General features: G+C 52.2%; 35 protein-coding genes and 1 pseudogene. 9 read left to right on the forward strand and 27 right to left on the reverse strand.

Annotated elements, in window-relative coordinates; translation table 11 throughout:
• Positions 1-1,070: pseudogene (locus VAE48_RS14795) on the forward strand (WD40 repeat domain-containing protein); the annotation flags it as partial.
• Positions 1,071-1,142: 72 nt separating this feature from the next.
• On the opposite strand, the gene VAE48_RS14800 reads toward VAE48_RS14795, so the two are convergent.
• From VAE48_RS14800 to VAE48_RS14835, 8 genes are all read right to left on the reverse strand, one after another.
• Positions 1,143-1,775 carry a hypothetical protein gene (locus VAE48_RS14800; RefSeq protein WP_322794103.1) on the reverse strand — a complete coding sequence of 211 codons (633 nt, stop codon included), beginning with the start codon at positions 1,773-1,775 and terminating at the stop codon, positions 1,143-1,145.
• Between the two features lie 641 nt (positions 1,776-2,416).
• The gene (locus VAE48_RS14805) at positions 2,417-2,749 is read right to left on the reverse strand and encodes a M48 family metallopeptidase (protein WP_322794104.1); all 333 of its coding nucleotides are present in this window, start codon (positions 2,747-2,749) and stop codon (positions 2,417-2,419) included.
• Complete coding sequence (locus VAE48_RS14810) at positions 2,746-5,664, reverse strand: HsdR family type I site-specific deoxyribonuclease (protein WP_322794105.1); 2,919 nt, start codon at positions 5,662-5,664, stop codon at positions 2,746-2,748. Before VAE48_RS14810 ends, VAE48_RS14805 begins: the two co-directional genes overlap by 4 nt.
• On the reverse strand, positions 5,661-7,340 hold the full coding sequence (locus VAE48_RS14815) for a GmrSD restriction endonuclease domain-containing protein (RefSeq protein ID WP_322794106.1): 1,680 nt from the start codon (positions 7,338-7,340) through the stop codon (positions 5,661-5,663). The genes VAE48_RS14810 and VAE48_RS14815 overlap by 4 nt, the downstream gene beginning before the upstream one ends.
• 2 nt (positions 7,341-7,342) lie before the next feature.
• Positions 7,343-8,728 (reverse strand): restriction endonuclease subunit S, encoded by a 1,386-nt coding sequence (locus tag VAE48_RS14820; RefSeq protein ID WP_322794107.1) that lies wholly within the window; start codon positions 8,726-8,728, stop codon positions 7,343-7,345.
• Entirely contained in the window at positions 8,725-10,278 is a 1,554-nt protein-coding gene (locus tag VAE48_RS14825) for an N-6 DNA methylase (protein WP_416181059.1), read from the reverse strand. Before VAE48_RS14825 ends, VAE48_RS14820 begins: the two co-directional genes overlap by 4 nt.
• Before the next feature lie 495 nt (positions 10,279-10,773).
• The gene (locus VAE48_RS14830) at positions 10,774-11,952 is read right to left on the reverse strand and encodes a hypothetical protein (RefSeq protein WP_322794109.1); all 1,179 of its coding nucleotides are present in this window, start codon (positions 11,950-11,952) and stop codon (positions 10,774-10,776) included.
• Positions 11,909-13,222, reverse strand: a complete 1,314-nt coding sequence (locus VAE48_RS14835; RefSeq protein WP_322794110.1) for a hypothetical protein — start codon at positions 13,220-13,222, stop codon at positions 11,909-11,911. The genes VAE48_RS14830 and VAE48_RS14835 overlap by 44 nt, the downstream gene beginning before the upstream one ends.
• Positions 13,223-13,378: 156 nt before the next feature.
• Here VAE48_RS14835 and VAE48_RS14840 point away from each other — a divergent pair, with 156 nt between their 5' ends.
• Both VAE48_RS14840 and VAE48_RS14845 read left to right on the forward strand, forming a co-directional pair.
• Positions 13,379-13,744, forward strand: a complete 366-nt coding sequence (locus VAE48_RS14840) for a hypothetical protein (protein ID WP_322794111.1) — start codon at positions 13,379-13,381, stop codon at positions 13,742-13,744.
• On the forward strand, positions 13,741-14,364 hold the full coding sequence (locus VAE48_RS14845) for a hypothetical protein (RefSeq protein ID WP_322794112.1): 624 nt from the start codon (positions 13,741-13,743) through the stop codon (positions 14,362-14,364). The genes VAE48_RS14840 and VAE48_RS14845 overlap by 4 nt, the downstream gene beginning before the upstream one ends.
• Here VAE48_RS14845 and VAE48_RS14850 read toward each other — a convergent pair.
• The 6 genes from VAE48_RS14850 to VAE48_RS14875 form a co-directional block, all read right to left on the reverse strand.
• Positions 14,354-15,664: a protein kinase domain-containing protein gene (locus VAE48_RS14850; RefSeq protein WP_322794113.1), complete on the reverse strand. Its 1,311-nt coding sequence runs from the start codon at positions 15,662-15,664 to the stop codon at positions 14,354-14,356. The genes VAE48_RS14845 and VAE48_RS14850 overlap by 11 nt on opposite strands.
• A 1-nt stretch (position 15,665) precedes the next feature.
• Complete coding sequence (locus VAE48_RS14855) at positions 15,666-17,822, reverse strand: WD40 repeat domain-containing protein (RefSeq protein WP_322794114.1); 2,157 nt, start codon at positions 17,820-17,822, stop codon at positions 15,666-15,668.
• Positions 17,761-18,675 carry a PP2C family serine/threonine-protein phosphatase gene (locus VAE48_RS14860; protein ID WP_322794115.1) on the reverse strand — a complete coding sequence of 305 codons (915 nt, stop codon included), beginning with the start codon at positions 18,673-18,675 and terminating at the stop codon, positions 17,761-17,763. Before VAE48_RS14860 ends, VAE48_RS14855 begins: the two co-directional genes overlap by 62 nt.
• 19 nt (positions 18,676-18,694) lie before the next feature.
• Entirely contained in the window at positions 18,695-19,384 is a 690-nt protein-coding gene (locus tag VAE48_RS14865; protein WP_416181060.1) for a vWA domain-containing protein, read from the reverse strand.
• 865 nt (positions 19,385-20,249) lie between these two features.
• Positions 20,250-20,495 (reverse strand): hypothetical protein, encoded by a 246-nt coding sequence (locus VAE48_RS14870; RefSeq protein WP_322794117.1) that lies wholly within the window; start codon positions 20,493-20,495, stop codon positions 20,250-20,252.
• Positions 20,496-20,529: 34 nt separating this feature from the next.
• Positions 20,530-21,555 carry a transposase gene (locus VAE48_RS14875; protein WP_322794118.1) on the reverse strand — a complete coding sequence of 342 codons (1,026 nt, stop codon included), beginning with the start codon at positions 21,553-21,555 and terminating at the stop codon, positions 20,530-20,532.
• A 300-nt stretch (positions 21,556-21,855) separates the two neighbouring features.
• Here VAE48_RS14875 and VAE48_RS14880 point away from each other — a divergent pair, with 300 nt between their 5' ends.
• Genes VAE48_RS14880 through VAE48_RS14905 form a run of 6 tightly spaced genes read left to right on the forward strand, consistent with a single transcriptional unit; the run spans position 21,856 to position 28,489 of the window.
• Entirely contained in the window at positions 21,856-22,659 is an 804-nt protein-coding gene (locus VAE48_RS14880; protein WP_322794119.1) for a GntR family transcriptional regulator, read from the forward strand.
• A gap of 10 nt (positions 22,660-22,669) precedes the next feature.
• Entirely contained in the window at positions 22,670-24,166 is a 1,497-nt protein-coding gene (locus VAE48_RS14885) for a sugar ABC transporter ATP-binding protein (protein ID WP_322794120.1), read from the forward strand.
• Positions 24,163-25,170 (forward strand): ABC transporter permease, encoded by a 1,008-nt coding sequence (locus tag VAE48_RS14890; RefSeq protein ID WP_322794121.1) that lies wholly within the window; start codon positions 24,163-24,165, stop codon positions 25,168-25,170. The genes VAE48_RS14885 and VAE48_RS14890 overlap by 4 nt, the downstream gene beginning before the upstream one ends.
• Positions 25,167-25,958 (forward strand): tryptophan synthase subunit alpha, encoded by a 792-nt coding sequence (gene trpA, locus VAE48_RS14895; RefSeq protein ID WP_322794122.1) that lies wholly within the window; start codon positions 25,167-25,169, stop codon positions 25,956-25,958. Before VAE48_RS14890 ends, trpA begins: the two co-directional genes overlap by 4 nt.
• 12 nt (positions 25,959-25,970) lie before the next feature.
• On the forward strand, positions 25,971-27,485 hold the full coding sequence (locus VAE48_RS14900) for an FGGY-family carbohydrate kinase (RefSeq protein ID WP_322794123.1): 1,515 nt from the start codon (positions 25,971-25,973) through the stop codon (positions 27,483-27,485).
• Between the two features lie 53 nt (positions 27,486-27,538).
• Positions 27,539-28,489, forward strand: coding sequence for a sugar ABC transporter substrate-binding protein (locus tag VAE48_RS14905; RefSeq protein WP_322794124.1), 951 nt, complete (start codon positions 27,539-27,541; stop codon positions 28,487-28,489).
• 359 nt (positions 28,490-28,848) lie between these two features.
• Here the strand turns inward: VAE48_RS14905 and VAE48_RS14910 are convergent, their stop codons facing one another.
• The 13 genes from VAE48_RS14910 to VAE48_RS14965 form a co-directional block, all read right to left on the reverse strand.
• Positions 28,849-29,274 carry a type II toxin-antitoxin system VapC family toxin gene (locus VAE48_RS14910; RefSeq protein ID WP_322794125.1) on the reverse strand — a complete coding sequence of 142 codons (426 nt, stop codon included), beginning with the start codon at positions 29,272-29,274 and terminating at the stop codon, positions 28,849-28,851.
• Positions 29,271-29,522 carry a type II toxin-antitoxin system Phd/YefM family antitoxin gene (locus VAE48_RS14915; RefSeq protein WP_322794126.1) on the reverse strand — a complete coding sequence of 84 codons (252 nt, stop codon included), beginning with the start codon at positions 29,520-29,522 and terminating at the stop codon, positions 29,271-29,273. The genes VAE48_RS14910 and VAE48_RS14915 overlap by 4 nt, the downstream gene beginning before the upstream one ends.
• A gap of 556 nt (positions 29,523-30,078) precedes the next feature.
• On the reverse strand, positions 30,079-30,360 hold the full coding sequence (locus VAE48_RS14920; RefSeq protein WP_322794127.1) for a hypothetical protein: 282 nt from the start codon (positions 30,358-30,360) through the stop codon (positions 30,079-30,081).
• 215 nt (positions 30,361-30,575) lie between these two features.
• Positions 30,576-30,821, reverse strand: coding sequence for a hypothetical protein (locus VAE48_RS14925; protein ID WP_322794128.1), 246 nt, complete (start codon positions 30,819-30,821; stop codon positions 30,576-30,578).
• Positions 30,822-31,088: 267 nt separating this feature from the next.
• On the reverse strand, positions 31,089-31,814 hold the full coding sequence (locus VAE48_RS14930; protein ID WP_322794129.1) for a hypothetical protein: 726 nt from the start codon (positions 31,812-31,814) through the stop codon (positions 31,089-31,091).
• A gap of 17 nt (positions 31,815-31,831) precedes the next feature.
• Positions 31,832-36,787: a DEAD/DEAH box helicase gene (locus VAE48_RS14935; protein WP_322794130.1), complete on the reverse strand. Its 4,956-nt coding sequence runs from the start codon at positions 36,785-36,787 to the stop codon at positions 31,832-31,834.
• 3 nt (positions 36,788-36,790) lie between these two features.
• Complete coding sequence (locus VAE48_RS14940) at positions 36,791-40,387, reverse strand: hypothetical protein (protein WP_322794131.1); 3,597 nt, start codon at positions 40,385-40,387, stop codon at positions 36,791-36,793.
• 16 nt (positions 40,388-40,403) lie between these two features.
• Entirely contained in the window at positions 40,404-43,103 is a 2,700-nt protein-coding gene (locus VAE48_RS14945; protein WP_322794132.1) for a DNA methyltransferase, read from the reverse strand.
• A 651-nt stretch (positions 43,104-43,754) separates the two neighbouring features.
• A complete protein-coding gene (locus VAE48_RS14950) occupies positions 43,755-47,459 on the reverse strand; it encodes a DUF6079 family protein (RefSeq protein WP_322794133.1) in 3,705 nt (1,234 codons plus the stop codon).
• A gap of 3 nt (positions 47,460-47,462) precedes the next feature.
• Entirely contained in the window at positions 47,463-49,160 is a 1,698-nt protein-coding gene (locus tag VAE48_RS14955) for an NERD domain-containing protein/DEAD/DEAH box helicase (RefSeq protein WP_322794134.1), read from the reverse strand.
• Between the two features lie 185 nt (positions 49,161-49,345).
• Positions 49,346-49,624: a transposase gene (locus VAE48_RS17565; protein WP_416181061.1), complete on the reverse strand. Its 279-nt coding sequence runs from the start codon at positions 49,622-49,624 to the stop codon at positions 49,346-49,348.
• Between the two features lie 247 nt (positions 49,625-49,871).
• Complete coding sequence (locus VAE48_RS14960; RefSeq protein ID WP_322794135.1) at positions 49,872-50,696, reverse strand: HAD-IIA family hydrolase; 825 nt, start codon at positions 50,694-50,696, stop codon at positions 49,872-49,874.
• A partial coding sequence (locus tag VAE48_RS14965) for a C-GCAxxG-C-C family protein (RefSeq protein WP_322794136.1) occupies positions 50,693-51,240 on the reverse strand: 548 nt, incomplete at its 5' end. The genes VAE48_RS14965 and VAE48_RS14960, both read right to left, overlap by 4 nt.

Consider the following 51,240-nt stretch of genomic DNA (forward strand, 5'->3'; position numbering starts at 1 on the left):
GCCGGCTGACCGCCGAAGAGATGCAGGCCTTTCAGCGCCGGCTGGCGGAAGCGCGGGAGGCCTACCGGCGCAAAACAACAACCGAACTCCCGATAACACTTGAAACTGCACGACAGGTAGTAAAACTCAAGCACCAAAGGATTGATGAAGTCAGACAACTGGTCCTATCGCCAAATGGAGAAATGCTGGCAGCAGCATCTTCATCTGGGATTATATGTTACGACACGAAAGATTTTGCAAAAATTGATCTCCTCAAAACCAGATCAGAGGTACGCAGAGTGACCTTCTCACCAGACGGTAGTTTTCTTGTCTGTTCGTTAGAGGATAAAACAGTACTGTTATGGTCTGTTTCTGAGAAAAAGCAACTGAGAACCATTGGAAAACATGCTAAATGGGTGAACAGCGTAGCCTTCTCCCCAACTAGCAACCTGATTGCTACAGCATCCGACGATCATACGATTAGGTTATGGAAGGTGACAGACGGACTTTTATATCGTACCCTTAAGGGTCACTCAAAATGCGTAAATAGCGTAGCATTCTCACCGGACGGTTCATTACTTGCATCCGGTTCGGATGATAAAACCGTTATACTATGGCGAATTGAGGATGGGGCAAAATTGCGCACATTTGAGGGGCATTCCAAGAGTGTAAAACATGTGGCTTTCTCGCCAGACAGCACGCTTATCGCCTCCTGTTCAGGTGATAGAAACGTGCGACTATGGAATCTTGTAGATGATAATAAATTTTTTCGGTTAAAAGGGCATGAAGATTGGGTATTTAGTGCGACCTTCTCGCCGGACGGTTCATTATTAGCCTCGGCCTCCAGCGATAGAACAATACGTCTTTGGCAAACAACAGATGGCACCTTGATTCGTACTTTACATGGGCACTATAATACTGTTCACAGCGTAATTTTTACACCAAGCGGTAAGTTACTTATCTCTGGGTCATATGATGGGACAATCCTGCTGTGGGGCGTGCGCTGGAGCCAGAACCGCCACGCCCCTGATGATGTCAATGGATGTAAGAATTGTGGTCAGGTTCGCCATTACGACTATGCGAAGTTTTAGCGGCCGCTTTTTGCCCAACTGCTCGTTTTGCTGCCTGAAGAAACCGGCTTTCGATGTTGAAGTGGGATTTTCCTAACTTTTGCTCGGTTTTGCCGGTAAGACCGGCTCAACAACAAAATCAATGTGGTCAACCTCGTGGGGAGCAATTGCCCGGTTTACGGCTGCGCGAAAACGCGTGAAAGTTCGCCGCTTCGATTCTTCTCTTGAAAGATAAGACCAACCTCCCCAGGGTGGGACAGCATCAGCGTCAGCCTGAACAAGCAGACGGCGCGCCTTTTTACCGGTGAATGCCAGCGGGCGTGTTACCCTTGCCAGTTCATCACCCGCAATCTCGCTCCATTGAGAGATCAACTTTTCCATGAGTTGGGCAAGTTGATCGAAGGAAGGACGGATTTTCGATTCGTAGTCCCACGGGAGATACATTGGTCCGCCCAACGGGCCGACCACATAATTTGTGGGTTCCTTTGCATAGTAAAAGTCTGATTCGGGAATTCCGGCTATCAGGTCGGCGCACCCGTTTTTTTCTGCCCAGGCAACCGTTTGTTCCCATCTTTCCTTTTTGTCAATATCGTTGCTGAAAGCCCAGCCGGCAAGGATCAGGGGAATAGGCGGTGACGGCGGATCGCAAGGATGCGATTGAGCATATTCGGTTAACCTATTAAATGCTTCACTCCAGCGGATTGGCTTCGGACAAATTCGTTTCATGTTGGATTACCTTGAAAAGAATTTTCTAAAACCCGCACAATACCGTACCGTTCTTCGCTGAAATTGTCGAAAAGGAAAATTGACCAGAGGAAACTGCCCAAGTCAATCCTAACCTCAGTTCGGGATAAATCCTCTTCTTATTTCTCTGAGGATGTTTGACCCCCACCTGCACCTCCCCCTAAATCGCTGGGGCGATTTAGGGGGAGGCGGGAGGGGGTAATTGCTTTACTTTCCGGATCTTGAACATATCCCGAACTCACGTTATCCTAAATATTACATAACGCAACTTAAAAGTCAATCACCCAATACCAAAAATCAGGATGGTATATTCCTTCTTTACCTTACGAAATTATCTATCACACAAACAGCTGCCACAACGAGAACAATTGAAATGTTTGCATTCAGGACAGTAACTATTCGACCGATCCCGGCTATCAATTGGAGCGCCACATTTCCAACAATGATCGACATACCAGAATTCCCTGCACCGTTTGCAATAATGCCAATCTCCCTTCTCGGGTTCGATTTCCCTGCCACAGTTTATACAACGATTTTTCTGATACGAGTGATATCGAATACCTTGATACCCCTTTTGAAACGAAGGCCGGGACGAGGGATATCGAGTAGAACGATACGATTGCCTATTGTTTTGTTTTTTCCAACGCATCTCCCTGCTCCAGATAAGCCTTAAGTAACGCCTTGAACAATTTTCCATGGTTCGGCACTTTAAGATGAAGCAGCTCGTGAACGATCACCTCTCGGCGAAAGTCGGGCGGCTGGTTAAGTAAATTGGTGTCGAAGGTCAGGCGTCCGCGCGAGGAGCAGCTCGCCCATTTGCGTTTCATCGGGCGCAGGCGGATTTCACGCGGGGTGACTTCCAGCCGCCGCGCCCAGGCCTGCACTTCGGTTATGAACAGGTCGACCGGCAGCGCTTCTTCCAGCGCAATCCATTCGGAAGATTCGGCCTTTTTCATTCTGCTGCCCTCCGTAAAAGGTCCAGGATGCGGTCGGCCCAGGCAACCACCTCTTTGACGCCCAGGGCAATCAGATCTTTATACAACCGGGTGCGCAATTCCCGCTCATCGGCAGCGCTGATTGTCCAATGCGGGAAAAGGGCAAAGGCTTCTTCTAACGAAGCCGCGCTCTGCGCAGCCTGCGCCGGCTCAATGCCCTGGGTGCGCAGCCACCATTCAACAGCAAACGCCTGCGCCGAAAGCGGGCTGGAGCGGCGTTCTTCCTGTGCTGCCTGCAGTTGATTCACCACCTCGTCCAGCTCTTTCAACGCCTCCTGCGCCGAGATCAGCCGTTCCTCAAAACGGCGGCGGATCTGCTCTGCCCGCTCGCCAATCGGGATCAGATGGGGAGCCGTCTTCCCCTGTTCGGCAACGATGCGGTTCAACTCTTTGAGCAGGTTAAAGACCTTGACTGTGTCGGGCTTGTCCTCGCGGAGCAGGGCAAGCAGCGCTTCCGGCCCGATTTCATAAGTCGCCTGAGGCTCATTAATCTGTGAGGTTAGCGTATGCTGCTGGACAATCTCCGCCGTCTTGCGCAGGAAGGATTTGTCCACCGGAATATGCGGCTCGTAAGCGCTGCGCACCAGATGGTAGGCCGCCACCAACCGCTCATAATCCTTGAGAAACGGGCGCAGGAAGGGATCAGGGGAGAGAATTTCGTAAATTTCCTGCAGCTCGCGGAAAAAGGCATAAAAATCTTCACGGCGTTCTTTGTCGCGGAAATGCTCCAGCACCGCTTCAGCAGCCTTATCTTCGGTTTTTTCAGCCGTGAGGATCAGGTACTCCGCTCGACCCTGTTCTACGAGGACGGCAAAGCGCGCCTGTAAAACCTCAATCCCCTCAACCACCCCGCTGACTTCCTGAGAGTCGAACGCCAGCGCCCGCTCCAGGTTCTCAAACACGCCCACAAAGTCCACAATCAGGCCGGTGGTCTTGCGCTGACCTTCTTCACTCTCGTAGGGACGGTTGACGCGGGCAATCGCCTGCAGCAGGACATGATCGCGCATGGGTTTGTCCAGGTACATGCAGTAGAGGATGGGCGCGTCGTAACCGGTCAGCAATTTCTCGGTTACTATCAGAATCTGCGGCTTTTCATCCGGTTTGCGGAAGGTTTTGCGGATGCCGCTTTCGTGATCATCGCTCAGGTGATAACGGCGAATGTGGGGCGGATCGTTGTGTCCGGCGCTGATGACGACTGCGCTTGCCTCGTGCGGCAGGTAATGGTCGAGGGCTTCTTTGTAGAAACAGCACGCCTCGCGGTCCACCGCCACCAGAAAGGCTTTGTAGCCCATCGGTTCAACAAACCGGCGAAAGTGATCGGCAACGAAGCGGGCAACTTTGTCAACCCGCTCGCGGTTCTTGAGCATGTTGGTCAGGGTGACGGCGCGGTCGAGGACGCGGTTGAGTTCTTCCACATCGGCCACGCCCTCCAGTTCGGCAGCTGCCCAAAAATCCCTTTCCATCGCCTCGCGGTCGGCAATCAGGTCGTTGGGCGCCAGCTGATAGTGCAGGGGGACGGTGGTGCCGTCTTCGATGGATTCGCGGATGGAGTATTTATCCAGATAGCCGTTGGGGTCATCGCTGCCAAAGGTCTTGAAGGTGCCGCGGCCGTGCGCGGTGCGGTCAATCGGCGTGCCGGTAAAGCCGATGTAGGTGGCATTCGGTAGGGCGCCCATCAGGTAGTTGCCCAAATCCCCGCCGGTGGTGCGGTGCGCTTCATCCACCAGCACAAAGATGTTGGGACGCAGGTTGAGATCGGCGGGCATGTCGTCAAATTTGTGAATCATCGAAACAATGACACCGCGCGTATCCGCACTGAGCAGGTCGCGCAGGTGGCGTTTGGACAGCGCCAGGTGCACCCGCCCAAAACCGATTGCTTCGAGGTTCTGAAACAGCTGGCTTTGCAGTTCATTGCGGTCGACAATCAGCAGGACGGTGGGGTTCTCGAAGGCGGGCGTTTGGATGATCTGGCGCGCCAGGGTGAGCATGGTGTAGGTTTTGCCCGAGCCTTGCGTGTGCCAGATCAAGCCGCGCCTTTTTTGCGGGTCACGGGCGCGGCTCAGACCGCGCTCGATGGCGCGCATCTGATGCGGACGAAGAACGATTTTGGTCAGTTCGCCGTCTTTGCGGGCAAACAGAATATAATCGCTCAACACCCGCAAAACGCGCCGCGGGGCAATAAAGTTTTTGACCAGCGTTTCAAAGTCGGGCCGGGCAGGGGCACTGCCCGCTGCGGCTGCATCCTCCCGCCAGTTAAAGAGCGCCTTGCGGGAAAGCGACCAGGTAGCCCCGTAGAAGAACTGCACCAGGTGCGTGAGGGCAAAGAGCTGCATGTGCGCCAGCAGTTCCGGCGCTTCAGCGTGGTAGCGGCGTACCTGATCAAAGGCTTCTGCGATGCCCTCCAGACGCGTTGCGGCTTTGGTTTCGACCAGGATGACCGGGATGCCGTTGACCAGAAAAACCACATCGGCGCGGATGCGGCTGCTCCTGCTGTCAAAACGGAACTCATTGGTGACGTGGAAGGTATTTGCCTCGACATGCTGCGGATCTATCAGGCGCAGGTTGCGCTCGCGGCGCTCGGCCTCGACGAAAACGGTTTTCAGCCCTTTGAGGTACTCCCACGCTTCGCGGTTGCCCTCGATGTCGGGGCGCAGGCGCAGCAGTCGGGCGATGACCTCGCCGGCCTGCTCGGCAGAAGGGATGACGCCGGGGTTGAGAATCTGTAACCGGGCAATCAGCACATCCCGAAGCAGCGGCTGATCGAAACCGTGGCGCAGGTGCAGGGCATCCTCTGGGGAAATATAGTTCCAGCCGGCTTCCTCGGCGTAGCGGATGAGCGGGTTTTGCACCACGCGGCGTTCGGATGCAAGTGTCATGGGTCACCTCTTACTCTGCGGGCAATTTCTTGTTGAAAGGTTTGTTTTCGCGCCTGAAGAAAGGCAGAAAAATCATCTCGCTCCATCGCTTGTTGGGCTTCTTCGGAAATGAGATGAGAGTTCAGCGTGTCACGCAGCCGATCCGTATTTCCTCCGTGCTGCTCCAAAAACACTGGCAGATATTCAGAAGGGCGCTTATCGCTTTTGATTTGATTGGACGTGGAGGAGATCAGCGTGCGGTTGAGAATGCTGTTGACAAGTGGCTCGTGCCGGTACCTTGCTCTGGGAAAAATGTGATCGTCCTGGCATTCTGCAAGGACAGCCGCCTGGCCGTTGATGAAATCCTTTGCTCCGGTTTTGACGATCAGGCACATCAGTCCTCGGTAGATGACCGAGCGTTGATCGCTAATGGTTTCAAGATCGAGCTGGTCTGTTCGCCAGTTTTGCAACCAGTTGGGGCAGGTGCCGCCATCCAGCCATTCCTTCACTTCGCGTACATCACGGTAAGAAGTCGTGTCCACCGCCTGATCATACCTTTGTCCAAAGACATTTGCCCAATACCAGCGATCTATCTTGCGGTACATCGCTTCTCCGCCGTGCCGCTCCTCAACATAATGGAGTAGAACCGCCAAAGGCACTAGAAGGGTAGTATAGTGAATCCAACGCGGTGCAATTGCCCCATAACCCTGCGGTGATATAAGCCTTCGATAGGCAGCAGCCAGAAAAGTGCAGGCTGTGCGCCATTGGGTTTCGAAATGTGCCACGTCCAATTCGTCAATGACATCCAGCAGAACACTTTTACGAACTTCCCTGCCTGCCAGAAGAGCAACCGTTTTGAGGACAAACTCCGGCTTGATCTGTTTGGAAAGTTCTTTATTCTGGCCGGCAAATTCCTTCCACAGTCCGCGCAAGTTTATTCCCTTGCGGTAGAGGCGCGCGGCAGTAAGATCAAATAGGGACAGGCTGACACCCGTGCGGTTGATTCGTTCAAAGATGTTGATAATGTTTTCTCTGCCTGTTTCGGGGGAAACGGAAACGACCGGCACCATGAATTGACTAAAACGGTTAAAAAATTCACTGATAGCCTGTCTTTCTTCTTGGGTACGAAAGGCTGTTTGTTGCTCATAAAGCCACCGATAGAAACTGTTCGGATTTAGAAGTGAGGAAAAACGAAGAGCGTAACCTTCGTTCACTAAGGAAAGCATTTTGGGATAACGTGAACGGTCAGCAAACGAAACACCCACGACAGCATCTTCGGGTTCATTTTTGACGAGCGCGTCCAGGCGAAGAAAGAAATGGTAGGAATTGCGGCTGCCAGACAAGGGAATGTCTGGCTCGTATAAAACATAAAAAAGCGAAGTAATGCGCTGCTGGCCGTCCAGCACCAACCGAACGATGGGATGATGGGGAGTGCCGCGGTCCACGAATATCGTGTCTCTGCCTTCGACCGGTCGGAAAGGGAAAATGGCCTGTTCGGGCGGTGTATCCAGAATCAGAAAAGTGCCGATGAAATAACCCTGAAGAATGGAAACCAGCAGTTCTTCGATGTTTTCACGCGTCCAGACGAAAGAGCGCTGGAACTCCGGCAGTACCACTTTGCCGTGATAAGCCTCCTTGATGATGGTAAGCAGATTTTCTGGATTGGCTCGTGGGGGTTGGGGATTTACAACGACCATGATCACTCCTCAAACTGGATTACAAATTCAGCGGGCAGACGGATTCTGGCGCTCATCAATACATGCAGCAGGGTTTTGAACAGTTCCTCCAGCGCGGCGCGGCGTGCCTGCCCGGCGGCGATGCGGGCATCCACCGCCTGCAAGATGCGGGCGATCTCGCGCTGCTCGTCGAGCGGAGGAAGGGGGATTAATTCCCGCAGTAGATCCTGGTCAGTTACTGCAGGATAACTTGACCCTCTTTGATACTCAACAATCCTTTGCACAAAAGACTCTTGTGAAACAGCAAAAAAAAGATAACAAGCATCAATTTCGCTCTTTGCTCTAAGTACACAGAATGCAGTAGAGCAAATTTGCCCATCCAACTCAGATGGAACCATAGCAATACGCTTTAGATACGGTCTAACAGTTGCAAATAGTACATCTCCAAATTTTATTTGTTTGCGCGCTCGGCTTGGTGCTTCTTTCCCTATGAAACTTTGACACCTTGTGATGCGAAGAGATTCGTTATCAATACTTGAGACATCTACATATTTGAATGACCAATCAGGAGTTTTACAAGGATCGAGTTGTCTGGTCTTTTCCGCCACCTCCCCCAACCGCACCACCCGCCAGTGGGCGGGGAGGGGGCCGAGTTCGCTCTCCTGCATCGCCACGCGCTCGCGCTCCGTCACGGGGACGGGGCCGTAGGTAAAGAGGTGCTGCATCAGGCTTTTCTTCAGGTCTTTCAGCGCGGCGATGACGCCGTCGGCCGCCTCCTTCGCCCGCTGCACCGTGCGCAGCACGTGGGCAATGGCGCGCTGCTCGGCGAGCGGGGGGAGGGGGATGAATTGCCGCAGTACATCCTGGTCAGTTACGGCAGGATAACTTGATCCTCTTTGATGCTCAGCAACCCTTTGTACAAAAGAATCTTGTGAAACAGCGAAAAACAGGTAGTAAGCATCAATTTCGCTCTTTGCCCTAAGTACACAGAAAGCAGTAGAGCAAATATGCCCATCCAGCTCAGAGGGCACCATAGCTACCCGCTTAAGATAAGGTCTAACAGTTGCAAAAAGTACATCTCCAGCTTTTATACTTTTGCGCGCTCGGCTTGGTGCTTTTTCCCCTATAAAATTCTGATAGGTTATAATGCGGAGCAATTCGTTATCGACACTTGAAACATCTATGTATTTGAACGACCAATCAGGATTTTTGCCGGGATCGAGTTGTCTGGTCTTTTCCACCACCTCCCCCAACCCCACCACCCGCCACTCTTTGGGCAAGGGGCCGAGTTCGGTCATCTGGAAGCCGTCGGGAAGGTCATCGGTGTTCGCCACAGAGCGCACAGAGGCCACAGAGTCAACCTCCGCGTTCTCTGTGTTCTCTGCGGTAAAAATCTCCTTTTTCCTCATAGCACCCCCAGGCTGCGCAGCACCTCATGCAGGGCGCGGTCGGCGGCGGCGCGCTCCTCTTCCGCTTCGAGCAGGCGCACCACCGCTTCCTCCAGCGGCAGCACCTCGTCCTTGCCGTTGACGCTCACATAGCGGCTGGGGGAAAGATTGTAGTCGTTGCGGGCGGCTTCGTCGCCGGTGATGACGGCTGAAAGGCCCTCCTCGGTGCGCCATTCGCGGTACAGGTCGGCGATGCGGGCGACATGCTCCTCGCTCAGGTAGTTCTTGGGCCGCCCCTTGGCAAATTGCTGGCTGGCGTTGATCAGCAAAATTTCCTTGCGGCGCGGCTTGCGGCGGTTGACTACCAGGATGATGCCGGGTGCAGTCGTGTTGTAGAACAGGTTTTCGGGCAGCAGGATGACCGCCTCGATCAGGTCGCTTTCAACGAATTTCTTGCGGATGTCACGCTCGCGGTTGGAACCGCTGTTGCCGCTGCCGCGGCTGACCGCGCCGGTATCCAGCACAACGGCCATCCGGCCGCCGTCGTTCAACGAAGCCAGCATGTGCTGCAGCCAGCCCCAATCCGCGCTGGAGGAGGGCGGCTTGCCCAGCGCAAAGCGCTCGAACGGGTCGTTTTCGTAACTCTCGACGGAAAATTTTTGATTCCACATCGGGTTGGCGGTCACCCGGTCGAAGGTCTGCAAACGCCCGGCAGCGTCCACAAAGGCCGGATGGCGCATGGTGTCGCCGATGCGGATGTCGGCCTGCAGGTCGTGGATGACGGCGTTCATGCGCGCCATGGCAAAGGTAGCCGGGTTGATCTCCTGCCCGTACAAACGCAGCGGAGCGGTGCCGGGCGGCAGCTTGGGGCGGCCGTTCTCCACGATGCCGTGCGTTTCCAGCAAGCGCAAATGGCACTTGATCAGCAGCCCGCCGGAGCCGCAGGTTGGGTCATAGACGGTCATCCCCGGCTGCGGCTCGAGCAGACGCGCCATGAGGAGGCCGACTTCCCGCGGGGTATAGAACTCGCCGGCGCTTTGACCCTGTCCCTCGGCAAATTTGCGCAGCAGGTACTCGTAAGCGCGCCCTAGAATATCCGGCTCAACATCTTTCAAACCCAGCCGCTGGCGGGAGAGCACCTCCACCAAAGCCGCCAGATGCTGGTCGGAAATAATGCGCTGTCCGGCGGCGGTAGCGTTAAAATCCACCATGTTGATCACACCCTGCAAGGAGGGGTTTTCGTGTGCCACATCCCGCACTGCATCGGTCAGGAACTGCCCTAAGGCAGCCACCCCGCGCTGGCGGATGGCTGGCCAACGGGCGTTTTCGGGGATATAAAAGCGCACCAGGTGCACCTTCCCACGTTCCCGCTCCTGCTCCAGCAGGCGCAGCGCCAGGTCGCGGCTGCCGTACTCGGCGGTCAGGCGTTCCAGTTCATCATCAAACACATCCGAAAGCCGCTTGAGAAACACGAGCGGCAGGATGTAATCCTTGAATTTGGGTGCATCCACCGGGCCGCGAATCGCGCAGGCGGCATCCCACAGCCAGGTTTCGAGCGTGTTGAGATCCATCATGGTGTGTTCTTCTCCCGTAGAGGTGTGCGTTGTGCAAAGCAAAACTGAATTTTTGCGCTGCATTCTGAAGCGTGCAGCGGCTGTTTCAGCCTTGCTGCAGTCGGCAGCAGGGCCGCACCGCTCTTGAATTAGTATATCCATTCTTTGAAAAAAATCAAAATGGGTGAACGCGACCGAAGGGTGAAACCTTCGGACCGCGCGCCTGTACAACCTGACAGACGGTGAATAAACCAGCGGCTGATCCAGTGGCTGGGTCATAACCGAAGCCTGTCAGCCGAGTGTTGAGCAGGGCAAGAGGTTCACCGGCTACGAAGCCGGGACTGTTGTCCTTATGCGCGCTATTTTTGGAGGAGAGCCGGCGTGGAGGACGGAACAGGCGGGAAATTATTAGGGTGTTCAACTGGCAAACCGGTGGTAACCTGAGCCGATCCAACATAAGCTGTCAGGGCGTTCCGGTTGCGTCATCACAGGTTGTAATAAGGTTTTCACTAGCTATATTGTAAAATCTTCAAACTCTCTCATTTGCCTCAATTTCCGTTCCAACGCATCCAATACCGATTTCCATCCTTCCCCCATCCATCGCGCAGACCGGAGAACATTTTCATCCGTTTTTGTTTTTGCCTGTTCAATCAAAGTAAAACCTTTTGCTGTCTGTTCAGCAACATCTTCTTCCATTCTTCCAATTTTGATCAGGGCTTTCGTAAGCAGGTTTTGATCCCAGCCATTCTTTGTCAAACTTAGTCGTTCAATGGCCTGTTTGGTTAACTCATCTACCTCCCCTTGTTGTAAGGCAAGCAGAAGCACTTCTTGCCATAACGGAGCAGAGATGTGATGGCGCAGTTCTCCAACAAAATTTTCATAAATCCTGTACTCAGCGAGTTGCTGCTGCAATTCTTGAATCTGTTTTTGATAATCCTGCAGGTTTACCTCCAGTTTCAATAACCAATCTTTTTTAGAGCGGATGTTTTCGTCTAACGCCTCAATTTCCAGCTTGTGTTCTGTAATCTCGTTTAGTAGATTTTTTTCCTCTTGCCTTAAGAAGCGAAACAAGAAGTCATCCTTCGTCCCAGTTTCCAAAGGCTGATTTTTCTCTTGCACCAAAGCGGCAATTCCCCGGGAGAGATAATCCAGTCGGGTCGCCTGTTTTATATTGCCAGCTTGCCTGAATGCCTCGGCTGCCCGCTTGAAATCCTCAACTGAACGGAATAATTCGACTTTCTCATAAAAAAAACTTCCTCTTAACAGGTAAAACCGGGCGCGATAACCATGATAAGTCTGCCGTAAATCCGGTCTCTGGTTTTCCACTAGAGCAGAAAGCTGCGAAAGTGCCTGTTCGATATGGATCAGCGCGATCTGTTTTTGAGGTTCATTCCACCCAAGGTATTGAAATCCGGCAAATAAAATATCAACTTGATCCCAACGATATTCGACCGGGACGTCTTCGACCATAAGACCCAATAATCGCAACAGAGACTTACAGGCGTGGCTGAAACCACACGCCTTTTCGATCAGCGTTTGGCGATCCTCAGGGGTTAGCTGCACCCAGGGAAAGTTTATTTTGATTTTTTCGGGGTGAACACCATTTTTTAGGTCAACGAGGATAGCATCCACCGGAGAGAAAGAAACGCTAGTTTGATTGTCCATCATTGCCCTTGAAACCATTTCCGCCATCGGTAAACTTAATATCCCGCAGCTCGGTTAAGGCTCTATCCATTTCCTTAGACCATTCCAAGGCAACTAACTCTACACTACGCAATGAACCTTCTACGCCTTGCAGGCTATCAATCAAGCGAGATTGACTTTTGCTGAAACCAGTCAATCCTTCCGGGATGGTTTTGGTTAAATCTTCCATAGCCGGAACGATTTGTTGGGCAGCTCGCTGAAACGTCTTCATATTGTCACGAAACACGCCGAATGAGTTCCTTAACTCCATGATGTGTTCCATCTGCTCGTTTGTAGCAGTGTTTAACTTTCCCAGCTCTTCTCTCCACTGTAAGATGATCTGATCCCATTGTTGCTTGTAGGTTTTTCCTGCTTCAATTAGCTGATTCGTCCATTCATCCTGCTTGGTCGAAATCTTGGACAATACCTGATCAAGCTTCAGAGTCAGGTTATCCAGATAAGATTTTTGCCTGCTTGCCAGATCTGAATTTTGATTGGCAAGGTGATCGACTTGATCCTGAACTGATGCCATGATCTTTTCTGCACTTCGAACAGTTGTTTCAAGAGCATCACGATACTGGTCTTTCATTTCTTCAACAAAGTTTTCCAATCCGTTTATCAGTATAATGGTACGTTCTTCAGCGGTCTCAAAAAACTGACGACGTTTGAGCATAAAAATACGGTTGACTTCCCATGCTATTTCGCCTAATTCCACCGCCAAATTGTTAAGAATTTCCTCTCTGCGACGATCCTGATAATCGCGGAAAAGATTGATTAAGAGTGAGAGCAAGATAATACCCAAGATGATGATGACATCAACTAGCGCAACAACACTGAAGGGGCTTGGAGCTCTTGTGCCTACTTGGTTCAGGGTTCCGCTCTGCCATAGAAACAAAAGATTCTCATTGCGCAGCTCAGGCTGTTGATTTAACAATACTCCGTAGGCCCAGGTTGCCCTTGAAAGCTCAAACCAGGTGTATAAGATTGGAAAGAATATGGCTATATTTCGAAGATATTCAAAATACTGGACAAAGGGGTAGACTCGATGCCACTTAATCGGAGTGTTTCTGCCCTCTTGGAGAAATCGATCACTGGCCAATGCCCCAAAAACATTCAAATTTAGCCAGTATCCTGAATCTTGATCTAACCAATCGCGGATTTGATCTAATGCCTGAATAATTGATGTCTTGATACCATATTGTTGGAGTTGAGTAAGGAACACTGTAATTCGTTCCTGGAGTTTTTGGATTTCATCAGCAAGCGAACTGGTTTTGGTCATAAAGGCCCCTCTATGGTTTTGGTTGAACGAATAGCCCTATTATACAAAATTCCTTATTTTCGTGAATACCAACGACAAACATTTTTAGACCTTTTTTATAACGAAAAGACGAAAACAAAGTATAATTTTTAGCAAAAACTGAGAAATTCAATCCTCATGACCCCCGAATACCAATTTCCTGTGCAATTGTTCCGAGAAAATTTTGAAAACAAAGCAATCCGGCCGGATGCCATACCCCAATATTTGGCTAGATTGACGATTGAAACCGCAAAAAATGATCATTGGTCTGCTTACCTCAGGCGTCAGAAACTCCACTACCAGATCAAGACTCTCAAGATCCTCAAACAAGCCGTGGCAAAGAAAGACCCCTTAACCATTAAGCGTTGGTACCTCCCCGGCCTGTTTGATGAAATCGGTTTTTTCGTGGGTGTTGAACTGGATATATTGGAAAGCATCGCTCCCAAGAACGCAAGCATGGGTATTAATCCACTTCTAAATCTTCAAAGGGGGATTCAGCGTTGAGCAATTGGTCTACTTCGCAAAACACCATCAATTTAGCAGGCTGGCTGTTTGCTGATCTACTCCTAGGTCTGTCCATGATATTTCTGCTTTCCAGTCCACCGCCGCCACCGACTCCGCCGCCCCTTACCCCAACCTTAACTTCCACTCCAACAGCTACCTCAACATCTACGCCCACCTCAACCCCTACCCCAAAAATAGACCGCAGCCTAAGTCAAATTGAAACTGCTTCCATCACCCCCGTTCCAACAGGTTTAGCGCCGGTTGGCCTTTCCAAACCGCAATGCTATAACCTTGAGCTGAAAGGGACAGATCCATCCGATGGAAGTGAGAAAGATGCTATTCTCAAACAACTCAACAGAATGCTGCCTAATAATCCTTCCTATCGTGCCGGATTGCTGTTGATTTGGGGACATGGTAAGAGCATTTATGATGGTCGGCGCATAGCAATGCGGGTCGGTGATGTAATTCAAGAAGCCTATCCACTCAGTTTTGCCAAAGTCAGTCGAAAAAGCTTGGGATACGACTTTGGGGATTACAAGCACGTCCAGGTTGAGGTTTATTTTTATACCGATTCCGAATGGACTGGTGGCCAACCGGTGCCTTGTGAGTTTACGGACTAAAAGAGCGGACTTCGCCTTCCTTACCGCCAAAGTTAATCTTCACCCGGTCTTCCAAAATAACTGCTTTGCCGGGCGATATCTCTAACATTCTGCCATCTCTCAAGGTTGCCGTCCAGCGTTTTTCAGATAGATTGCGCAGCCCCCACAAATTGGGATTGCTGGGGTTTTTGGTAACAGCTGCAATCGGTTTGGAAAAATCATACAAATTTCCCACGTGGTGAGGAAATAATTGGGTATCGTGATTCAGCATGATCACATTACCATCCAGTTTCAGTCGCATCGGCAAATGGATGATTTTATTGCAATGCCAGCAAATAAAACGTAATTTGTTCTTGATCTTTTCGACATCATAAAAGTTTTCTGCCCCACAGTTTGAACAATAAATTATCGCGTCGCGCAGTTTTATGAACGCTTGCCGCCATTCACTTTCTACCACCCGTCCGTTTTCCGGGTCTTTTATTCCGTCGGTAAAGGATCGTGTAAACAAATCTCTCAAAAATTTTGGGTAAATTGGCCAGTAAAGCAACGGGTTCTGCTGGTGATATTCCACAGGACGGTTAGAATCGTCTGACGGGTCAAAGATAAAAAGTGGTTGCTCCCCATACAATTTGCGCATGGCTGAAAGGTCAAAACAACGGATTTCATATTCGCGTTTGCCCTCAAGGGGGTGATGCAGCAGGAACATATAAAATAACAGAACTGCTAAAGAGAAACGGTCTGTTTTGATAGAAGGTTGTGCTTCGCCGCGCACCACTTCTGGGGCCATGAAGCGAGGCGTGCCCAGCACGCCGCTGTAACTGCGGCCGGTTATACCGACATTATCATTATCACAAATCAATACTTCTCCAGTATCAGGGTCAAAAAACACATTGCCAAAGGAAATATCACGGTAACATAAGCCTTTTGAATGGAGCTGCATGTAGCTGTCAGCCAATCCAAAGCCGGCGGTGCAAAGCGACCGAAAAGTGGGTTCAGCGCGCCTTTTCATTAAGTCTACCAAGCCCTTAAAGCGGCTCTCACGCAAAAACATGAGATAACCAAAAGGTTGATCTTTTTTCGAAAGTACCAATTCAAGCGGCCAGAGAAAGCGGTTGTCAGGTGCGCCTATTCGGATTAATTCTCTTAAAACCTCTAACTGCTCGTTGGTGGCGTTTTCCGAAAAATACCATTTTAAAGCATACCTGCGACCTTCCATTTCAACTTCATACACTTCACCTTGTCCACCACTCCCCAAAAGGTTAAGGACTTGGCAAGTTCGTCCCGATTCGGTAGTTAGTGTATTGTTAAGGATCCTGTCCATGTTATCTCCTTGGTAAAGAAAATATATTGCGGTAGAAATTATCATTTACCCCAAAGAGCATAATTTTACATCCGCCGCAGGCAACGGCTAGCAGGTCACCGCTTGGCGAAAAAGCCAGGGCATTAACCGGCTCGATATCCACCTTCAAACGCTGATCTTGATCATAAATATCGGGTAGAAAAAACCAAACACTTCCATCACCACAGCCAACCGCAAGCAAATCTCTTTTTGGATGAATGGCGATTCCCGTCACACGGTTGGGAAATTTTCGATAGTGTAGTTCCATACCTTTGGAAAGGTTGAAAATCTGTATCGTTCCATCTTCATAGCCGCTCACCAGCCAGTGTCCGTTTGCGCTGACAGCGGCTGCAGTGACTGGGGTCTCACAAGAACGCTCAGAAAAAATTTTTTCCCCTCTCTCGGAGCTCCAGATTGTTACAGAGCCATCTTCCCCACCTGCTGCAAGACGGCGGCCGTCTGGCATGTAAGCCAGTACCTTAACAGCCGATTGGGTCAGCCACTGACGCACTTTTTTACCTTCTGGCAAAGAGAACAACGTTATCAGAGCATCCTCCCCTCCAACCGCAATCTTACTGCCATCCGGTGCAAAAGAGACCGTGTTCAACCAATCGTTGTGTTTCCACAATAATCTTAAAGGCTTCCTGCTAACAGCATCCCACAAATGCAGGATACCATCTGCCGCACAGGAGATCAGATACCGTCCATCCGGTGAAAATGCGAGATCAAGAATTTCAAAACGATGTTTCTCCAGTTTGGTATCTTGACTACCATCATGGTAATGGATAAGTTGAATTTTCCGACCGTCGGCAAATGCCAGCATTTCATCTCTGGGAGAAAAAGCGATTTTTCCAACTGCTTCAAACTCTTTCTCAATGGTAAGCCAAGGAGTCTGGCCCTCGTCAGCCCAAACCTGGAGGGCAAGTCCATCTGTTTCGACAATCAGAATATCGTCCTGTGGAAGAACGATGGCATCAAGTGACTTAAATGCAGCAGCATCCCGACGCATCATCAAGCGACTGTCTGGAATTTCCCAAACATTTATAGTTTGGTCGCTGATTGAAATTAAGCGATTATCCGACAAAAACCTTACTCTCCGCAAAGAATCAGACTGCTCATCAATGTGCCTCGCAACAAATTCCGATCCCCAATTCCACAAAGATAGCCGTTGGCGATTATCCCCCATTGCCAGAAACCTCCCATTCGGCGAATAAGCCATCGTGAAAATCTGGCTTTGAACAGGTAAAACGCCCAACAAATCACCGCTCGCTAGATGCCAATTTTGAACTATACCACGGCTAGACGCGCTGATGAGTTGCTCGCTGCCGGGTTTAAAAGCAAGGCTCAGCACCGCTCCATCGGTGCTTTCCCACTGCCGAGCCGGCCAACCACTAATTGTTTCCCATAATACAATCTTGCCAGTCTCATCGCCGGATGCCAGAAAACGCCCATCCTCGGAAAACTCCAAGGTCCTAACAGATGATTCATGCAGCTCTAACATTTGAGAGCAATGTCCTTCATTAACCTTCCACAATTCAATTGCTCCATTCGGCAAACCGACTGCAAGCAATAGAGCGTTCGGAGACAAGGCTGCTGAAACAACCGCTGTTACAATCCAACCAAGGGGTAGAGCGTTGCCTTTGCGAAAGATGCCAATGCCCCCCGTGAAAACCAGTAGCAGGTGATCTTGGTCAATTCCAAAACCGGTTATAAACTGACCTTTTCCCCACTGCTTCTCCATGCCAACTTTTTCAAGAATTGGAGAGAATGCTATTCCTTGAAAAACGAGGGACGACTGATCAGGGGGATGAATAGGAGAAGAGGGATGCAGCAACCCTTCTAAACCTTTTTGCCATGTTTCAACAACTTGCCTGGCAAAGTCTTTGTCCCAGGCTTTTTTCTCGTGCAAAGATTTTTCCAAGTGGCTTAGCGTAAGTGGATCCGCCTGACTGCCTCCCAATTCCAAGATTTTGTCTAACACCCCTTCGTCTATGGACTTAATAAGTAAGAGAGCCAGCCGATCTCCACCAAAATAATCAAGGATTAACCCTATTAATTTTTGACGATCTTGGAGTAGATCACTCCCGAACTGACTGAATATCTGCTGAAGAACAAGCGCTGGATTTTTTGTCGGCGTCATCGGTATTTACTTGATCATCTCCAGGATAAATCATTGAGCGAAAAGCCAGACACGCTGTAATATCATCTCCGCTGCCCTGAGCCGAAACCTCATGCAGCCACTCCTCCAGCTTCTCCTCAATTAGTTTTATGCCGTATTTCTGAGCGAGGAAGTGATAATCCTGTCCAACTTTATGGAAATCTGCTTCACTTTTGTAAGAATTAGAATAGCCATCACTGGCAAGTAATATTAAAGCAGGCAGCGGTTCATGGGAGGAGAAAAATGCGGTGCGAATCTCTTTCCAAGCCTCTGGAGAGCACAGAGATGTGGTTTGGTTTCCTATTAACCGTTGATCCCTTGAAATTGGAGATGAAACGATACCTTTCTCGTCCACCAAGAGAATATCGCCATCACCCAGTTGAAGATAGATATGAAAGTTAGGGGAAAGCAGCGCAATTAATAAGGTGCTACCGTACTTGACCAGTAAAGACCCGATATCGAGAGATCCTTCAATAATATCCCGGCGGCTTTGATAGTCGTCTGTTACTTTTTGTACCCACTCCTTGACAATGATCTTTGGAAGTTCTTCCTCTGCCATTTGTTTAATCATATCCAATTTTAGATTGGATTGTTTGGCATGATTGTAGAATTTCAGGCAGGTATCCACCCCAACTTCAACAGCTAATTGAGCGCCAAGATCGCTAAAAGGGCTGTTCTGACTGCCGTGTCCATCCGCAACTGCCAGAATAAGCGGTTCTTCATTGTGGATTTTGAAGCAATCCTGACTTGTTTTGTTGTGCAATTGATGAACAGCGCCAGTTACGCTTTTTCCAATCAGACGCCAATTTTGTGAATAAATGGTGTTGTCCAACATTACACCTTACCAGACATCATCACCAAACTTCATCGGTTGAGCTTATATCAGGCGGGGGTTGTGGTATGGGTACATTTGTGGAAATAACACCACTTGACTGGCTGGCTGGTGATGAGGCAGATTGCAGGACAGCTGTAGAAACCCATTTAATGTACTTGACCAGTGTTTCCGGATTATTGGCTTGCAAGGGTTGAATTTCAGGATGACCGATAAATTTTTTCAATACATCCAGATTGGCATCGTTACCAATTGCAATAGCAATGCGCACTGCTTTCTTCCCCCAAGGCAAATCAAGCAATGTTTTCAAACCACTGGAAAAATCATCCGTAGGCTGTCCATCAGAGATCAAAACCAACACGGGTGGCAAAGCCCGCTCGGACATCGGCGGAATTTTTAACTGATCGGAAACCAGTTTTAGGGCGTGCCCCATATCTGTTTGGCCTGATGCGGTCAAGTCCTCCCAGTTAAACTGATCAACCGGAGTGGGTTGGGCAATGTGCCACTCCGCACCGTTAGAAAACTTAACAACCCTGACAAGCACTTGGGCAAATGGATTTTCCTGAGCAACTTTTCTCATATGAGGTATCGCCTCACGAATTGCATTGTTCAGGGATTCAATCTTTCCTTCATAAGACATAGAACCCGAACAGTCTGCAATCCAGATAAAATGCAAAGGCCTAGATGCTATTTCACCACCGGGACGTTTAATTTCCATTAGATCGAATCCTCCCTACGATTACTATTCTAGAATGGTTACAAACCGAAGATTGACTTTCCACCTTTTGATTAAGAATACAGTAATTATAACAAAATTATTCGTTTTTTGGTTTGAAAAATTAGTGTAACATTGTTTCTGTGAAATTCTGAACCTTGACAAAATTGAATAGTTTTACAAAACAGGAAACTGACCTGACTCACCAAAGCCGGAATACCTTTTTAGATAAACTGCGGATATTTTGCCCCAGATGGAAGGCTGCTACCACATCCGCACTACCAGCGGCAGCACAGAAAAACGGGTTGCAAAATCGTCATCGCGTGAAGAATTTTCACGCGTATATAAAAATTTTTTCAACGAGGTGTTTTTTTCGGCCCAGCGGGAACAAATGAATTTGAGGCCGTAAGCTGGTTGAGAATGGCAAGACAAATACGAGAGTTATTACACCAACTCTTTGGGAAAATTAACCGGAACGACTTATTTCAAGCGGTCTAACTGGTCCCGGTCTCGGATCACCAAAAAGGAACCAAACCGCAATGCAACTACTCCGTACACCGCATCCGCTACACCAAGTTTGCATTGTTCAGCCAGTTCAACTGCCGTCTGTGCCGTAGTTTAGTCCAGCAAAACCCAAACTTGATGAGTTAATGCTTTCACACTTTGCACATAGTGCAGGACATTTTCCTTTTTCTCGTCGCCTCTTGCCAGCACGGCACCCAATTTAGGCAGCAAGAGAATGGGAGAGACCATCGGCTCAAGGGACTGGCGAATTTATTCCAGAAAGGCCAAGCTTTCCCGACTGCCTTTTTCTCCGGTCGAAACGCATTGATCCACACGCTGGGATTTATCGTCACGGGGCTCATCCTCTCACCTCATCCAGCAGTTCGTCCGTTGTCCGTTGGGTTTTCCACTCCGGCAGGTTGCCGGCCTGATAGAGAGCCTCCCACCAATCCTGTTCAGGCGGTTCGGGAACCGGCTCGGTGGGGATAAGCAGCCCCGCAGGACGCCCACAAATGTACACCACGTTACGCATTCCCCGCTGGACATTGCGGACAATCTCTACCGTTTTGGCTTTGAGCGTCCGTATTCCTACGTATTCGGGCATAACCGCCTCCAATGCAATATAGTAGTCCTGAAGTTCAGACATGAGTTCGGACAGGGTGTTGAACAAGGGCGATAAACGCTGCGAAAACATCATCGAAAATGGCACGGCGGTCGGTTTTGGAGATAGGCCATTTCTGTTTCAGCAGGATAAATAAACCCGAATAGCGTCTCCACTTCTTGCCCTTCTTTTTGTTCAGTGAACCGGGCAACCGGTCTTTTTCAAGCACCGGCTCATTTTCAGTCAGGACCTCACCATAGAGATGATCGCGGATAGCCTCACCCAGCATCAGAGCGATGGCATATACCAGGAGCAAGAGAGCCAGCATCTTTTCCATGTAGGTTTGTTGTTTATTCATCAGTTTGGTCATGTCCAAAAGGCTTTTCAGGTCGCGGAAACTTTCTTCAATCTTCATACGGGCAAAGTAAATCCGCAAACCTTCTTTTGCTTCGAGGTCAGTCATGACCCACATGGCTTCTGAAAATCCCTTTTTCCACGTCCCGATCAGATTGACCCGCACTTTGCCCATATACCACACCCCTGGATGGATGACGGTCTCTCCCGGTGCAATGGTTAGTGTGACCTCCTTACCATCTTGATCATAGAATTTGGGCGGATGATTTCTCAAATTCAAGCGGATGACAAAATGAAGCCGTTCTTTCTCCAATCGGAGCAGCAATTCCAGGTAACTGAACTCTCGATCCAGCACTAAGGCACGCTCCCCCAACAGGTCTTTCAAACCTTCAAAAGCGCGGAAGTGGTTCAAATTGCGCGAATCGCCATTTTCGGCAATCGTCCTGGATGAATAGGTCACCAATCCACACGGGATGGCTCGCCCACGATACGGCGTAGCCAACACCATCGCCCAGAAACCTCTCCTTTTGCCGTCTTTCAGCTTCCCTACATACGGCGTTTTCCATGCCTGCGGTCGTTCAATTTCGGTCGGGTCGCCGATCACAAAGTCGGCTTCCTCTTGAAATAATCGCCATAGATTTTCTCGCGGATCGGTGACCTTCAGAAATCGTTGGATACGTTTGTAGCTCGCTTCCCTGTTGCCCGGCATCTTTGCTGCTATATCCGTCAATCGTATCGATTGGGCTGCCAGAATGGCTTGTCCGATCTCGGCTGCACCTCATCAAATAATTGCTGCATAAATCGCTGAATCTTGATAAACTTGTCCATGAAGCCTCGAGATTGGTGGTTTTCTTGTGGAAAATCAAGTTTACCAATTCTTGAGGCTTCTCTCTTTCCTTTTGTCCGATCTCATGTCCCAACATCAGCCTCTTGAAAACTTCATACTTGACTTTGACCTGAACTTTCTCTATAATCTGTTCTAGAACTCTAGAATTCCAGAACAATAATAATGTCTAACCGAACGATCCCCCGTTATGTGCAAATTGCCAACGCACTGCGCCGGCAGATTGTTCAGCACTCGCTTTCTGCCAATCAAAAACTGCCCAGTCAGCGAGAATTAGCCGATCACTATCGCACAACGCTCTCTACCGTCCGCCAGGCGATCCGCCTTTTGGAAGAAGAAAACCTGATCCGCACCGAACACGGCAGCGGTTCTTTCGTCAATCCGTCTTCTTTTCAAGAAAATTCCATTCAACTGCTCGGATTTTCCAGCGAGATGAGCCGGCATAACCTGGCCGTTGAAACGGAGCTGCTCTCCGTCAATTACCCGGTATTGAATGTGGAGATCAGCCGGCTGCTGCAACTTCCCGTCAAACAACCCCTGGTGCAAATTAACCGCTTGCGAGTTTTCCGCGGCAAGCCGATTGTCTTACAACACTCCTATCTTTCGCACCAATTTGTGAACTGCGCGCAAACCTATCAACCCAACCTGTCATTATACGAACACCTGCAGCAGTCGGCTGGCGTGCTGATCACCGATGCGCGCGAAATTCTCAAACCCGTTCTGCTCAACGAGGAACAAGCCTCTCTGTTGGAGCGTCAGCCAAACGAGCCGGCTTTGCTCTCCATGCGGGTCAGCTTTCACCTCAACGCTTCGCCAATTATTTATGACGAAGCCTTCCTGCCAGCCGATTCCTTCGTTGTGACTGCTGAACGATTTGGCACGCGCACCCGCTATCAATTTCACCTCCTTTCGCATGAAAACTCTGATATCCTGTCCCTTCTCCTTCCACCTTCTGAACCGACTTTTTAGGGATTAGTGAATGATGCAGCCTGTTTTGGAAGTAAAAGAGATAGTTAAGCAGTATCCCGGCGTCTTGGCGGTTAACCGCGCTTCGCTTTCCCTTATGCCGGGAGAGGTTCACGCATTAGTTGGAGAAAACGGCGCCGGTAAATCTACCCTGATCAAAATCATGGCCGGTGTCGTCCGTCCAGACTCGGGCAACCTTTTTCTCAACGGAAAGCGGCTGGAACTGACCAGTGGATTGGATGCTTATCGTTACGGCCTGTCTTTCATCCATCAGGAGCTTAACCTCATCCCCTACCTCAACGGAGCGGAAAATATCTTTTTAGGTCGTCCGTATCCAACCAACCGCTTTGGAATGGTTGCCTGGGAGACGCTCTTTAATCGTGCCAAACAGATTCTGTCTGAGCTGGGCGCCGATACGCCGGTGGATGTGCCGGTCAGCCGTCTTTCACGCGGTGGTCAGGCAATGATTTCGATTGCCCGAGCCTTTGCCGGCGAAGCGCTGATTTTTGTGATGGACGAACCTACCGCTTCATTGAGCGACGAAGAAATTCGTCATTTATTTCAGGTAATTCGTCAGCTCAAATCGCGCGGCAAAACCATTCTCTATGTTTCTCACCGTCTGAATGAAATTTTTGAAATCAGCGACCGCGTCACCGTGATGCGCGACGGCAGCGTGATCGGCACCTTCGCCATTCAGGAAGTAACCCAAACCGACCTCATCCGCAGCATGATCGGCCGCGAGCTCAAGGAAAGTATCCCTCCTTCTTATTCTGCACCGGGCGAAATTATTTTAGAGGTGCGCAATCTGAAAGGAGGCATTGTCCAGGGGGTATCCTTTGAGGTGCGCGAAGGCGAAATTGTTGCGCTGGCCGGTCTGGTAGGCGCCGGGCGCAGCGAAGTGCTGCACATGCTGTACGGCGCAGCCCAACCCGAAGGAGGTGAAATCCGGCTCTTTGGAAGGAGATTTCAACCCCGCAGTCCGGCGGACGCCATTCGCGCCGGCATAGCGCTGGTCCCAGAAGAACGCCGCACCCAAGGGCTGATCTTGAACCGCGCTATTCACGAAAACATCTCTTTGCCGTTTTTACGCACGTTCACCTCCGCATCCTTTGTACTGAATGCGGCACTGGAAACAGCTGCTGCACAAGGCGTCAGCCGCCAGGTCAACCTCAAAGCCGTTTCCCTCAAACAAAAAGCCGCACAACTTTCTGGAGGAAACCAGCAAAAAGTGGTTTTTGCGCGTTGGTTGTTGAAGCGTCCCCGTTTATTGCTGCTGGATGAACCAACCCGCGGCGTAGATGTTGGAGCGCGTTTTGAAATTTACCGCATTATTCGCGAACTGGCCGCAGATGGAATGGGAGTCGTGTTGGTGTCTTCAGACTTGAGCGAGGTGTTAGGGCTGGCCGACCGAATTATCGTTCTGCGCGAAGGCCGTCAGATTTCCGAAATCAACGCATTACAGGCTTCTCAAGAGATGGTTTTACACGATTGTTACGGAGGAAGAAAATGACCAAAGAACAGCCCCTTACCAGTGTGCAACCACCCCAAATTCCTATAAAAAACGCTGCGCCTGCCCTCTGGCTGCGCAGATGGGGTACGCTGTTCGGTTTTATGGCATTGATTTTTGTCTTTTCCCTGCTGCGTCCCACTACCTTTTTGACCTTTCGCAATTGGAGTAATATCATCGAACAGGTGGCTACGCTTGCAATTGTTTCGGCAATGGTCACGATTGTCATGGTCACCGGTGATTTTGACCTTTCTGTGGGCACGCTTGCCAGTCTGGCCGGCGTAGTCACAGCCGATTTGATGGCAAACCGCGGTTGGCCGGTTTTGCCTGCCTGTCTTGCAGCCATGACGGTAGGCGCGCTGGGTGGTTTGATCAACGGGGTTCTGGTTGCTTACGGCGGTCTTTCCGCCTTTGTGGCTACGCTGGCAACCATGACCGCTTACGGCGGAATGGCACTGCTGTACACCAACGGAGCAACCATCTTTTCCAACATTCCCGAAACCTTCCGCTGGTTGGGGCAAGGATCACTTGGGGTTATTCCTGTCTCGGTCATGATCATGGCGTTGGTAGTATTCATCGCCTGGCTGCTGATGGAGCAGACCGTGTTTGGCAGGCAGTTGTACGCCATCGGCGGCAACCCGCAGGCCTCTTATCTGGCCGGCATTCCCGTCCAGCGCCTGCGCCTGACCGCTTTCATGCTTTCCGGTTTAGGCGCGGCCCTCGCCGGGATTATCCTCACCAGCCGGCTCTTTTCCGCTCATCCGCAAGCCGGTAATCCCTTTATGCTTAATGCTGCCGCGGCAGTCTTTCTTGGAGCAACTGCCTTTCGGGAAGGTGAGCCGCATGTCCTCGGAACGCTGTTGGGCGTGCTGATCATGGGCGTTCTCGGCAACGGCATGAACATCCTCGGTGTGAATTCATACGTCCAATCCATTCTGACCGGAATGATTATCATCTTTGCCGTCCTTCTATCCAGTTTATCCCGCAAAAGGTCAATCCAGCTATGAACCGGATTACACAGGCATTTGAGAAAGCCAGAAAAGAAAACCGCATCGCGTTGATCGGCTATCTTCCAGCCGGTTATCCAGATTCATCCTCCTTCTTGAAATTAGCCGAATGCGCTTTTGAAGCGGGGTTGGACATGCTAGAGATCGGCCTTCCGTCAAACAACCCTTACTTTGATGGAGCGATTATCCGCAGGGCGATTGAGAAGTCCATTCAGCACGGAATCAATGTGGAAACAGCGCTTATTCAAACCCAACAACTGCTTCAACATTCCCATCGAACCGCCACCCTTATTTTTTACCCGGATGTCCTCAGCCAGATTTCCTACCACTGCTTACTGGAGCAATGCTTGCAGGCTGAAGTTGCCGGCATACTGCCGGTGGGGGTGCAATTAGCGGATTGGTTGAAGATGGCCGATCAGGCAAAAAGACAAGGAATTGCCCCCATCGGATTCCTTTCTGCAAACATGCAAAGGCAGGCAGTCATGCAAGTCATCAATGCTGCTGAAGGTTTTTTGTACCTTCAAAGCCGCAATGCGCCAACCGGAAGCGAGGGAGAATTCGGTGATCAGATCGGCCGCCGGATTGAAAGGATTCGAAAAATTACAGGCAAACCGCTGCCTGTGGCTGTTGGATTTGGCGTGCGTTGTTCTGAAGATGTGGAACGCCTGCGCAGAATGGGCGCGGATGGCGTGATTGTCGGCACCGCATTTGTACAAGCAGCTGAACAGGGCTGTGCCGCGTTACAGGACCTGCTTTACAGCCTTTCCCAGGCAGCTGTTTCTTCATAAGGAGCAGTAAAAATGCAAACCGTAATTGCCCTGGATATTGGGACAACAGCCGCCAAAGCGGCGGTAGTAGATTGCAATGGGAAAATTTATGCCAGCGTTTCGGCAACCTATCCGCTCTTCAAACAAGGTCCTGAAGTAACACAATCCCCCAGCGATTGGTGGCAGGCCACCCAACAGTGTATTCGCAGCCTGCTGGATGCCTATCACAAAAAATCGGAACTTTCAGCCGTCGTACTGACCGGTCAAATGCAAGATTTGATTCTCTTGGACAGTCAAAATGTGCTTGCACCAGCGATCCTGTATTCCGATTTACGCGCCGTTCAAGAAGCAAACCAGATTTACGAACAGATAGGCGAGGAAACCCTCATCCGGGTTACCGGCAACCTGCAGGATGCTTCCAGCCTGCTGGCAAAACTCCTCTGGCTGCGGGAGCATTCGCCGGAATTCTACACATCCGCCGAGAGGATTCTGATCGGCGCACATGATTACATTACCTACCGTTTATGCGGAGCAGCGGTAACCGATTACACCACCGCATCAACCACCGGTTTGTTTGATCTTAACCGCAATCAGTGGGCCGAAAGCCTGATGACCCAACTGCAACTGCGCTGTGATTGGCTGCCGGATTTGCTTCCTTACGAACAGCCGGCCGGCAGGGTCAGCAGATCGGCTGGGGAAGCAACCGGTTTGCCGGAGGGCCTGCCGGTTTTTCACGGTGTTGGAGATGCGGCGGCAGCGACCATCGGCGCAGCGGCCGGTGAAGGCAGCTGCTGGTATGTATATCTGGGCACTAGCGGATGGCTGGCAGCAGTCTTCGACTCCCCCCCGGTTGACCCGCGCAGCGGCATCTTCAACTTGCGTCATCCGGATGGAAAACGGCTGATCTTAATCGGCCCGATGCTCACGGCGGCCGGCAATTTCGAGTGGCTTGCCCAACAGTTTGGCGGTTTAGAGAGCAGCACCGCTTTAGAAAACCTGACAAGTTATGAAAAGTTGACGCATTTAGCCGCAAAAGCAGCCCCCGGCAGCAACGGCGTCTTATTTTTGCCGTACCTGAACGGTGAGCGCTCCCCCTTTCGAGACCCCAACGCGCGCGGTGTATTTTTTGGGCTGTCCCTTTCCACTGCCCGTCAGGAGATGTACCGTGCCGTGCTGGAAGGCGTCGCTTTTGCTATGCGAACGATCCGCGATAGCATGCCTTCGGAACATGCACCCCAGCGGTTGAGTTTGGTCGGCGGAGGAGCACGTTCACTCCTATGGGGACAAATCTTTGCCGATGTATTTGACTGTCCGGTGGTTATACTGGCCGACCCGGGTGAGGTAGGAACACGCGGCGCCGCTCTGGCGGCCGCCAAAGTTTTGGGCTGGCAGCCCAACTTAACCCCTGCGGATTACTTTCCCATCGAACACACCCTGTATCCGATCCGCGAAAATGTCACCTGCTACAACCGCCTGTACCCAATTTTTAGTTCGTTATATCCTCACCTCAAGAGCAGTTTTCAGGCTCTTGCATCCTTATCCCTGTAATCCAACCGGTCAAACCGGAGGAGAAAACTTTTAACTCACAAAAGGAGGCAGCTATGAAAATAAATGTTTGGCAAAAAGGCTTCTTCTTGGCGATTTTGGTGATGCTTTTGACGGCCTGCGCCGGGCCCGCTCCCTCTCCCAACGCACCCGCTCAAAGCCAGACCAAAACAATTGCCGTCGTCACACCCTACATGGCCAACGAAACCACCAAATATGTGATTGACCGCTTCAAAAGCGAAGCAGAGGCCAAGGGCTGGCGCGTCACCGTCACGGATACTGCCGGAGATTTCAATTTGCTGGTCAGCCGTATTCAAGACGCTGTGGCCCAAAAAGTGGACGCAATAGTTTTGGGAATGGGCGACCCCGCTCAGATGACCCAAGGTCTGGAAGCGGCCAGTAAAGCCAACATCCCTGTGTTCGGGATTGACGCGGGCAATGCACCGGGTGTATTGGTCAATGTGACTTCCGACAATGCCAGTCTGGGAAAACTTTCGGCAGAAACATTGGTCAAGGCAATTGGGGCTAAAGGAAATGTCGTCATGTTCACCCACGACCCGCACCCCGGCGTGCGCGCCCGCGCAGCCGCTGCGGCGGAAGTCTTTTCCGCTTATCCTGAAATTCAGGTGATCGAAAAGAAGCACATTGAAGTGCCCGGACCACTGGATAATGCGCGCAAAATCACCGAAGATTTGCTCACCGCGTATCCCGAATCAGGCTCTATTGCCGGTATCTGGGCTGGTTGGGATGAACCTGCTTTAGGAGCGGTCCAGGCCATGCTTGCCGCAGGACGAAACGAAATTAAAGTCGTTGGGATTGACGGAACCGATTTTGCCAAAGCCGAAATCAAGAAGCAAGGACCTTTCATTGCATCGGTTGCCCAGGATTTTGATGCCATGGCCGCCAAAACGACAGAGATTATGGAGGCTTATTTCAACGGCGTGAAACCCCAGAGCGAATCCGTTCTGATACCCGGTCTCTTGCTGACTGCTGAGAACATTAAATAGAGCGGGAAATTCTGCCTTCCACTGCCTCGGCGATTGATATTTATCTTCAAGAAACGTGTCCTTCCCAGATTTTTGCTGGGGAGGACACGCTGTTTTTGGGATGCGTAGTTTTCTGGACAGGCTGCTCAATCCCATGATTGGATCATCACTTTGGTTAAGGTTCGGAGTTTTACAGAAATATTGTTACACTAAACGAAGTTTTGAGAACGACGTTGAGTTGCTTTCATAAAAAATGCGCAACAAAGCGAACAATCAAATGGTTCGTTCGGCGGTACAAGGCGGTAAATTCTTCCAGCGCGGCGCGGTAGCGCGCCACCGTGCGGGGACTGGAAGGGTTGAAAGGAAGTCATCTATGGGGTTCATGCTATTTCCCATGGATTGAATAGTTCCACACCGCAGTGGAGAAAGTCCGTCGTGTTACGGGTGATCAGCGTCAGATGGTGTGCGAGTGCAGTGGCAGCAATCAGGCTGTCCATGACGGGTATCTTGCGTCCTTGCCGCTCCAATCGCGCCACCAGTTCACCCCAACCGATCATCGTTGGAACGTCCAGCGGCAGGATGCGTCTGTCGAAACGCGGGATCAACTCATCCACCAGCCAGGTACGCAGGACTTCTTTGCGCGGCGAGTCGTCAAGCCGTTCGATTCCGTGCTGAATTTCTCCCAGCGAAAGCACACTGAGATACAGTGTATCTTCCTCCGCCTGAGCCAGCCAGCGCACCACCCGCTCCTCCGGCTGACGGCGGGTGAATTCGGAGAGCACGCAGGTATCCAGCAGGTAGTTCATCGCAAATCTACCTGGCGCGGCAAGCTGGTATCCCGCTCAATGGGAAGCTCCGATCCGGCCAGCGGGGATTGCAGCAGGAACTGCGCCAGGTTGCCTCGCGGAGCGGTCAGGCGGCGGTACTCCTCGTAAGAAAGCAGCACCACCACCTTCTTGCCGCGCCGGGTAACGATCTGCGCGCCGTTGCGCAGGGTGCGCTCGACCAGTTCGCTGAAGCGGGCTTTGGCTTCTTGCAACTGCCAGATATTCATATCACACCTCCTATCTAACCAGTCTGACCAGTTAGATTATATCCCACCCCCACCCGAAATACAACTGCCCAGCCATGATGAAAGCACTTTTTGAGAGAGCTAAAAAAACCTTGTGCGACACAGTTTAGACTCGTTATTACCTACGAAAGTGGGCATTTTGAGGGCATTTTCGGGGGTTTAGCGTCTTACTCGAGTTTAGACAAAAATGTGAGCAGTCTTGCCCTTGAGCAAAAACGCCCTTTGGTAGAAACTGGGAATTTTGAACGCAAAAATTCCAAGCAAAGAGAACCTCAACTATCTTATCAAATTTCATCGAGCGGTTTATGTGTGCATCTTTCGGTAACGCTGCGACGCTCTTTTCGATTCACTGGATGCTCTCCTGTCAGGTAGGACATTTACTTCTTTTGCCTACTTGAGCCAGCGCAAGCGCTTTCAACGTTATTGGCCGATCCTGTATGCGGCAGTAGAAGATGGGCAGATTGATGCTGAAGCCTTGCACCGACTTCTGTTCGGTCAACTGCCACACAAAGGCACCTGAGTCTTCCCGCTGGATAGCTCAAGCTAGGCGCGTCTGCGCAGATGCGTGCTGGAAGACCTGCAGTGTGTCTTTCAGGCTTTGGGTGGTGTGGGTGGCGGCAATTTCACAATTGGCTGCCCTTACTCCCTGCTGGAATGGCGTGCTGAAGCCCATCCGAGCTGATCGCTGCCGCTTGACGTGCGGCGTATTTAAAGCGGACAAACAGCGCAGGATGTTGTGTCCACCCTGATACTTGCGCCAAGAAAAAACGGTTTGTCTAAAATCGTTATGAAAATATGCGTGGCACTCGGTGTCTTTCATGCCGCAGACCACTTCATAGTTAATCGTTGTTAATCGTTCCCCATTCTTTGGCAACGTCTTCAGCCGTGTGCTGAATGGTAGCCTGTTTTCCGATCAACACGACTTCATCCCCTAGCTGCACACCATCCAATTCATTCAGTTTTGAGGTTAGTGATCGGTTGTTTAAGCAGCCGAATTATCTCGATTCAAATTTTAGTTGGCAAAAATTTAAGAGATCACAACGATGGTCTTTTGAACCAAATCGAGAATCTAAAGCCGGTTTGCCAGTAAAAATTATCATTTGCACTGACCATTTCCCAACCGTCTTGCCCCAATTTAGCGATTTTGCGCATTACCCAATCACGCCAATCTCCTTTTCGATCTACTACTGCATTTTCTGCATTTACTCCATAAGGGGTGAAATAAAATACCTTAACTCCTTCTTCCGTGAAGACTAACTGTGCATGTTCCCATTGTTGCATTTTTCACTCCTTAGCCATTTGTCATGTTAGTGTAACATTGTTTCTGTAAAATTCTGAACCTTAAACAAAGTGGTAAGTCAGAAGTATCCTGTCGGTTCGCAAAACAAAACAGGAAACTGACCTGACTCACCAAACCGATTATACGTCTTTTGAAGAATTCACGGATGTTTTGCACCAATTGAAACACCGCCGCCGCATCCGTACTGCCAGCGGCAACACTGAAAAAGGATTACCTACTCGGCAACGCAGTCCCAAGAACAATCTTCCCTATTTCTGGAATACTACGTTTTCTTTGAGATCAAAGTGGCTCAATCCTACCACTTCATCGCCAGATGAATTGCGATGCAATGAAAAAACGGGATTTTCGTGCAATACGCGCTCAAAGTCGCTGAAACTGAATGGAAAAAATTCGCCACTATTCGATAGGTCAGAGAGCAGGAAGAACTTCTCGGGGGCGTTTGCCAGCAAGCCCATAAGCAGCCAACTACACAGTTCCGGGCGCCCAATAGTTTCTGGCGGACAGGGCCGGTAAACTTTTTCTGAAATACTCAGCAATCCCCAATCGGTGATGGTTTGTAAAACTCGTTCAGTGGCGCGCCGCATCGTGGTCTGATTGCTGTGGTGTTCAAGTACTCTTCCGATCACATCCTGCTTATAAAATTCCCCCTGAAGGCGGAGCAGGCGACCGCAAATTTGGGCTGTTTGACGAAAGTTAGGAAAAACAAACAAAGCCATACCCCAATGCAGTGCACGGCGTTCTTTGAGTGTGAGCTGAGGAAAAAGATTCAGGGCTTCCTGCTGAAGATATTGAGCGCTTTTATCTTTTGGAAACCACAGCCAGGTGATAATGTTGGCTGTACGGCGGGAGGAATCGCCGCGCAACCCTTGTCCTTCCAACCACGGACGAAGAAGACTTGGAGACTGGTTTTGCACAGCCAGTTCCAGAGCACGTTCTGCCCATTCATAGCGTATAAAACGTTCAAATATTGGCATTTGACCTCTTATCTTGGTTATTTTCCTAAAACAGTTTCCAGTAATCGGGCGGCTACACCGCGCACTAAAATATCATGCCATTTTTGATTCATATAACCGCGCAGACAACTATAGCAACTGGTATCTGGCGCACATCCTTCACACTGAGCTACCCGTTTATGGGCCGATTCCAGCGCCGGTCGCAGATGATTATAGATCAATTCTACATGCCCTGAACCACCGGGGGTGGTATCGTAAAGCAGGAATGAGGGCTGACCATCCTGAAAGAAAATCACTCCATCCACATCATCGCGAGGAATTTCAAGCGCGTCGCTGGCGCCATTGAGGATTGCATACAGGAGGGAGTAAATTTCACTTTCACCGAAAATCTGCATTGAAAAGCGAATTTGCAGGACATCGGTCATAAAATGATGCCCGAGGTGATACGTTTTCAAAAGACCACTGCATTTTTGTTGAGTTGACGGATTGGTATGTTCTCTTGGATTGTTTCGATTAGAGGGATCGATTTCAGCAGCCCAGCCGCAAACCGAGCATACCCGAAAACCTGATCCATAGCCGTTGTTGACCAATCCTAAATAGGCGTTACGTGTGTACCCTTTGAAGACCTCTACGCCAGAGTCAAAAAGAGGATCGGGATAGACACTGCGCGGGTCGAATGTCAGCTGATCACGGTTGGGCACAATGTAATTGGCAAGGTACACCCGGCTGGCGTAAATGCGTTCCGGCGGGTTTTCACCGGGGATGTCCGTTTTGGCTGCCGCGATAAAGCCGTGTTCTGGTACTAGATATACGCCGCCGGTTTCTCTTGTATTTTTAAGTATTACTCCACAAATACACTGCGTGATTGGGGTTTCGCCGGGGGATATGTTAATGCGCTTACAACTTTGGCAGATGGCATACCGATACGGAACCGGATCTTTGCCCGGCAACCGCTTGATGCCCTGGCTGTACCAGATTTTTCCCGCCGCAACCACCTGACCGCCGGGTGCAAATTCGGAAATGGCTTGCTTTAGATCGCGTTGAAGTTCAATTTTATCGGCATCTGGGATGCGAAGATGGTCGGTTTGCAGACCTACCACATCGGTGGGGAAACCATATTTCGGGAGTACGTTTTTGGAACCGAGGTAGCCGAGCAAGTCGCGGTTTCGGATGGTATCTTGTACTCGCTGGTATTGTTTGGTTAAATCGTAATTGGGTCTTTCTTTGGATTTTTCTTCTTCCTCCAACCGCTTGAACTCCTGTAATTCACCGGTCAGCGTCCGGGCGGCGTTATCGAACACCGCTTCTTCGGAATCGATCAGATAAGACAGCCAACGCCAATCCTCTATGCCCAATCGTTGGCGTAATTCGGGGTCCTCGGTGGGTGTGATGCGCTTGAGGGCGGCTTGCAACTCCGGCGGATGCTTGTGGAGATAGGTCTTTAAAAGTTTCATCCCATCCCGAGCGGGATCCTGGGGAGCAAAGAAGTCGCCGGTGCTGCGGTACTCCCAACCATAGGATACTTTCACCCAGCGCAGAAAGGCAGCGAAGGCCACCGAATGCAGATGCCGGCGGATGATTTTATCATTTTTGAGCGGTACAATGGGTGGTCGGATTTTTCCGGCAATCATACGTTCCGGCTCAGCATAAAAGGTCAAGTCGTGCTGCCGGCGTTGAGCAAAGGTAACCACCATTGCCACGCTGTCACTGCGCCGCCCGGCGCGCCCGGCGCGTTGGATGTAATTGGCGGCGCTGGGCGGCACATTCCGAAGCAGTACGGCGTTCAAGTCGCCAACATCCACGCCCATCTCAAATGTGGTGGAACAACTCAGCGCATTGACTTTGCCGACAATGAATTCCTGCTGGATTGCAGCGGCTTTGGTGGAAGTCCACTGGGCGGTGTGTTCCATTGCCTTTAACACAACCGGCGCTTCATTCTGGTATTGATAGCGATACAGGTTATCGCGAATAACATGTGCTTGCTGAGCTAGAGGTTGAAGGGTCCCTTTACAGCCGTAGGTTGGACAAACCCCGTTCACATCAAAAGCGGTCAAATTTTGACAGGTGTCGCAAATCGCCCAGACAGAAAGGTCGTCGAAGGTGGGTATGACTTCCCACATTTTATGACGCAGGCGATAAAGCACACCAACCCGTTCTTTGGTTTCATCTTCAAGCCAGTTGCCGCCTGTTCCTGAGATAAGGTATCTCCATAACCTGCTGAGCAATTGACTGGCCTGCTCAATCGATTCTATCGATGGGATTCTTTCTCCTTTTTTCTTTGCCAGCAGACGCGCCAGATAATCGCGCCGGTTGTTGTTGAAGCGTTCGGAAGGCATCCAGCTGTAAATGCCAAATTTCGAATAATTGGCTGCAGTATATTCGCGCACATAAAATAACCGGGCGCGAGGGCGAAATTCATTCCTTTTTTGTTCATTGTCGAGAAGATGAATATCCTCATCTTCCAGCAAAAAGGAAACAGCCCCTTGCCGCCGCAATGTGTTGAGCAGGATGGAGATAACCCGGTAGGCTTCTTCTGAAGAGCAGTTCCACGGGGCGCGCAGCAATTCCTGGGGCGGCTGCCAGCGCGCCGAGCGGAAAGGGCGGAAGTAAAGCAAACCGACACCCTCCAGTCCGAGGCGCTTATCCAAGCCGCTGAATTCAAGCATCAGCCAGGTAGCAATCGTCAGGCGTTTATCGCGCAGCGTATCCTCCTCCTCCGAAAACACATTGGCTCTCTTGGCGTAGGTCAGCAGGAGATCCATCCAATCCGAAAAGCGAAGGGGTTCTTCATCGGAAAGATTCTTAAGCGACTCCACCATGAGGCGGCGGCGCAACTGGCGTTCCTGGGCGCGCTGCAGGAAAGGAGCAAAGAAGGCTGCCCGTTGACGGCTATCGGTGAACACCAGAAGTTTACGTCCCCCGCCCGGGTAGTCATGTTCGGGTGAACCTTCTTTCGCTTCCGGCACATCACGGTACAGCGTGCCAGCCAGAACGCTGACCGGTGCGTCCTGACCGGTGAGGAAGCGGAAAATCACCCCTCCTTTGGCGTAGGTGGAACAGGAAACACAACGTTCCAAAGTGTGCTTATTTCTCATTTCTACGCGAGCGATGGAGCGCAAGGGAACACCGCAGCGGCAAGGCGTTCTCGGGCCGGGGTCAAAAATTGCCCCACAGCGCGGGCAGATTTGGGCTTCTTCGGTTTTTTCGTCTGCTTCTCCGCTGACGTCCATCTCGCCTTCGACCAGCGCATCTTCATCTACCTCAGTGGCTTCCAGCGGCTTCAGGACGAAATAACGCAAGGAACGGGCTTGCAGTTCATTCTCATAAATGACGCTGTTTTGGATTAGGTAGATTTGTTCCTCATCGCGCGGGTTGGTCGGCGAAAATTCGTTTTCGGGCAACAGGCACCCTTCGCGTTCATCGCCAATCAGATAGCTGGTGCCGCAGCGGGTGCAGTTGGCCAGCTCAAAAACGCGGCTGCCGCAATGTTCGCAAAATTTCTGGCGCGTGAGAAATAGACGTGGTTTGCTTTCTTGCCGGTGAGCGGGATGCGATTCATTCAGGCAGACGAAGGCGCCTTCCAGCGCGCGGGCAAAAAGGTGATAGCGAGCCGGCAGCAAGGGGGGTTTATCCTTGCGCTCACGGGCAAGAATGGCGGCCGAGATCAAATTGGCAAGTGCCTGCTGAGCCTCGCTTTCCGGCAGGTCGGGCAAAACCTGCTGCGCGGCTTCATCTAAAGGCAACGGCTTTTGCTGCAGCAAACCACGTAGAAGATGAACCCGCTCATCTCCGCGCAGTATTTCGTATAAAAATCGAGGAAGCGGTTCTTCGGCGCGTTGAGCGGATCGAAGCGCACCTCCGGCCAGCCTGGGGTCAGCCTCCGGCAAAGCGGAGGGCAACGCAGCGTTGGGATTTTGGCGGTATTCTTCGGCCAGGCTTGCCAGACGGGCATACAGTTCCGCAGAGCCGCGTCCCCAGGCTTCAGACAGGCTGCTTTGCGGCTCTCGCTGCCCAAAGATTACATCTTCCGGGTCAAAGTCCAGATTGAAGATTTTATGAGCAAATTCGCTGATTTGAGCGCGTACGGCAGGGATGTCTTCACCCAGGGTGGCGCTGACCGCAAAGGCTTGCAGTTTCTTTTGCCCCCCGCCGGTCACGCGGTCTTGCAGACGGCGAAGCAGCATGGCGATTTCGGTTGCCTGCGCACCGTCGTAGGCATGCGCTTCATCCAGTACGATGAAGCGCCAGTGTTGACCGGTTTCGCCATCAAAGAGGGCAGTATCCGCCGGGCGCAGCAATAAGTATTCCAGCATGGCGTAATTGGTGAGTAAAATTTGCGGCGGCCGTGCCTGCATTTCTTCGCGGCTGATGAGTTCGTTTTCCGGTGGTTCTTTACCTTGATTGATTTGCTTGTAAAATTCCAGGGCTTTGTCATAAGTCGGTTTCGTGTCACCCACGTAACGCCCAAAGGTGATTTGAGGAAATTCTTTCAGGTAGCCGCGCAGGCGCTCCATCTGATCGTTGGCGAGGGCGTTCATGGGGTAAAGCAGTAAGGCGCGCACGCCGGGTTGTTCCAGCGTTCCAGCTGCTTCCTCACGCGCCAGAGCATCCAGAATTGGAATTAAGAACGATTCGGTTTTGCCGCTGCCCGTTCCGGTGGTGATGACCAGATTACGGCCTTCGCGCGCCTTGCGGATGGACTGCTCCTGATGCCAGTAAAGCGGACGGTCAGGGCGCAACCCCCCATCGTGATGACAGAAAGCGGAAAAACGAGCCGAAAGTATCCCCTCTTCCATCAATTGCTGGATGGTTTTACCGGAACGAAAAGGCGGGGTAAGTTCCAAATAAGGGCCTTTAACCAGCATATTTTCCGTTTCCAGAACGCGGCTGAATTCCTCCCGCAGACGCTCATCCTGAAATGGCTTGATGGTTTTCAAGTAGCGGATGTAGGCTTCGCGCAGACGTCGGGCGGTTTCGACAGGGTGAATCGGCATGCCTTATCCTCCAAATTGGGTATGAAGCGGATTGTTGGGTCTAACCGGCTGGTAAATGGGCCTGTTCTTCAGCGTGCCGTTCTGTGGAATGGGTATAATCGCATTGCGCGAGTTCCCACAAAACGAAAGATGCTTATCCCACAAATCATGATTTTCATGACCAAAAGTCGCTGTGAACCAGCCGCACTGACAGAGGTAGATGCCCGTCATCCCCGGCAGTGAAAAGCGGCGCGCGGCCAGGTCAATTTCGGCTTTTTGACCGGGCAGGTGGAGCAGTTTGATGACCAGCGTGGGTTGTTCAGTTTCGAGGAAAAAGAGATCCTCCCGCTCTGCGCCGCGGATTTCGAGCAGTTGACCCCAACCCAAATCACAAAGAACATAATAACCAATTTTAATCAGGTATTCCGGCAGGTCGAGATGGCGGCTCAATTCGTACAATAGCCGGGTGCGTAAGGGAGAAGCGGGAGTAGCTTTGAGCAGCTGTCGCGCAAAATCGGGGTGGTCCTTCAGCACAATGGCGGCGTCGGCTTCAGAAAACCGTCCACGCTCAAGAAATTCCCAAAAAGCCCGGCGCGACTCTTCCGCATCGGATTGGAGCAACATCTGGAGCGCACGCAGGATGATCTCCGGCTCGCGCGCCAGGGTCAGTACCCGGCGCACACTTTCCGGGCGAATGGTGCGGACATGGGTGATATGGCTCAGGTAACGCTGCACAAATTGGGGGTCAGGCTCTTTTTCCAACCTCTGCAGCGTTTCTTCCCGAAACATATACATCAAAAGAGCGCGCTGGTTTTCGCGCACATCATATTGCCCCAGCCAGCGCGCCAGGGCGTCCAGGTGGAGCAGGCTGGCTTCACGGTAGTTCTTGAGACACCACTGAATTTCAGCCTGTTTTTCCGGCTCTAGTTCTTGGGTTTGATGAATGCACATTTTTTCAAAATGCAAGGCAAAGGCGCGGCCGGGTTTGGCGTTGGGCAGCTCATTGTCAATCTCCTGCAAACGCGATTCTGGTGAAAGCATTTGAATCGGAATGGCCTGCTCGGGAGGAAAAGGCGGCAGATGGAGATGTTCGTAGGGCGAGACGACCACGAACTGCACACGGTATTCGCCGGGTGGCAGCCCATATTCTGGGGGAATGTCCCACATCCACCAGCCCTCTGTTTCGTTCATGCGGTTGGGAGGGGCATCATCCGGCAGGGGAATTTCAACCGGATCAGACCAGGGCTGCCACAGCGACCAGAGACGCAGGCGGCGGTAGCGCAGCGGATGCGGTTCGCACCAGTGCAGGCGCCAGTTACCGCCTTCGAGGAGTTCCAAGTGGCAACCGCGGATATCCACTTCGCGCGTCAGGCGCAGCACCGGCAGGCTCAGGTTTAGATTGCGACCTGCGTCCAGCAGTTCAAGCTGGAATTCGAAAATCGCTTCTTGTGTACTGGCGCCTAAGGTACTGGTAAAATCGGCAAGGTCAAATTCCAGCCAGTGCGCTGCCAGCGAGCGGCTGAAAGAAGTTTGCAAAGGCTCATTGCGCCCGGGAGCAGTGAGATGCAATTCAATCAGCGGCTGTTCCCCTCCCGGCAGGGGCAGTTCCACCCGCAGGCGCGGATGGAAAGCTGTCGTATCGGTCTGCAGGAGTTCTGCCAGCGGGCGGGAGATGGGTTGATGGCTCCACTCCAGAGCGCTTCCTCTTTGCAGCACAAGAGTCCAGCGCAGGCGCGGTATGGCAACCCGCACAGGGATGCGAATCGGCTCCGGCGCGGCCGGCAGTTCCACCCGCAGGTCAACCTGAGCGGCTTCCGCGCCAGCGCGGACGGTGAACCCGCCGGGGCGGGTGGTAACTTCGCTCCCATCTTCGGAAATCAGGCGGGCGTTGGGGGGCAGAATCAGGTTGAAGGTTACCGGTTGAGCGCCTTCCTCAGTGGGAAGGTAGTAAGGTTGCAAACCGTCCACTTCCAGTCCGGCGCACACCCGAAACGGCAATTCGCTAAGCAGTCGTCCGCGCCGCGAGATGCTGAGATGATAAGTCCCGGCGGGAGACTCGCCCAGCCAGGGCGTAAGAGATACGCGCGCTTTGTCATTTTCGACGGTGTAAGGGAGTTCAGCCGCTGCGCCTTCCCAGTTCCCCTCGGGGGATGCTGCGTAACGCGATTCCAGACGCAGACGCAGGTGATTCAATTCACCTGCCGGGGCAGCCGTGTTTAAGAGAGGCACGCAAACTTGCGGCGCAGCGGTGTAGAGGGGTTTTTCGTCCACCGCCAGCAGATGCGGCGGCAAATTTGGGGTGGAAAGCGCCGCTTCCAGCGGACGGGAAACGGCAATCGGCACGCAGATATCCTGACCTTCGCGCCACAAGCGCACAAGGTGGACCCCTTTCAAATCCCAGGCGGCGGCTTGCCAATCCTGCCAGGGCGGAGCAAAGGGATGCAGGGATTCCAGTTGACGCGCGATCCCCTCAAAATGGAGTTCGGCATCGGCGGGATAAAACAACCAGACATCACCGGCGGGAAGTGAGGGAGAGAGACGGACTTGCAGCCCATCCGGATAACGAAATGCCAGCAGCGGCGGGTAGCCGGCCGGCGGCAAGCCGCGCAGGGAGAAAGAACACAGCGGGGTAGCTTCACCCTGAGCAAATAGAGCGACTTGCACGGTCTCCAGCGGTTCCTCGAGCAGCCATTCCACCTCTTCGATGACCCATTCCTGTCCCTGGCGGCGCGGGCGCAGACGGCTTTGCTCGGCAAAAATCACGCCGCTGTCGGGGTCATACAGGCGGGCATGGTAACGCGCGCTGGCCTGCACCAGCGTGAGCGGCTGGGCGGGAAGCAGCACCCGAAAGGCGGGGGTGTAGGGATCGAAAAACAGGCGCGGTCTACGACGGCGAATGGAAGGCGCGCTTTGCCTTTCCAGGAAGCTTTCGAACGCCTGAACCACATATGGGCGCAAACCCAGTTTTTCTGGGGGAGGCAGGGGTTGATTGTTTTTGATCAGGCGCGCCATGCGGCGGCATTTTTCGAAGAAAGACTGCGCCGGCCTGCCGGCATGATGGAAGAAATGACGCACGACGTCATCCGTAAAGATCTGGGCGGTGTAATGTTGAAGCAGGGCGCTCAGGGCCGCTTCATCGTCCATGCCGTCGTAAGGCGCTTTTTCAACGGAAGGCAGCAGAATGTACTGGAAAAAATCGGGCAGGGAAAAAGCCGGAATGCCGCCGTGCAGACGGATGGGCGTGACGTATTCCAGCGCGGCAACGCCCTCGAAGCGCCGCAGGTTGGGATACTGCTCGATGATTTCCACAAACGCTTTCCCCCAGTGATGGGCAGGATGAAACAAGGAATTGCGACTTTCCAAACCGAGGCCGACCGCCACCTGATCCCAAAATCCGCGCTCTTCATTGAAGGCTGCTTTGAACGCCAGATAGGTGACGAAGGCGGCGGGATAATCGCGCTGCAGAAGGCGGGTGGCTTGAGTCAAGCCGTAGCGGCGGACCAATTCCCCCAGCGCCTGCTCCAGTTTGGCATGGGCGTCGCGTTCCAGCGGAATTTCGCCGAGAAGTTCGATTTTGGGCAGGTAGGGGGCAAGCAGCGTTTGCCAGTCGTGAAGATTCACGGCCATCCTCCCTTTTTTACAGCAATTTTTCCTGTTTTGGGGCAGCTTCGGCGCGAATGCGGGCATTATCGGCGTACATCATCAGCTGCGGGTCGTCTTCAAAGACGCGTTCAGGCAGGCGGTTGGCAACCTGAACAATGACGGCGTAGTTTCGTTCCTTCCAGGCCTGGCTGAACCCGGCGCGGATGGCTTCCAGCCGAAAGGTCTTCAGCCGGCCTTTGCCCGGCAGGTAGGTGTTGAACTCGCGCAGCAGACTTTTTTCCCGCAGGGCGTACAGGTCGGCTTCCTGCCGCGGGTCGGGCAGGCGGTAGCGTTGGGTGGCCTCATCGCGGATGAAGTTCTCCTCCAGCAGGTCGCGCAGTTCGGGCAGGGCTTCGTAGGGCAGGGTGTGGGCTTCTTTTTTGAAGGCGTTGGAGAGTTCGGCGTAGGTTTGGGGGCTGCCGCCCTGCCGGGGGTCGAGGGCGCGGCGCAGCCACTGCAGGGCGCTCTTTTCGTCGGTGATGAACAGCGGCATCTGCTCCACCCGCTCGGCCTGCAGGCGCAGAGCGTCGAACTCGGCGGCCTGCGGGAAGGTGAAGACCATGCCTTCCCGTTCGGCAAAACGCTCCCTTAAACCGGCGTAGAATTCGGGAGCGGAAAGCGGCACGGGCAGCCCGCGCTGGAGATAGTAAGCCACCATGCGGTCAAAGAGCAGGTAAGGAGCGCGTTCGCCGACGAATTCCAGCAAGCCGTTGTCTTTCATGCCCGGCATTGCCAGTCGTTCGAGATGCTGGTGGATGAACTCCCATACGCCATGGGGGGTGTTGTGCTGTTCCTGGAAGCGCTGCTCGAAATCCCGACCGGGTTTGTAAGCCGAGATGATCAAATCCTGCTTGACCGCGCCGGTTGAAGTCACTTGATTAAATGAGCCTTGCTGTTTATCAAGCGAGCGCACATCGGCAATCACGAACCCTGCGCGAAGCAGGGCTTCCTGGATGGCATTCCAGACCGCATTTTGCGAGTTGTGAAACTCCACCGTCATCCAGCGCCCGGGTTTAAGCAGGCGGTAAAACTCGCGGAAGCAGGCTTCCATGAGCGCCTGGTATTCGGGCAGGCCCTTGCGCTGGGTTTTGTTGACCACCGCCTCGGCGGCGTTGTTGGTGAAAACGCCCAGCCAGGCTTCCCACAGGAAGTTCAGTTCGCTGTACATCAGGTTGGCGCCGAAGGGGGGGTCTATGAAGATATAGTCAATTACCTGTTTAGAGACTCCTATGTGCGTACTTGATTGAGATGAGGAAATGAAACTCCATTCATAAGGTTCGTTTATAGACATGAAATCAGTTGTTTTTCTCTCCAATAGTTTTATGGGCTTGTTCTCTACATTTATTGAAGGTATATATAATGTGCCCATCACATTGCCCATTTTTCTATCTAAAGTAAATTTATACATCTTTGAAGTTCTAATAAGAGATGATGTAAACCAAATTAATAATTCTGGATAATTTTTGCTTTTGCACTTTTCTAAAATTGCCGCCAGCGCCCACAGGTTGCGGAGGGTGTAGAAGTGGTGCACATGGGTGATACCCAGATTAAAAGGATCACCGGTTTTATCGCCCTTGGGTATTGGTTGGGTTGGGAAGGGATAGGGAATATCGCTTTCTTCGATTTTCTCGATCAGCGCCAGGTCGGCTTCATCGGGGCGTTTTTCGAAGCGTTTCTTGCCCACCGAGTAGTTGATCAGCACCGGCACCTGCTTTGCCTGGCGGATGCTTTTACCCAGGGCTCGGTCGTATTGGGTCTTGAAGGCGCGCTCGGCGCGTTGGGCACGGCTGGCTTTGCGCGGGCTTTTGCTCAGCAGTGCGCCGCACTGCGGGCAGTGCCAGTCATCCCGCACCGCGCCTTGCTGGTGGTCCACCGCCACATCCCAAAAGACCATCTCCGCCCCGCACTGCGGGCAGAGGAAGACATCCGACCAGACGGTGTAGTTGATCTTGCCGGTACTTTTGCCGTCGCTGTGGCGGGTTTCGTACATCCAGCCGCATTCCTGCTCCACCTCGCATAAAATGCGCCGGGCTTCCTGCTCAAAAGCGCGCGCATCCACCGGCGTGTTGTAGTTGTAAGCAATGAAAGTGGCAGCAGGAGAGAGGTCAATCAGCACGGCTTTGCGCGCTCCCAGTTGGGAGATGGCTTTGTCTCCATCCCAGATGACGCCCTGCTCGTCCACGCGGTAACCCAGGCTTTCAACAGCCCTTTTATCGCCGCACAGTTGAGCCGCCACGCCGGTCATGCCGGTGCCGCAGAAGCCATCCAGCACCACATCACCGGGGTCGGTGTAGTGCAGAATGTAGCGCATAATGGCTTTGTGCGGCACTTTGGTGTGGTAGGAATGGGCGTTGTAAATGGGGTCGTTCTTACCCTCGCTTACGTCGGCAGCAAACGGCTCGCGCCGGTAACCGTTTTCGCGGTCGTCCGGCAGTCCCAGCGTGCGGCGCAGTTCTTCCCGCTCCGCCTGCCAGCGTTCCACGATTTCGGAGAGAAAGGGGTTGGGGCAGGCGGTGTAGTAGGGCGGATCGGAAAGCGCGAGGATAGCCTCATTGCTGGCGTGCGGGAAGCCCGGCGTTTGCCGAAAATCCGCGTCGTCCAGGTAGCGGCGCAGTTTTTCCAGCCAGGCGCGGCGTTCCGTTGGGCTGCTTTCGAGCAGCGGCGAATCGGAGAGGAGTTCAGGTTGATGGCTCATGGTCAGTTCATTCCCATTCGGAGAGTCGGTGGGGTTGCGCGCCCCAATCCTCAGGCGCAGTTGGGGTTGGTGCGCGGCTCGGCGGATTTATCAACATCAGTTTGGGGTAAATCCTTTTCACAAATCGTTCAGGTTTTCCGGCCCCCTCCTGCGCTTCCTTCAATATCGCCTCAGCACCATGGGGGAGGTGGGAGGGGGTTAAGTTCGCGGCTGTCCGGGTTTTACAGTAGTCCCGAACCCCCGTTTCGGAAGGTTCAACCTTGAGATGGTTGGGGCGACCGGTAATGTTTGCACCTGCAGTGGGATGCACGCGGCAACAGGGTCAGGAAGGACATCCGCGCCGCGGTGAGCGGGAATGAAAGGCAAGTCGTTCAGACGACCGCGCGGGTAACACGTCATACATCCTCCCTGGAATGGTTTAAATTATCATATACGATGTCTTTTGGATAGTCAAGAAAAGGATCGGCCGGTTTGCATGGCATCCTCAAAGTCGAAAACGGTCGAACTGCAGCCGGCGGGTGCTGACCGATGTCTATTCGCAAAAATCCACTGATACGTCAAATCGAACGATTTTGCCCCCCTGCGCCTCCCCCATATCGCCTGGCGAAATTGGGGGAGGTGGGTGGGGATTGGGTGGTTTCCTGGCCGGGGCTACCAGTCCAGTTCAATGCGGATCTTTTCGCGGTTTTTGCCGCCCAGTTTGCTCTCGAGAAGTTGGGTCAGGCGCTGATAAAGTTCATCCACGGTGCAGGGCATGGCCGGCCGGGTGAGCGCCAGCATCAACTCACTGCCGTTCAACACCACTTTTTCCAATCCTTGCAAAACATCATTGACCGCCTCCACAAAGCCGCTGGAAACATGGCCGGGCAGTTGCCCGCCTTCCACAAAAGCCTGCACCTGTTCGCGGTAAGGCGGATTCAACAAGGCAATGTCCGCCAGCACATCGGGTTTCTGCAGTTCCTCACGCAGGCGCGCCAGCCAGGCGGCATACAGGCGTTCCAGCGCCTGAGAAACGTCCTCCAGCGCCTCGGCAGCCGTTTTTTCGTTTCGCTCGGTGCGCGGGTCAAAACCGCAGTGCGGGCATTCGGTGCGTTCGCGCAAATCCTCTCTGGTCAACAGCGGACAGGCGCGCAGCGCGGTGAAATCCTGCTGCAGGCGACGAAACTCGCTTTCCGGCAGGATGGAAATGGACTGAAGAGCCAGCAAATGCCGCCAATGAGGCGACTGGGTCAAGGCGCGTTTGCGTTCGTCGCCGGGCCGGTCAAGGCGGGCCGATTGGTGCAGCTGCATATAAGCCTCGCCGTAAGCGGCGCGCAAATTGGCCAGTCCGCCGTTCAACCGCGCATACAGGGTAGATTCGGCGCGCATCTGCGGATTGCGCAGCCAGGCAATGTGTTCCTGCTTCAGCCGCTCGGCTTCCCTTTGCCAGGCATGTGCGACGGGGAGGCGTATTTCGGCGCGGGCGATGTAGTTGAGTGAAGGCTGTAACGATTGCAGCAGCTCGCGCAGCTGGCTCAATTGCAGCAGGGTTTCGCGGCCCTTCAGTTTTGCGCGCACCTCGCCAACGCCCAGCGAAAACTGGCGCAAACGGCCCGGCGTGTTCATCCGTTCCAGAATTTGGAGCAAATCACGGTAGTTTTCCAGCTCTTTGCGCCATTGTTGAGTTTCTTCATTGGAGAGGATGGACTCTCCCCAGTAACGAAACCCATCGCGCAAATTGTCCAGCGCCATCACCAGCCGCCCCAGTTCGCCTTCTGCCAGCCGGCTCATTTCCAGAGCGGCGCGTTCATGCCGATCCGGATCGGCAGCCCATTCGGGGGGCAATCCCAGACCTTCGAAAAGGGCTTTGAGCGCCTGCTGGGGCAGCGGTTGCGGACGGGCAATGGCAGAAAATTGAGTCAAATCGCCCACCTCAAGACGGGAAATTTCCTCCAGGTCGTCGGAGGTGAATGTGCGTCCCATCCAGGTCAGGGTAATTTCTCCCTGACGGAGCAAGGCAGCCAGAATCACGATCAGCAGCTCGGGTTCAAGGTTGAAAGTCAATTCTCGCTCGCGGCGCGGGTCGGCGCCGATCAGTTCCCGGCGGTTCAAAACCCGTTCTTCGCCCCTATTTTGCAAGCGAGAAAGGATAGCGACGGCGTATTTGGATTCGAGCGCCGTATAAACCGGGCGGCCGTCATCCATGCGCAGTAACTCCAGCCCTTCCAGAAGGCTGTGCGCCTGCTGATTGAGCGGTCCGCCTGCCAGAGCGCGCAGTGCTGCCTGGCAGGCCTGCGGCAGGGAAAGCTGGGTTAACTGGATGCGCTCAAATACCGGATATTCGGGATATTTTTGCTGGAAGTAATCGCTCAGAATGGCGGAGGAAAGTTGATAAACCTGGTCGCGCACGCTGCTTTCCGCCCTGGCCAAACGATATTCGCTCCACGCCTCGGCTATACTGAAGCGGACTTTGCTATGCTTGACCTGAAAAGCATGCGCAAAATTCTCACGCAGCCAGCGGGTGAGCAGATTCAGGGATTGATTGGCCTTGTTTTCAAACTGGATTTTGTTGCTGCCCGATGAAATGGCAGCCATTTCGCGTGCGCCGGCATAAAGACGCAACGTTTGACGAAAAACGTCATCCGCGCCAGTCAACAGAAAGAAAATCTCATCGGGCTGCGGTTCGTCGTCCTTTCCATTTTGTTTGAACGGACTGATGAAATGGATGTAAAAATCTCGAGCAGGCTGGGTATGAGAACGCTCATCGCGCGCTCCCAAAAAGGCGTAACCATCACGAGTCATGCCGCGGCCGGGCCAGGGGATTTCGATTTGCCAGATGCGAAAACCGGGGCGATAAGTGCTTTCGTCCAGTTCGAGGATGCGGCGCAGCGCATCGAAGTAGTAACGATCGAGGGCATCTTCATCGAGGAGACTGGCTTTCTGTTCTATCAGGGCGTCGAAATCAATATCTTTGTCCAGGTCGAGGTAGTACTGGTCATTTTCCCGATTGTGGGAAATGAATTGACCGCTCACGACACGCGAGATTTCCCGCAAGATGTTCTCCACACTGGTCAGAAGAAAGGCGGCTTCGTTCTCCGGGATGGGAAGGTATAAACACAGGCGGTCACGCAGCTCTCTGGGCGTCAACCCAATTGGAGCGCGCAGGTCGCCAGTGGTCAGGCGGTGCAGCGCCAGAGCGTGAATGATGCGCAAAGCAGCATGTTGATAGATTGGCGAGAGGACATTTTTTATCCGCTCTTCCAGCACCTGGCTTTTGTCCAGCACTTCACGGATTTCGGGCGTACTGCGGTAGGCGGGGTCCTCTTGAATCAGGCGCCAGAATGCGTCAAAGGAAAGCAATGCCGGGTAGTTTTCCGGCACATCATCCTGGAGAATGCGGCGCATCTCCTGACTGATGGCTTTCAGCGCCTGGCGTTTTTCCACGATCGTCACGCGCTCAAACATCTCCAGGTAGGCCGGGTGGACCGGGAAAAGCTCGACAAATTCATCCATGCGCTCAGCCATCAATTCGTAAAGAGGAGAGAACTTTTCCAGATAAGCGCGGATCTGCTTGCGCTGCTGGTCTGTCTTGGCCAGCAAACGCCGGGAAACCACAAATGCCACGTCCTCGCGCACAATGCGCACCTGCTGGTAGCGATCGCGCACACGGCGGATAGAATCGGCAGCAAACTGGAAGCGCGGATTGTCGAAGAGTGATTCCTGAACGCCGGCCACAAATCGCAAGTCGGAAACGGAGCAGGCCTCTCCGATCTCCCTCAGGAATGCCAGATCAACGATGAGTTGTCGTTCATTTCGCCCCAACAGGTATTCGAGCAGTTCGTCAACGACCACCAGCAAGCCCTGCCCGGGATACCTGGTTTGAAATGCGCGGATAGCCTCGCTCAAAAGGTCTTTGACGTTTGGTGACTCATCCATGCCTGGAAAAGTTATTTGCACGCCTAATTTCTGCAATCCCTCCTGTAAGTATCCCAGCACGACATCGCGCAGCGGCATGTGGGTGCTGCCAAACTCTTGCCTTACCACGCAGAACTTTCCGGCAAGGGTATGTTCCAATCCTCTGGCAACGGCCGGGTGTGTAACGGAGGATGCCAGGTCTTGATGCTCGGCAACTGCCGTAATGAGCGACATCAAATGCGATTTACCGGTACCATAGTTGCCAACCACGAACAGCCCGCCTGTTTCTTCGCCGCGCTCCAGGCTCAGGGTGGGCAAAATGCGGTGCAGAATCACATCGGCCATGCGGTCCGAGATGACATAAGTGCGTACCAAACGCTCGGCTTCCTGGCGTTCCTCGGCCTGGCGGAGCTTCACCACGCTTTCTATGGGTTCGAAATGAATCAGGTCAGCGTATTTCATGAATCAACCTCGCTGGAGAGATAAAATGGATTGAAGATAGGGTTTCGAGCGTTCATGGGCAACCACAATCAGGTGCGTTCTTGCTCGCGAACAGGCAACATAGAGTAATGAAGACAACCAGGATGGATCGTTGTCTTCCAAACCGGTCAGCAGCACGACGCGGTTTTCCAAACCCTTAAAGCGATGAACACTGCTGACGCGAATATCGGTCTTTCGGAGGCTGGTGTCGCCCCATTCGGTCAGCACAAAATTACCCAGGTTTCTTCCGGGGTGGCAAACGGTTCTTTCGGGGTTGCGGGTGGTGAGCAGGGTAATATGGGAGGCTTGAACGCTTTCCTCGTTGACCAGACGGTGCAAGATGCGTTTCAAAAGGCCTTCCTGTTCAAACTCACTGGTAAAGTAAAAAATTTCAGGTTCACGTCCCTGGGGACCCTGGCTGGTCAGCAGGTGAGGGGTTGGGTGAAACTGACGCACGACTTCGTGAATCGAACGCGTGTTGCGGCAATTCTGGTTCAAAGTAAACGGCGGCGAGGTAATCAGCCTTTCCAGACTGGCGTGGCGCCGGTAAATGTTTTGATTGTTGTCGAAAAAGACGTAGAAAATCCCGTTGTGTTTGTCTCTGAGTAGTTCAACAAGGATTTCCCACCATTCGTCTCGAAAATCCTGACCTTCATCCACGATGACCGCATCATATTGCGGACCCAGTTCCAGCAAGGATTCCAGCAGCATATCCGGCAGTACATGGTCGAAATACTCCTGTTCAGTGCGGGAGGCGCGGTAGCCCAAACCAGCCCTTCTTGCCAGCTGCGTGCACAGGCCGTGAAAATGAAAAACATCTACACCGTTTGGGGCACGTTGACGCAAATAATCTGCCAGGGTTGCATTGAAACAAAGAAGCAGTACCTCAAAACCCTGGGTGGCCAAATGACGGGATTTTTCCAGCGCCAGGGTAGTCTTTCCCGAACCGGCGCATCCTTCAATGAGCGCTTTGCGGTGGGTTTGAATAAAGTGCAGTACCTTCATTTGTTCCTGGGTCAATTCGATGAGGCGCTGGTCTTCGTTTTCCAACTCAACGCCGAGGGGAGTATGCAGCGTGAAAGATTGTCCCAACAGGTTTTCCAGAAGGAACAGGCGGTCGTGTCCAAGCGCGCCCGATTTTTGCTCTTTTCCAACAAACCATTCAAAAGCTGCTTTTAGTTTTGGTTCTGGAGCGGTCAAATCGTTCGCATCCATGGCCAGCGAGCGCGGCAGGTCAAGTGGTAATCGGGTATGTCCCACAACAACGTCAGGAAACACAATCAGATAGGCAAGATTGAGATAGCGCTGATCCCAACCCGGTAGTTCTTTCAATTTTGACAAAAGAGCACCCTTACTGTTTCGGGCCTGTTCAACCGGGTCTTTTATGGCATGTTCGACGCCGTTGCGGTCTTTGCTGAACCACTCATCCCGTTCAGCATCATAACGGATTTGTCCCCCTTTGACTTCCAGAATTATGACACCGGATTCTGGGTGGGCGAGAATAAAATCTGCCTCTCCATCATGCGCGCCGCTTTTGGTATCCCGCACTTGCCAGCCAACGCTATAAAAGAATGTGTAGGAAGCGGGCAATCCCTTCAACAGGTCAAAAATTTTTCGTTCGGCGCTGCGTTTAGGATCGCTCAGTGCCCATTCTGGAAAATGTTCGGGATATGATTTTGCCATACCGTTTTCTCAAAGTTCTGACACTAAATTACAGCGTTGGATCACATTTGTTTACTTGGACTGGTTTTCTACTGGTGAGAGCGAGATAATTCGGGCGAACAGGGATTTGTCTGCCGGAGAAAATCCGGTTGCGTAAGATACTGAAGCTGCGCGGTGCGGATGTATAGAAAATTATATACCACGTTTTACAAGTAGATTATGCAACCCTTCTTCTGTAAAATCGGGTCGGAAGTAATCCCAGTTCTTAAGCATTCTCTCGGCTTGGAATCGCACAATCGCTTTCCGCTCCGCCGTTGTAAACGGTTTTCCATCAGCAAAGCAGAAATCGGCCTCAGGCTTGAAGTCCCATTGGGGAAAACCCCTGCAATGCTCGTTCTGCGGCGGATCTGCCTGTTGACCCGATCCAGGCCGCTGGTAGTGCAGATGCGCGGCGGTGTTTTAATTGGTGCAAAACATCCGTGAATTCTTCAAAAGACGTAAAATCGGTTTGGTGAGTCATATCAGTCTCCTGTTTTGTTTTGCGAACCTACAGGATACTTCTGACTCACCACTTTGGTTAAGGTTCGGAGTATTTCAGAAACAATGGAAAGAGCGCCTTTCCATCGTGAATAATGTTTTCGCAGCGTTTATCGCCCTTGTTCAGCACCCTGTCCGAACTCATGTCTGAACTTCAGCCAAATGTCAGACAAAAATTCAATTTTGGCCGCCCGTTTAACCGGAAACGGACTGCGCCCGGCTTAAGAGCGCATACAACTCCGCAAGATTATCCACAATCCAATCCGGCTGGAAGGGGGAGCCGGCCACGTCGGCGGCTTTGGTCTCTCCGCTCAAGACCAGCACAGTGGTGATACCGGTTCTGCCAAGGGCAATGTCGGTATACAATCGGTCACCAATCATCACCGTGAACTGCAAGGGAATGCCGCTTTTGGCCGTGACTGCTTCGATGATTGGCGGGTTCGGTTTACCCACAATCACATCCGGCTGCCGCCCGGTGGAAGTCTGCACAAAAGCAATCATTGCCCCAATGTCCGGCATGAATCCATTTTCAGTCGGGCAATTAATATCCGGATGAGTGGCAAAATAGGGCAAGCCTGCCCGCACAAAATCGCACAACTTCCACAGGCGGTTATAAGTCAGGGTGGTATCATAACCCAGCACCACCGCCTCCGGTCTTTCTTCTACAATCTCAAAGCCGTGCTGTCTGAATTCCTCTTTCAAAGAATCGGTTCCGGCAATAAACAAGCGTGCTGAGGGCATTCGTTTTTTCAGGTAGAGGGCGGTTGCTTCACCGGAGGTAAAAATGCGCTGTTCGCTGACCGTCAACCCCAGTCTGTTCAGTTTTTGGGCATAATCTGCTTTGGAACGCGAAGAATTATTGGTCAGAAAGAAGTAAGGAATTTCACGCTGCTCCAGATAATCCACCAGCTCAACCGCACCCGGCAGCAGCCGTTCCCCCAGAAAGACCGTGCCGTCCATATCCATCAAAAAACAGCGCATTTGAGATAATTGACTCGCCAACGATAACGACTGATTCATGCCCGCATCTCCAGCAGCCAGTCGGTCACGCTCATCAGCGCCGGCAGACAGGCTTTTTCGACCACTTTATTTTCCACAAAACGTTTGACCTGTTCAGCATCCTGAAAATTGGTACCGGTCAGGTCAATGCAATAAACAAAAGAATGTCGCCGGTTGAAGGCATCTATCAATTTTGTGCCGGTTGAATTTGCCTGAGATCGGCTGATCCGATCTGCCCCCTGAACGCTGGATTGCCGGGCAGCAATCACCGCCAGCCCGCCAAATAACGCCCCGCACATTCCACCCTGATTGCAAATACCCCCACCCAGCAGGCTTTGAAATTTCATGGCTGCATCGGAATAAAATCCTTCCCGTTCCGCAAAAGCAAGATAAACCGCTTCAGCACAGGTGTATCCCTGAGAAAACAACGCCCGCACCCGGTTTTTAATGGAAATCTGCGAGAGATGCGCCTTTCCCATGCTGCCGGAAACTGCCAGATACTCGCTCAAAACCCGATTCACCGCATTGCGCTGTTCTTTAATGAAGTCCAAAGGGTCGGCTTCGG

This window comes from Bellilinea sp., from assembly GCF_034432615.1.
In the GTDB taxonomy this organism is placed as follows: Bacteria; Chloroflexota; Anaerolineae; order Anaerolineales; family Anaerolineaceae; genus Bellilinea.

Bases quoted from the DNA above. Each gene is read 5' to 3' on its own strand.
- VAE48_RS14860 (WP_322794115.1), bottom strand. From the start codon at position 18,675: ATGTTGGACAACACCATTTATTCACAAAATTGGCGTCTGATTGGAAAA.
- VAE48_RS14945 (WP_322794132.1), bottom strand. From the start codon at position 43,103: ATGAGCCATCAACCTGAACTCCTCTCCGATTCGCCGCTGCTCGAAAGC.
- VAE48_RS14900 (WP_322794123.1), top strand. From the start codon at position 25,971: ATGCAAACCGTAATTGCCCTGGATATTGGGACAACAGCCGCCAAAGCG.
- VAE48_RS14885 (WP_322794120.1), top strand. From the start codon at position 22,670: ATGATGCAGCCTGTTTTGGAAGTAAAAGAGATAGTTAAGCAGTATCCC.
- VAE48_RS14880 (WP_322794119.1), top strand. From the start codon at position 21,856: ATGTCTAACCGAACGATCCCCCGTTATGTGCAAATTGCCAACGCACTG.
- VAE48_RS14805 (WP_322794104.1), bottom strand. From the start codon at position 2,749: ATGAAAAAGGCCGAATCTTCCGAATGGATTGCGCTGGAAGAAGCGCTG.
- VAE48_RS14850 (WP_322794113.1), bottom strand. From the start codon at position 15,664: ATGGACAGGATCCTTAACAATACACTAACTACCGAATCGGGACGAACT.
- VAE48_RS14840 (WP_322794111.1), top strand. From the start codon at position 13,379: ATGACCCCCGAATACCAATTTCCTGTGCAATTGTTCCGAGAAAATTTT.
- VAE48_RS14830 (WP_322794109.1), bottom strand. From the start codon at position 11,952: ATGGCGGAAATGGTTTCAAGGGCAATGATGGACAATCAAACTAGCGTT.
- VAE48_RS14810 (WP_322794105.1), bottom strand. From the start codon at position 5,664: ATGACACTTGCATCCGAACGCCGCGTGGTGCAAAACCCGCTCATCCGC.
- VAE48_RS14835 (WP_322794110.1), bottom strand. From the start codon at position 13,222: ATGACCAAAACCAGTTCGCTTGCTGATGAAATCCAAAAACTCCAGGAA.
- VAE48_RS14950 (WP_322794133.1), bottom strand. From the start codon at position 47,459: ATGAAATACGCTGACCTGATTCATTTCGAACCCATAGAAAGCGTGGTG.
- VAE48_RS14915 (WP_322794126.1), bottom strand. From the start codon at position 29,522: ATGAATATCTGGCAGTTGCAAGAAGCCAAAGCCCGCTTCAGCGAACTG.
- VAE48_RS14910 (WP_322794125.1), bottom strand. From the start codon at position 29,274: ATGAACTACCTGCTGGATACCTGCGTGCTCTCCGAATTCACCCGCCGT.
- VAE48_RS14955 (WP_322794134.1), bottom strand. From the start codon at position 49,160: ATGGCAAAATCATATCCCGAACATTTTCCAGAATGGGCACTGAGCGAT.
- VAE48_RS14920 (WP_322794127.1), bottom strand. From the start codon at position 30,360: ATGAAAGACACCGAGTGCCACGCATATTTTCATAACGATTTTAGACAA.
- VAE48_RS14930 (WP_322794129.1), bottom strand. From the start codon at position 31,814: ATGCCAATATTTGAACGTTTTATACGCTATGAATGGGCAGAACGTGCT.
- VAE48_RS14925 (WP_322794128.1), bottom strand. From the start codon at position 30,821: ATGCAACAATGGGAACATGCACAGTTAGTCTTCACGGAAGAAGGAGTT.
- VAE48_RS14815 (WP_322794106.1), bottom strand. From the start codon at position 7,340: ATGGTCGTTGTAAATCCCCAACCCCCACGAGCCAATCCAGAAAATCTG.
- VAE48_RS14870 (WP_322794117.1), bottom strand. From the start codon at position 20,495: ATGCCCGAATACGTAGGAATACGGACGCTCAAAGCCAAAACGGTAGAG.
- VAE48_RS14875 (WP_322794118.1), bottom strand. From the start codon at position 21,555: ATGCCGGGCAACAGGGAAGCGAGCTACAAACGTATCCAACGATTTCTG.
- VAE48_RS14960 (WP_322794135.1), bottom strand. From the start codon at position 50,696: ATGAATCAGTCGTTATCGTTGGCGAGTCAATTATCTCAAATGCGCTGT.
- VAE48_RS14825 (WP_416181059.1), bottom strand. From the start codon at position 10,278: ATGGATCTCAACACGCTCGAAACCTGGCTGTGGGATGCCGCCTGCGCG.
- VAE48_RS14800 (WP_322794103.1), bottom strand. From the start codon at position 1,775: ATGAAACGAATTTGTCCGAAGCCAATCCGCTGGAGTGAAGCATTTAAT.
- VAE48_RS14905 (WP_322794124.1), top strand. From the start codon at position 27,539: ATGAAAATAAATGTTTGGCAAAAAGGCTTCTTCTTGGCGATTTTGGTG.
- VAE48_RS14855 (WP_322794114.1), bottom strand. From the start codon at position 17,822: ATGACGCCGACAAAAAATCCAGCGCTTGTTCTTCAGCAGATATTCAGT.
- trpA (WP_322794122.1), top strand. From the start codon at position 25,167: ATGAACCGGATTACACAGGCATTTGAGAAAGCCAGAAAAGAAAACCGC.
- VAE48_RS14935 (WP_322794130.1), bottom strand. From the start codon at position 36,787: ATGCCGATTCACCCTGTCGAAACCGCCCGACGTCTGCGCGAAGCCTAC.
- VAE48_RS14890 (WP_322794121.1), top strand. From the start codon at position 24,163: ATGACCAAAGAACAGCCCCTTACCAGTGTGCAACCACCCCAAATTCCT.
- VAE48_RS14820 (WP_322794107.1), bottom strand. From the start codon at position 8,728: ATGAGGAAAAAGGAGATTTTTACCGCAGAGAACACAGAGAACGCGGAG.